Source organism: Pseudomonas sp. H3_A02 (assembly GCF_054671965.1).
Map to the genome: position 1 here is coordinate 345,126 of NZ_CP162807.1, position 57,671 is coordinate 402,796.

General features: G+C 57.9%; 42 protein-coding genes, 2 tRNA genes, 3 rRNA genes and 2 pseudogenes (1 of these 49 only partly in view). 25 read left to right on the plus strand and 24 right to left on the minus strand.

The window, feature by feature from the left end; translation table 11 throughout:
• Positions 1-222: the final stretch of a LysR substrate-binding domain-containing protein gene (locus AB4N80_RS01445; RefSeq protein ID WP_122564861.1), read on the plus strand. It extends 660 nt beyond the left edge of the window; 222 of the gene's 882 nt are visible here — the last part of the coding sequence; its start codon lies beyond the left edge, outside the window; the stop codon is at positions 220-222.
• 97 nt (positions 223-319) lie between these two features.
• The gene (locus AB4N80_RS01450; protein ID WP_024781087.1) at positions 320-664 is read left to right on the plus strand and encodes a cupin domain-containing protein; all 345 of its coding nucleotides are present in this window, start codon (positions 320-322) and stop codon (positions 662-664) included.
• A 207-nt stretch (positions 665-871) separates the two neighbouring features.
• Here the strand turns inward: AB4N80_RS01450 and mmsB are convergent, their stop codons facing one another.
• Together mmsB and AB4N80_RS01460 are read right to left on the minus strand one after the other, a co-directional pair.
• Entirely contained in the window at positions 872-1,759 is an 888-nt protein-coding gene (mmsB, locus tag AB4N80_RS01455; protein WP_122564862.1) for a 3-hydroxyisobutyrate dehydrogenase, read from the minus strand.
• A gap of 10 nt (positions 1,760-1,769) precedes the next feature.
• Positions 1,770-3,296, minus strand: coding sequence for a CoA-acylating methylmalonate-semialdehyde dehydrogenase (locus tag AB4N80_RS01460; protein WP_354337103.1), 1,527 nt, complete (start codon positions 3,294-3,296; stop codon positions 1,770-1,772).
• Between the two features lie 139 nt (positions 3,297-3,435).
• Between AB4N80_RS01460 and AB4N80_RS01465 the strand changes: the two genes are divergently transcribed.
• Positions 3,436-4,383, plus strand: a complete 948-nt coding sequence (locus AB4N80_RS01465; protein ID WP_305469600.1) for a LysR family transcriptional regulator — start codon at positions 3,436-3,438, stop codon at positions 4,381-4,383.
• Here AB4N80_RS01465 and AB4N80_RS01470 read toward each other — a convergent pair.
• The 13 genes from AB4N80_RS01470 to aptA form a co-directional block, all read right to left on the minus strand.
• Complete coding sequence (locus AB4N80_RS01470) at positions 4,380-4,832, minus strand: OmpA family protein (RefSeq protein WP_122564877.1); 453 nt, start codon at positions 4,830-4,832, stop codon at positions 4,380-4,382. The genes AB4N80_RS01465 and AB4N80_RS01470 overlap by 4 nt on opposite strands.
• Positions 4,833-4,886: 54 nt before the next feature.
• Positions 4,887-6,155 (minus strand): diguanylate cyclase domain-containing protein, encoded by a 1,269-nt coding sequence (locus AB4N80_RS01475; protein ID WP_305469598.1) that lies wholly within the window; start codon positions 6,153-6,155, stop codon positions 4,887-4,889.
• Positions 6,152-6,727 (minus strand): YfiR family protein, encoded by a 576-nt coding sequence (locus tag AB4N80_RS01480; protein ID WP_122564872.1) that lies wholly within the window; start codon positions 6,725-6,727, stop codon positions 6,152-6,154. The genes AB4N80_RS01475 and AB4N80_RS01480 overlap by 4 nt, the downstream gene beginning before the upstream one ends.
• 138 nt (positions 6,728-6,865) lie before the next feature.
• Complete coding sequence (recD, locus tag AB4N80_RS01485; protein WP_122564873.1) at positions 6,866-8,962, minus strand: exodeoxyribonuclease V subunit alpha; 2,097 nt, start codon at positions 8,960-8,962, stop codon at positions 6,866-6,868.
• Complete coding sequence (gene recB, locus AB4N80_RS01490) at positions 8,959-12,648, minus strand: exodeoxyribonuclease V subunit beta (protein ID WP_122564874.1); 3,690 nt, start codon at positions 12,646-12,648, stop codon at positions 8,959-8,961. Before recB ends, recD begins: the two co-directional genes overlap by 4 nt.
• Positions 12,645-16,097: an exodeoxyribonuclease V subunit gamma gene (gene recC / locus AB4N80_RS01495; protein ID WP_305469592.1), complete on the minus strand. Its 3,453-nt coding sequence runs from the start codon at positions 16,095-16,097 to the stop codon at positions 12,645-12,647. The genes recB and recC overlap by 4 nt, the downstream gene beginning before the upstream one ends.
• A 155-nt stretch (positions 16,098-16,252) precedes the next feature.
• Positions 16,253-16,368: ribosomal RNA gene (gene rrf, locus AB4N80_RS01500) — 5S ribosomal RNA — on the minus strand.
• Positions 16,369-16,536: 168 nt separating this feature from the next.
• Positions 16,537-19,428, minus strand: a 23S ribosomal RNA gene (locus AB4N80_RS01505).
• Between the two features lie 245 nt (positions 19,429-19,673).
• Positions 19,674-19,749, minus strand: a tRNA-Ala gene (locus AB4N80_RS01510).
• A gap of 30 nt (positions 19,750-19,779) precedes the next feature.
• Positions 19,780-19,856 (minus strand) — tRNA-Ile (locus AB4N80_RS01515).
• Between the two features lie 160 nt (positions 19,857-20,016).
• Positions 20,017-21,553 (minus strand): 16S ribosomal RNA (locus tag AB4N80_RS01520).
• Together the 16S, 23S and 5S rRNA genes with 2 tRNA genes alongside form the textbook arrangement of a ribosomal RNA operon.
• A gap of 625 nt (positions 21,554-22,178) precedes the next feature.
• Positions 22,179-23,672 carry a CoA-acylating methylmalonate-semialdehyde dehydrogenase gene (locus AB4N80_RS01525; RefSeq protein WP_025211667.1) on the minus strand — a complete coding sequence of 498 codons (1,494 nt, stop codon included), beginning with the start codon at positions 23,670-23,672 and terminating at the stop codon, positions 22,179-22,181.
• A gap of 72 nt (positions 23,673-23,744) precedes the next feature.
• The gene (gene aptA, locus AB4N80_RS01530; protein WP_060739305.1) at positions 23,745-25,094 is read right to left on the minus strand and encodes an omega-aminotransferase AptA; all 1,350 of its coding nucleotides are present in this window, start codon (positions 25,092-25,094) and stop codon (positions 23,745-23,747) included.
• A gap of 122 nt (positions 25,095-25,216) precedes the next feature.
• Between aptA and AB4N80_RS01535 the strand changes: the two genes are divergently transcribed.
• From AB4N80_RS01535 to AB4N80_RS01560, 6 genes are all read left to right on the plus strand, one after another.
• The gene (locus AB4N80_RS01535) at positions 25,217-26,137 is read left to right on the plus strand and encodes a LysR family transcriptional regulator (RefSeq protein WP_122567196.1); all 921 of its coding nucleotides are present in this window, start codon (positions 25,217-25,219) and stop codon (positions 26,135-26,137) included.
• A 188-nt stretch (positions 26,138-26,325) separates the two neighbouring features.
• Positions 26,326-26,976: a TetR/AcrR family transcriptional regulator gene (locus tag AB4N80_RS01540; RefSeq protein WP_122567197.1), complete on the plus strand. Its 651-nt coding sequence runs from the start codon at positions 26,326-26,328 to the stop codon at positions 26,974-26,976.
• A gap of 7 nt (positions 26,977-26,983) precedes the next feature.
• Positions 26,984-27,565, plus strand: coding sequence for an IMPACT family protein (locus AB4N80_RS01545; protein WP_122567198.1), 582 nt, complete (start codon positions 26,984-26,986; stop codon positions 27,563-27,565).
• A gap of 527 nt (positions 27,566-28,092) precedes the next feature.
• Positions 28,093-29,646, plus strand: a complete 1,554-nt coding sequence (locus tag AB4N80_RS01550) for an ABC transporter ATP-binding protein (RefSeq protein ID WP_460080349.1) — start codon at positions 28,093-28,095, stop codon at positions 29,644-29,646.
• Between the two features lie 11 nt (positions 29,647-29,657).
• On the plus strand, positions 29,658-30,764 hold the full coding sequence (locus AB4N80_RS01555) for an ABC transporter permease (protein ID WP_460080352.1): 1,107 nt from the start codon (positions 29,658-29,660) through the stop codon (positions 30,762-30,764).
• Entirely contained in the window at positions 30,764-31,690 is a 927-nt protein-coding gene (locus tag AB4N80_RS01560; protein WP_305469580.1) for an ABC transporter permease, read from the plus strand. Before AB4N80_RS01555 ends, AB4N80_RS01560 begins: the two co-directional genes overlap by 1 nt.
• A gap of 87 nt (positions 31,691-31,777) precedes the next feature.
• Here AB4N80_RS01560 and AB4N80_RS01565 read toward each other — a convergent pair whose 3' ends face one another.
• The gene (locus tag AB4N80_RS01565; RefSeq protein WP_305469579.1) at positions 31,778-32,206 is read right to left on the minus strand and encodes a hypothetical protein; all 429 of its coding nucleotides are present in this window, start codon (positions 32,204-32,206) and stop codon (positions 31,778-31,780) included.
• Between the two features lie 81 nt (positions 32,207-32,287).
• Between AB4N80_RS01565 and AB4N80_RS01570 the strand changes: the two genes are divergently transcribed.
• The 3 genes from AB4N80_RS01570 (at position 32,288) to AB4N80_RS01580 (ending at position 34,978) form a co-directional block, all read left to right on the plus strand.
• A complete protein-coding gene (locus AB4N80_RS01570) occupies positions 32,288-32,638 on the plus strand; it encodes a MerR family transcriptional regulator (protein WP_122567203.1) in 351 nt (116 codons plus the stop codon).
• Positions 32,639-32,663: 25 nt separating this feature from the next.
• Positions 32,664-33,350, plus strand: coding sequence for an SDR family oxidoreductase (locus AB4N80_RS01575; protein WP_122567204.1), 687 nt, complete (start codon positions 32,664-32,666; stop codon positions 33,348-33,350).
• Between the two features lie 269 nt (positions 33,351-33,619).
• Positions 33,620-34,978, plus strand: a complete 1,359-nt coding sequence (locus tag AB4N80_RS01580) for an 8-oxoguanine deaminase (protein ID WP_122567206.1) — start codon at positions 33,620-33,622, stop codon at positions 34,976-34,978.
• 104 nt (positions 34,979-35,082) lie between these two features.
• Here AB4N80_RS01580 and AB4N80_RS01585 read toward each other — a convergent pair whose 3' ends face one another.
• Positions 35,083-36,174 carry a calcium:cation antiporter gene (locus AB4N80_RS01585; RefSeq protein ID WP_122567207.1) on the minus strand — a complete coding sequence of 364 codons (1,092 nt, stop codon included), beginning with the start codon at positions 36,172-36,174 and terminating at the stop codon, positions 35,083-35,085.
• A gap of 376 nt (positions 36,175-36,550) precedes the next feature.
• Between AB4N80_RS01585 and AB4N80_RS01590 the strand changes: the two genes are divergently transcribed.
• The 3 genes from AB4N80_RS01590 to AB4N80_RS01600 all read left to right on the plus strand — a co-directional run bounded on the left by AB4N80_RS01590 (position 36,551) and on the right by AB4N80_RS01600 (position 39,780).
• Positions 36,551-37,633, plus strand: a complete 1,083-nt coding sequence (locus AB4N80_RS01590; RefSeq protein ID WP_122567331.1) for a BMP family ABC transporter substrate-binding protein — start codon at positions 36,551-36,553, stop codon at positions 37,631-37,633.
• A gap of 143 nt (positions 37,634-37,776) precedes the next feature.
• Positions 37,777-38,742, plus strand: coding sequence for a 2-oxoglutarate and iron-dependent oxygenase domain-containing protein (locus tag AB4N80_RS01595; RefSeq protein ID WP_354338546.1), 966 nt, complete (start codon positions 37,777-37,779; stop codon positions 38,740-38,742).
• A gap of 84 nt (positions 38,743-38,826) precedes the next feature.
• Positions 38,827-39,780 (plus strand): adenosine deaminase, encoded by a 954-nt coding sequence (locus AB4N80_RS01600; protein WP_060739317.1) that lies wholly within the window; start codon positions 38,827-38,829, stop codon positions 39,778-39,780.
• 185 nt (positions 39,781-39,965) lie between these two features.
• On the opposite strand, the gene AB4N80_RS01605 is transcribed toward AB4N80_RS01600, so the two are convergent.
• On the minus strand, positions 39,966-41,348 hold the full coding sequence (locus AB4N80_RS01605; RefSeq protein ID WP_354338544.1) for an MFS transporter: 1,383 nt from the start codon (positions 41,346-41,348) through the stop codon (positions 39,966-39,968).
• A gap of 112 nt (positions 41,349-41,460) precedes the next feature.
• Positions 41,461-42,195, minus strand: a complete 735-nt coding sequence (locus AB4N80_RS01610; RefSeq protein ID WP_122567210.1) for an ArsR/SmtB family transcription factor — start codon at positions 42,193-42,195, stop codon at positions 41,461-41,463.
• A 163-nt stretch (positions 42,196-42,358) separates the two neighbouring features.
• Here AB4N80_RS01610 and AB4N80_RS01615 point away from each other — a divergent pair, with 163 nt between their 5' ends.
• Genes AB4N80_RS01615 through AB4N80_RS01630 form a run of 4 tightly spaced genes read left to right on the plus strand, consistent with a single transcriptional unit; the run spans position 42,359 to position 47,470 of the window.
• Entirely contained in the window at positions 42,359-43,504 is a 1,146-nt protein-coding gene (locus AB4N80_RS01615; RefSeq protein WP_460080363.1) for a tyrosine-type recombinase/integrase, read from the plus strand.
• On the plus strand, positions 43,504-45,183 hold the full coding sequence (locus AB4N80_RS01620; RefSeq protein WP_460080366.1) for a hypothetical protein: 1,680 nt from the start codon (positions 43,504-43,506) through the stop codon (positions 45,181-45,183). The genes AB4N80_RS01615 and AB4N80_RS01620 overlap by 1 nt, the downstream gene beginning before the upstream one ends.
• Positions 45,180-47,078 carry a site-specific integrase gene (locus tag AB4N80_RS01625; protein WP_460080368.1) on the plus strand — a complete coding sequence of 633 codons (1,899 nt, stop codon included), beginning with the start codon at positions 45,180-45,182 and terminating at the stop codon, positions 47,076-47,078. The genes AB4N80_RS01620 and AB4N80_RS01625 overlap by 4 nt, the downstream gene beginning before the upstream one ends.
• On the plus strand, positions 47,075-47,470 hold the full coding sequence (locus tag AB4N80_RS01630) for a TetR family transcriptional regulator (RefSeq protein WP_460080371.1): 396 nt from the start codon (positions 47,075-47,077) through the stop codon (positions 47,468-47,470). The genes AB4N80_RS01625 and AB4N80_RS01630 overlap by 4 nt, the downstream gene beginning before the upstream one ends.
• A gap of 730 nt (positions 47,471-48,200) precedes the next feature.
• On the opposite strand, the gene AB4N80_RS01635 is transcribed toward AB4N80_RS01630, so the two are convergent.
• A complete protein-coding gene (locus tag AB4N80_RS01635; protein WP_460080373.1) occupies positions 48,201-48,458 on the minus strand; it encodes a BPSL0761 family protein in 258 nt (85 codons plus the stop codon).
• A 252-nt stretch (positions 48,459-48,710) separates the two neighbouring features.
• On the opposite strand from AB4N80_RS01635, the pseudogene AB4N80_RS01640 reads away from it, so the two are divergent.
• A pseudogene (locus AB4N80_RS01640) lies at positions 48,711-49,334 on the plus strand (tyrosine-type recombinase/integrase).
• Positions 49,335-49,444: 110 nt separating this feature from the next.
• On the opposite strand, the gene AB4N80_RS01645 reads toward AB4N80_RS01640, so the two are convergent.
• On the minus strand, positions 49,445-49,663 hold the full coding sequence (locus AB4N80_RS01645) for a hypothetical protein (protein ID WP_460080376.1): 219 nt from the start codon (positions 49,661-49,663) through the stop codon (positions 49,445-49,447).
• Between the two features lie 183 nt (positions 49,664-49,846).
• Between AB4N80_RS01645 and AB4N80_RS01650 the strand changes: the two are divergent.
• Positions 49,847-49,966: pseudogene (locus AB4N80_RS01650) on the plus strand (site-specific integrase); the annotation flags it as partial.
• Positions 49,967-50,288: 322 nt separating this feature from the next.
• Here AB4N80_RS01650 and AB4N80_RS01655 read toward each other — a convergent pair.
• Positions 50,289-51,428: a hypothetical protein gene (locus tag AB4N80_RS01655; protein WP_460080378.1), complete on the minus strand. Its 1,140-nt coding sequence runs from the start codon at positions 51,426-51,428 to the stop codon at positions 50,289-50,291.
• A gap of 440 nt (positions 51,429-51,868) precedes the next feature.
• Here AB4N80_RS01655 and AB4N80_RS01660 point away from each other — a divergent pair, with 440 nt between their 5' ends.
• Positions 51,869-52,366 carry a DUF1543 domain-containing protein gene (locus AB4N80_RS01660; RefSeq protein WP_460090573.1) on the plus strand — a complete coding sequence of 166 codons (498 nt, stop codon included), beginning with the start codon at positions 51,869-51,871 and terminating at the stop codon, positions 52,364-52,366.
• Between the two features lie 579 nt (positions 52,367-52,945).
• On the opposite strand, the gene AB4N80_RS01665 is transcribed toward AB4N80_RS01660, so the two are convergent.
• A complete protein-coding gene (locus tag AB4N80_RS01665; RefSeq protein WP_460080381.1) occupies positions 52,946-53,446 on the minus strand; it encodes a KilA-N domain-containing protein in 501 nt (166 codons plus the stop codon).
• Positions 53,447-53,690: 244 nt separating this feature from the next.
• Positions 53,691-54,653 (minus strand): hypothetical protein, encoded by a 963-nt coding sequence (locus AB4N80_RS01670; RefSeq protein ID WP_460080383.1) that lies wholly within the window; start codon positions 54,651-54,653, stop codon positions 53,691-53,693.
• A gap of 575 nt (positions 54,654-55,228) precedes the next feature.
• On the opposite strand from AB4N80_RS01670, the gene AB4N80_RS01675 reads away from it, so the two are divergent.
• From AB4N80_RS01675 to AB4N80_RS01685, 3 genes are read left to right on the plus strand one after another with little or no spacing between them, the layout of a single operon-like run.
• A complete protein-coding gene (locus AB4N80_RS01675; RefSeq protein WP_460080385.1) occupies positions 55,229-55,453 on the plus strand; it encodes a hypothetical protein in 225 nt (74 codons plus the stop codon).
• 7 nt (positions 55,454-55,460) lie between these two features.
• Complete coding sequence (locus tag AB4N80_RS01680) at positions 55,461-56,414, plus strand: phosphotransferase (protein ID WP_460080388.1); 954 nt, start codon at positions 55,461-55,463, stop codon at positions 56,412-56,414.
• Positions 56,407-57,306 (plus strand): T3SS effector HopA1 family protein, encoded by a 900-nt coding sequence (locus tag AB4N80_RS01685; RefSeq protein ID WP_460080390.1) that lies wholly within the window; start codon positions 56,407-56,409, stop codon positions 57,304-57,306. Before AB4N80_RS01680 ends, AB4N80_RS01685 begins: the two co-directional genes overlap by 8 nt.
• Positions 57,307-57,671 lie beyond the last annotated feature (365 nt).

Consider the following 57,671-nt stretch of genomic DNA (forward strand, 5'->3'; position numbering starts at 1 on the left):
ATTCGCGCCGATGGCTTCGACGGCATGATTCGCATGGTCGCCCATGGCGCAGGCATCGCCATCGTGCCGAAGGCGGCCATCGACCGACGCCCGCCCGAGACTTCGTATCACTGCGTCCCGCTGCAAGAGGCCTGGGCCCACCGGGCCTTGCTGCTGTGCGCCCGCACCTTCGACGGTTTGCCGGCCTACGCCACGGCCCTGGCTCGGCATCTGGCCGATTGATGCGCGCTTCTGGATAGCCCGATGTCGACCACAGGCATCTACCCGCCCATGCCACGGGTTAGGGTGCCTGTTCTCTTCCGCCCCTTTCGGAGTTCACATGACCGCACCCATCACCGTCCTGCGCGACACCCATCCGCTGCCCGTACTCGACGCCTGCAAATGGGAAAAACTCGAAGGCGACCCGCACACCGTCAACCTCAACGCCTACACCAGCGAAGACGGCAGCAAGATCATGGGCACCTGGATCTGCACACCCGGCAAATGGTATGTGGAATACGTGAAGTGGGAGTACTGCCATTTCCAGGAAGGCTACTGCATCATCACCCCAGAGGGCATGGAACCGATCCATCTGCGCGCCGGTGATATCTTCGTCATCGAGCCAGGCATGAAAGGCACGTGGGAAGTGGTCGAGACCGTGCGCAAATATTTCGTCTTTGCCTGAAACAAAAAACCGAGAGACCACCCGACATGGTCTCTCGGAAAACAACCTGGATTGCACAACCTCTGTAGCGAGGAAGTCATCTGTGGGAGCAAGGCTTGCCCGCGATGCAGGCACCTCGTTCCCTCAGAGACAGCATCGCCTGTAATCGCGGGCAAGCCTTGCTCCCACAATTCCCCTCGCCATAAAAGCTCGTCGATATCGTCGCTCTTACTGCGGCTTGCGATAGCTGTTAACAATTGCCGAAAAGTCCTTGCCGCCCTCGCCCCGCTGGCTCATCGCCTGGTACAACTGCTGCGCCACCGCCCCCAGCACCACCGGCTGATGGGCTTGCCGCGCGGCTTCGGTCGCCAGGCCCAGGTCCTTGAGCATCAGGTCGGCGCCAAAGCCACCCGTGTAGCCACGGGACGCCGGCGCCGTTTCGATCACCCCCGGCCACGGGTTGTAGGTGTCCGAACTCCAGCAACGGCCCGTCGAACTGTTGATGATCCCGGCCAGCACCTGGGTGTCGATCCCCAAGGCATCGCCCAGCGCCATGGCCTCGCTGACGCCCACCATGGAAATCCCCAGCAGCAGGTTGTTGCAGATCTTGGCGATCTGCCCGGTGCCGACCTCCCCGCAATGCACGATGTTACGGCCCATTTGCGCCAACACCGGTTGCAAGGTGGCGAACAGCTCGGGCGTGGCGCCGACCATGAAGGTCAACGTGCCCGCCGCCGCGCCGCCGGTGCCACCCGAAACGGGCGCATCGGCCATCGCCACCCCTTGTTTCGCAGCGGCAGCCGCCACGTCGCGAGCGGTTTGTGGATCGATGGTGCTGCAATCCACAGCCGGCGTACCGGCGGCGATGCCGGCCAGCACACCGTCTTCACCCAGCCAGACGCTACGCACATGGGCGGCGGCCGGCAGCATGGTGATCACCAGCGCAGCGCCCTGGGCCGCGTCGCGAGGCGAAGCACTGATTGTGCCGCCCAATGCCGCCAGCTCGGCCAGCACCGTCTGGTTCAAGTCGAACAGGTTCAGCGAATGGCCGGCCTTGAGCAGGTTGCGCGCCATGGGGGCGCCCATGTTGCCCAGGCCGATAAATGCGATGTTCATGTCCGGCTCCTTAACGCAAATTGATGGTGGTGTTCACACCGTCATTGACGCTGTCATCATCGAACCAGCGCGCGGTCACGGTCTTGGTCTGAGTGTAGAACTGCACCACTTGTTTGCCGTACGGACCGAGGTCGCCGAGTTTCGAACCGCGGGAACCGGTGAAGCTGAAGAACGGCACCGGCACCGGGATCGGGATATTGATGCCCACCTGGCCAACGTCGATTTCGCTCTGGAATTTGCGCGCCGCCGCACCGCTCTGGGTGAACAGGCCGGTGCCGTTACCGAATGGGTTGGCGTTGACCAGGGCAATCGCTTGATCCAGGGTGTCGACCTCCAGCACCACTAGCACCGGGCCGAAGATTTCTTCGGTGTAGATGCGCATGTCGGTGGTCACGCCGGAAAACAGGGTCGGGCCGACGAAGTTACCCTGCTCGAAGCCTGGCACGCTGATGTCTCGGCCATCGAGTTCCAGCTTCGCCCCTGCCTTCACGCCACTCTCGATCAATTCGAGGATGCGTGCCTTGGCCCGCTTGGAAATCACCGGGCCGACGTCCGTGCCCGGCTCGCTGCCGGCGTTGACCTTGAGCTTCTGCGCCAAGGCCTTGAGCTCTGGCAACCATTGTTTGGCCGCGCCCACCATCACCACCACGGAGGTGGCCATGCAACGCTGGCCCGCCGCGCCGAAACCGGCACCGACCAAGGCGTTGAGGGTCTGCTCACGATTGGCATCGGGCAGCACCACCGCGTGGTTCTTGGCGCCCATCATCGACTGCACGCGCTTCCCATGGCGACCCGCCAGGTCATACACATGGGTACCGACCGCCGTCGAGCCGACGAAGGAGACCGCCTTGATGTCCTGGTGGGTGCAGAGCGCATCCACCACATCCTTGCCGCCGTGCACCACGTTGAGCACACCCGCCGGTACGCCAGCCTCGATCGCCAGCTCCACCAACAGCATGGTCGACAGCGGATCCTGTTCCGACGGTTTGAGCACAAAGGTGTTGCCGCAGGCGATGGCCATCGGGAACATCCACAGCGGAATCATCGCTGGGAAGTTGAACGGCGTAATGCCCGCGCACACCCCGATCGGCTGGCGCAGCGTGTAGGTGTCCACACCACCGGCGACGTTCTCGGCGAACTCGCCCATCTGCAGGGTGCCGATGGAACAGGCGTGCTCGACCACTTCCAGGCCGCGGAAAATATCGCCCTCGGCGTCAGCGATGGTCTTGCCCTGTTCGGCGCTAAGCACCGCGGCAATACGCTTGGAATGTTCGCGGATCAACGCCTGGAGCTTGAGCATGATGCGCATCCGCGCACCGATGGGCGTCAGTTTCCAAGTCTGGAAAGCACGCTGGGCAGCGGCGATGGCGGCATCGACTTCCGACGCCGTGGCGAACGGAACCTTCGCCAACACCTGCTGGGTGGCCGGGTTGACGATGTCGTGCCATTCGCTGGATTGGGATTCAACCCACTCGCCATCGATCAACAGTCTGACGGTTTGCAGGGCGGTGTCGCTGGGCGTAAGGGAAACGTTCATGCTGGCCTCCGGGATTGTTCTTATAGAGAGCGCTGGTTCAGCAAAGACCAAGGCGCATACGCACGCTTGGTGATGAGACGGTTTTTGGAGTATAGATGTGCAAACTTCTAATAAGAATGCACATAAAAGCCGGTCCATCATGCAAAAAAACATCACCTCCCTGGGGTCGCTGAATTGGGACGACCTCAAGTTTTTCCTCGAAGTGGCCCGCACCCGCAAGGCCAGCACGGCCGCCAAGCGCCTGGCCGTCGACTACACCACGGTGTCGCGACGCATCAGCTCGCTGGAAACTTCGCTGGGCACGCTGCTGTTCGAGAAATCCCGGACCAACGGCTTTGTCCTGACGGCCGAAGGCCAACGCCTGCTGGGTTACGCCGAATCGATCGAAAGCACCCTGCACATGGCCTGCGAACAGGTTTCAGGCTCTGGCGTCGCGCTGTCCGGCCACGTGCGCATGGGCTGCACCGAAGGCTTCGGCAGCTTCTTCATCACCCCGCAACTGAGCCACTTCGTCGACACCTACCCGGCCATTTCGGTGGACATCCTGCCGCTGCCGCACTTCATCAGCCTGTCCAAGCGCGAGGCCGATATCGTCATCGCCCTCGAACGCCCCGAGCATGGCCCGTATGTGTGCTGCAAATTGTGCGACTACCGGCTGCAGCTCTACGCCACCCAGCCCTACCTGGACAATCATCCACCGATCCAGCGCCCGGCCGACCTGGGCAAGCACTCGTTCATCAGCTACGTGGATGACCTGGCGTTCAGCTCCGAATTGCTCTACCTGGCCAACGTCCTGCCGGGCGCCAATGCTCATCTGCGCAGCACCAGCGTGATCGCGCAATTCGTGGCAGCGCAGCAAGGCCGCTCACTGGCGATCCTGCCCTGCTTCCTCGCCGCCCAGGACCCACGGTTGTTGCCGGTGCTGCCGGAGGACATCACCGTGACCCGGCAGTTTTGGATGTACTGCCGGGAGGACTTGAGGAAACTGAAGCGGATTACGTTGTTGTGGGATTACATCCGCGAGGTGACTGAGCAGAACCAGCCATTGCTGATGGGCGAAAGCCGGGAGATGGTGTTCGCCGACTAGTCGGCGATGACCACGATGGCGACACGGCGGTTTTCGGTGCGGCCCTCGACCGTGTCGTTGGAGGCGACCGGCTTGCTGCTACCGAGACCGCGCGATTGGACGTTTTCTTCACGCATGCCTACGCCTATCAATACTTTGCTCACGCTAAGGGCACGACGTATCGACAGTTGCTCGTTATAGGCTTGGGAACCCGATGCGTCGGTATGTCCGTCGATCCGCACCCGCTCGATTCCGGCCCCCAGCAGCGCCTTGCCAATTCGCTCGACGATCTCGGTGCTGGCTGGGTTAAGGCTTTCCACGTCGCTGCCGAACAGTACCTTGCCTGATAAACCAAAAGCCCAACCTTCGTCAGTCAATTTGAAGCCTTGCTCCTTGAGCACGGCAATTTGTGCAGGACTAAGCCCTTTTTGCGGCGCGGTCTGGCAACCGGTAAGGGTCAGGGCAGCCATGAACAAAAACGCGATGAACCGTTGCAGTGAAGTTTGAGGATATAAACGCACAAGTCAGCTCCTGGTTTGAAGATCCGCGACGGAGTGATCCGACCCCGCCGTGTGTTGACCGCCTCGGGCGAGGCGTTTGGCTTGGTACATTGCCGCATCGGCGGCGTGGAGCAGGGTGCCGGGTGTGGCGCCATGCTCCGGGTAGACGGCAATGCCGATACTGAGGGAGGTCAACACGGAGGCGTTGCCGGGCAATTGAATCGGCATTTCCATGCTGGCGATGATTTTTTCCGCGATCCGCTCGGCATCCTCGGCCTTGTGCAGGGGCGCCAGCAGCACGGCGAATTCGTCGCCCCCCAAGCGCGCGACCAAATCGTCCTCGCGCAACTGGGCCCGGACCCGGGTCGCCACGGCCGTCAGCACCGCGTCGCCGGCGGCATGGCCAAAGTTGTCATTGATACCCTTGAACCGGTCGCTGTCCAAGTACAACACGGCCACTTGCTCATTGAGCTTGCTGGCATTGCGCAAGGCGCGAATCAGCCGGCCTTCGAAAAACGCCCGGTTCGGCAAGCCGGTCAAGCTGTCGTGGCTGGCCTGGTGGGCCAGGGTTTCGTTTTCGCTTTGCAGGTGGGTCTGCCAGGACTCCAGTTCATCGAGCAGTGCGTTGAAGTCATTGGCCAAATTATCCAGTTCAGCAATGGCGGCCGGCGGCACGCGTCGGTCCAGGGCGCGTTCGCTGCGGGCCGCGTGGGCCACCTCGGCCAGGCTGCGCAGCGGTCCGGTGATCGCCCGCAACTGGCGCCGCGCCAGATAAAGCGCCACCCAGGCACTCACCGCCGTGCACAGAATGATCCCCGCCAGGCCGCTGAGCAAAAAGCGCAACAGGCTCCCGCCATGCCCCGCCAACACGATACGGCCGATGTTCTGCCCTTGATGAACGATCGGCAGGCTGATGGGCTTTTCCAGGAAGGCCTTGGCAATGTGCACTTCCAGCTCCGACAACAGGCCGGTTTGCGGTCGCTGCCAGCGCGCCAGCAGACGGCCATGTTCATTGAACACCTGAGCATCGGCGACCTCCTCGGTGGAGGCGATCAAGGCCAGGGCTTCGGTGGCCGCCGCCGAGTCATCGAAGACCACGGCGGCTTCCACGGTGTAGTTGATCGAGCGAGCGATCAGGTGCAGGTTGTGATCGGCGTAGACCCGCAACGCCAGCAGGCCAAGCAAGGTCAGGGAAACACTGGCCATGGTGATGGCCACCAACGCGACGATCAGATGACCACGACCGATGACCGAGCCCAGGGTGGGACGGACCCTTGGTTTGCTCTGCTTCATGGCGTCGCCGGCCTGCGACGGGAAAGCTGCAGCACACTGGGATGGATGCGCACACCACTGCGCGCCACCGAATCGAGGTTGACCTCGAAAGACACTTGTTCATCGCCGACCCGCAGGCAGAACAGGCTCCCCACGGTGCACTGGTCGCCACCTTCGCTGATGCTCAGCACCGGCTTGCCGATCAAGGATGCAAACAGACGGGTGTGCTCATCATTGGTCAGCCGGCCGACGTAGACCGCGTTGCAGTCAGTGGCGATACCAGGATGATCGGCCAACAGCCGCTGCACCGTCACCGACCGCCCCGTGGCCTGGATGGTACCCTTGACCAGATCGTCGGTGTATTGAGTCGGCCCGACGATGCACAGTTGCAGTTGGGTGGGCTCCACCGGCCAGCGGGCGTAGCTGAGAATGCCCAATACCACCTGGGTCACCGCTTCTGCCCGCTGCTCGGCCTGAGTCGTGGCGGCTAGCTCCTCGGCCACCGCGACAGGCGGCAGCAGACACAAAAGGCCGGCAAGCAGAACACGCCCCCAGCCCTTGCTGCGCACTGCCTCCCCTACAGGCACGTTCATGGATAGTCTCTTGTCCAGACGATAAGTGCCGGAACGATAGCACAGTGCCAAAAAGCCAGCGAGACAGCGTGTTACGTAGACTTTGGAGCCAAACAGGCAAAATTGCCACGGGGGCATGAATCCTTAAAAGCTGATGATTCAGTCAGCCTGTTCCAACGCCAGCATCAACCCGCTCAAGCGCTTGACCTTGCGCCGGACCGCTTCCTCGAAGATGCCCCCTCGCGGTTCGATCAGGCTGAACCATTGCTTGCCCCGGGTAATGGCGGTGTACACCAGTTCCTTGGTCAAGACCGGGTTGAGCGCATCCGGAAGGATCAACGCGGTATGGGTGAATTCCGAGCCCTGGGATTTGTGCACCGTCATGGCATACACGGTTTCCACGTCATTCAGGCGGCTGGGCAGGACGAAACGCACACCGCCCTGGCCGTCATTGCGCGGGAAGGCGACCCGCAGGACCTGTTTGCCGGCATCGGGGCCGTCACGCTCGGGCAGCTTGAGGGCGATGCCGATGTCGCCGTTCATCAACCCCAGCCCATAGTCGTTGCGGGTCATCAGCACCGGGCGGCCTTCGTACCACTGGTGATCGCTATCGATAAGACGGGCCTTGAGCAGCGCAGCGGTGATTCGCTGGTTCAGCCCTTCGACGCCCCACGGGCCTCTACGCACCGCACAAAGCAATTGGAATTCGTCGAAAGCCGCCAGGACTTCCCGGGCCCAATCGGCCCAGCAACTGTCCTCCAGCGGACGAGAAATGGCCGGGCGGCGCTGCCGCAGCAGGCTCAGGTAATGCCGATATCCCTGGGGCCCTTCTGGCTTGCCGTCGAGCAACAGTTTTTCCAGTTTCGTGTCGTGTTCATTTGTTAATTTCAGGGAAGACAGATCGGCATACTGTCCTTCCTCCAGCAACCGACGGGCTTTTTCAGGCTGTTGCTGGTTGACCCAGCGAGCCAGCTGACCGATCCCGCTGCCTTCGCCGAAGCGCCGGGAATGCCTGAGCATGACCACTTGCTGCGCCAGGGGATGAGTGCCATCGAGGTCTTGCTGCAAGTCACTGGCCGCCAGGTTTTCACCGCTGACCGACTCAAGCCAGGCTCGCGTCCGGGGGCTGTACCAACCGTCCTCGGCGTCTCGACACAAGTCCCCCAGCACCGCACCGGCCTCTACAGAAGCCAACTGGTCCTTGTCCCCCAGCAACACCAACCGCGCATGGGCCGGCAGCGCATCCAGCAGATTAGCCATCATCTCCAGGTCGATCATCGACGCCTCATCGACCACCAACACGTCCAGTGGCAAGCGATTGCCGCCGTGGTGGCGAAAATGCCGAGTGCCCGGACGGCTGCCGAGCAAACGATGGACTGTCGTGACGTCGCAGGGAATACGTTCGCGCACAGCCTCATCCACATCCAGGGTCCGGACTTGCTGGCTGATGGACTCGGTCAGGCGCGCGGCCGCCTTGCCCGTGGGCGCAGCCAGGCGAATTCGCAGCGGCTTCCCAGCCTCGACGGCCGGTGCCTGCAACAGCGCCAGCAGGCGCACGACAGTGGTGGTCTTGCCGGTACCCGGGCCGCCGGTCACGATGCTGAAGGCCCCGCGGGTCGCCAGCGCGCAGGCCAGCTTCTGCCAATCGATCGGGCCGTTGGCATTGGCCGGCCCGAACAGTCCGTCCAAACGCTCGCGCAGGTCGCCAGGCGCCGCTTCATGGTCAATCAGTCGTTGGCGCAACGCCTCGTCGATCCGTCGTTCATAACCCCAGTAGCGGCGCAGATAAAGACGCTTGCCGGACAGCACCAACGGACGTTGCTGCGCCTCTTCGCTCCCATCCGCAGCCAGGGCCACCAACCGGCTGGACGCCAGGGCCTTGCACCAATGGACGCCGTCCAGTGTCTGCAATATTTGCGAGGGCAACAGCATCGCGCCTGGCTGCAGGTCGCCCTCGGGAGGCAGCGACAGGGCGAAGTCCGGCTCCTTGAGGGTTTCGAACACATCCAGGCAAACATGCCCGTGGCCCAATTGATGACTGGTCAGCGCGGCGGCGAGCAGGACCAGGGGATCATCGTCCGGCGCCAGTTCATGGAGGAACGCCACGAAGGCTTTGTCCAAAGCACGCAGCCAGCCACGCTCGACCCAGCGCGTCAGTAACAACAGCAGGTCCTGGGCACGGCTCAAGGGGGCCAGGTCAACCGGACTCTCGTCGTCGGACGCCTTGGGCAGCAGGTCGGCAAAAGAACGACTCATAGCAATTCTCCCTGTACCCACGCCGGCTCGGCCTTGGGTTCGGGCGCGCCTTGGAATAGCCGATCGAGTTGTTCGATCAAGGCCCGTGGCGGCTTGGTGAAATACACGCCCTGGCTGGTTGAGCGGGTGCCACGGAGAAACAGGTAGAGCGCGCCGCCAACATGCCGGTCGTAGTCGTAATCGGGGAGCCGCGCCTTGAGCTGGCGATGCAGGGCCAGCAGGTACAGCACGTATTGCAGGTCGTAGCGATGGTCCAGGATCGACTGTTCCATGGCCTGTACGGTGTAGGCCATGTCATCGACACCCAGCCAATTGGATTTGTAATCGGCCACGTAATACCGACCGTCGTGCTCGAACGTCAAATCGATGAAGCCCTTGAACATGCCGTTGAGCAGTACCGGCTCCGCAGCGACGCGGGCCACACCGCCATGGGTGAACCGGCAAACCAGTTGGTCAAGCTTTTGCACATCGACCTTGTGGCTGGCGAACCAGAACTCCATCTCCACCTGGAACCGGGTCAGGTGTTCAAGCACCACCGGCGCCTGGTCGTTGCCGACGTGCATGGGCATTTTGATCAAGTGCTGCAGCCAGTCGCTCAACGTGGTGATCCAGCCTTTCCAGCCTCGACGATTGCAGCGCCGGGCAATGGCATCCTCGATATCCGCCGGCGTAGATGAAAAACCTTCCCCTGCGACCCACTCCAAGAGGCCATGAAGGAAAGTGCCGGGGCCGGGGCCACGGGGAAATCGGTGGATATCGCCACTAACGGCGATGGTCTCCCTGGGCGCGTCCGGGTCCAGTCGCTCATCGTCGAACAGTTTCTGCGCTTGCGGATTCTCTGGCGCGGCATCGCTGCCTTCACTCAGGCTTTCGCCGATGCGCAAGGCACTGTAGGACGCGATCCACCAATTTTCGCTGGCTTTGCGCAAGGGCACCAAGGGCTCGAGCAACACGGCGTCGTTACGCGGCGGCCGATAGCGCTCGTCGGTGGCTTCGGGCACCGGCTGGCAACTCACCGCGACGCTGCCTTGTTGCAGGTCTTCCAGCCAGCGCCTCAGCTCCACCGAATCGGTCAGCGGCGCACCGCCGCCCAACAGATAACCCAGCGCGGATACATGCAGGATCGAGCTGTTGTTGTTGCCCCGCTTGAGATCCGCGACACCCAGCCAGCAGGCATGTTGTGCACGGGTCAGTGCTACGTAGAGCAGCCGCAGATCCTCGGCCAGACGCTCGTCATCGGCCTTGGCGATCAGTTCGGCGGTGGGCTTGAGGCTGATCTGCGCCTTGTTGGCCTCATCGTGGTAATGCAATGGCAATCGACTGCCATCCACCGGCTTCGTCGAACAGATGAAAGGCAGGAAGACCAACGGATATTCAAGCCCCTTGGACTTGTGGATCGTGACCACCTTGACCAACTGCTCATCGCTTTCCAGGCGCAGGATCTGCTCTTCCCCCGCCTGCCCGGACAAGGCCAGGTGCTCGGACAAATGTCGGATCAAGGCTTGTTCGCCGTCCAGTTCACCGGCGGCCTGCTGCAACAGTTCGCAAAGGTGCAGCAAATTGGTCAGCACCCGCTCGCCATCGCTGCGCGCCATCAGGGCCTGGGGCAACTCGAAATCATGCAGCAGGCGTCGCAACATCGGCAGCACGCCCTGGCTGCGCCAGACCGTACGATAACCGCGGAACTGCATGACCCGGGCTTCCCAGGCCAGCTCATCCTGATTGAGACGCTCCAGCTCCGTCAGCGGCAGGTTCAACGTGATGCTGGCCAGCGCTGCCCGTAGCGGCCGCTCCACATCCGGCTCGGCGCAGGCCCTGAGCCAGGTCAGCAAATCCCGCGCCTCTTGCGATGCGAAGACCGAATCCTTGTCGGACAGGTAGACACTGCGCACGCCCCGCGCAGACAACTCGTCTCGCACGGCCTGCGCTTCTTTACCGTCGCGCACCAGGATGGCGATATCCGCCGGACGCAACTCGCGCAGCGTTTCGCCATCGACCGTGAAGCCGTCGCGTCCCGACTGGCCGCCATTGAGCAATGCCGTAATCTCACTGGCGCAGGCAGCCGCCATGGATTGCCGATACAGCGCACCGGAAAGCGGCTGGTCCGACGCCAGGTGCCAGAGGTTCAACGCCGCAACGGCCTGTCCTGCCACCTGCAAGGACTCCTTGCGTCCCTGGGAATCAACGGACAGGAACGGCACCGAGTTTTTGCCCGAAGGTTCACGAAACAGAAAGGCCCCGCGCCCCTTCAGACGGGACTCGGCCTTCTGGAAAATATGGTTTACCGCACCCACCATGGCATGGCTGGAACGGAAATTCGTGCCCAGCGTATGCAACCTGCCGGCCGTGGCCTCGCGAGCACGCAGGTAGGTGTAGATGTCGGCACCGCGAAAAGCATAGATCGCCTGCTTCGGATCGCCGATCAGGAAAAGTCCGGTCTCTGGGTCATTGTCTTCAATACGATAGATGCTTTCGAAGATCCGGTACTGAACCGGGTCGGTGTCCTGGAACTCATCGATCAGCGCCACCGGAAACTGCTCGCGGATCAGGCTCGCCAGACGCTCGCCCCCGTCGGCCTGCAGCGCCGCGTCGAGACGCAGCAGCATGTCGTCGAAGCCCATCTCGGCGCGGCGACGCTTCTCTGCCTCGAAACGCGCCCCAACCCACTGCGCGGCATGCTGCAACACAGCGGCATCTGGCGTGGGCAACGCATCCAGGCTGGCCTTGAGACCGGCCATGGCCTCCAGCCCGGGATGGTTGGGCACTTCGCCTTTCCAGGCTTCGGCCATGCCCTCGGGTGTCAGCCGCGTGAACCCGGTGCCGATGTCCAGCAACTCGTGGCTTTCATCATCGACCCAAGCGGTGATTTTCTGAAACCACGGTTCGAAGTAACGCGCCTGCATCTTGCGCCCGTCGACAGACTTGCTGGCGACGCCTTGCTGGCAGATCTCCAGCAGTTCCACGGCCCATTGTCGCCACGGCGCCTTGAGATCGAGCAAGGCGGCACTGCGCTCCTGCAGGGAGGCGGCGATGAGTTCGGCAGGCTCAAGTCCGTCATCGTCGCCACGCTCGCTGGAAAACAAACCTCTGACCCGTGGCAACAGCGCAGCAGGCCCTCCCCAATGGGTACGCACCCAATTCAGCGCCTCGCCTTGCATCGAATAGCAGAACAGCCGCCAGTAATCGCGCAAGACCTCGCCCAGCAATTCGCTGTGATCGGTTTCCAGGGTCTGGGTAAACAGGCTGCCACTGTCGAAGGCATGCTCACGCAACATGCGCTGGCACCAACTATGGATGGTCGAGACGGCCGCTTCGTCCATCCACTGCGCGGCGATGTCCAGCCGGTTCGCGCAGCCTGGCCATTGCTCAGCACTGAACTCATCGCGCAATGCAGCGATCAGTGAGTCCGGGGCTGGAATCTCGTCGCGAAAGAAACGTGCGGCTTCGGCCAGACGGGTGCGAATTCGTTCACGCAGCTCTTTGGTGGCAGCGTCCGTAAAGGTCACCACCAGGATTTGCGGCGGAAGCAGCTCGCGGCCAAAACCGGACGCCGAACCACCGTGCCCCAGCACCAGGCGCAGGTACAGCGCGGAAATAGTGAAGGTCTTGCCGGTACCTGCGCTGGCCTCGATCAGTTGACTGCCCCGTAGCGGAAACGCCAGGGCCAATGGTGCCTGCCGACTCATGAACGGGCCTCCTCGCTGACCAAGGACCGCCATGGTGCTTCGAGCAATGGTCGGTAAAGCGCATCGCACCAATCGGGGAATGTTTCGTCAGCCATCAAGGTCCCGAAATCAGGAAACTGTCGAGCCAAGGCCGGGTTTTCCCGCCGCTCGCCTTCGAACGTCTGCCCATCGCCCTCATAAGCTTTGCGAGCTGCAGCTTCGGCCTTGATCGGCTCGGTCTGACCGAGCCAGGCGAAAGCCGTCTTCACCGCGATCGGCAGCGGCTGGCGCATACCGGTCTGCCAGGCCAGCAACATGTCGCCCAGCAACCGTTGCGCCACAGGCTCCTCAAAAGGGGCCAGCAGCAAGCTGTCATCACTGGCCACCAGCGCCGTCGTCAACGACAAGCCGTTAGCGCAAGCCACGAGATGGTTGACCCAGGGTCGTATCAGACGATGCCACTTGCGGGTCTTGGAAGAGCCGATGCTGTTGGGGATGGCCGTGATGGCGAGGACCGCACCGTCAGAGCGCTGGTGCAGGCCACTGAGCCACCCTTCGACACTCACACCCTGCAAGCGCAGGCTGACGGGCACAGCACTGGTCAGCGGTGTGGGCCATAACGCCAGAAGCTGTTGGTAGCGCTGGAGCAGATCCGGCAAGGGTTCGATCAATTCACGCTGCATGCACTCACCGAACCCGGCCATCGGTAACAGGCCGCTGTTCTGAAGTCTCTGGGCGTGGGCGGCCAGGGCCAGATCCGGTTGGTCCAGGCGTATCAACGCGGCCTCGAGCAGGCTGTCACTCAGGGTGTAGCGTTGCAACGCGTCGAGCACGAAAGGTTCGTCATCGGCCAGAGGCGCTTCGATGGCTTCGAAGAACACTTTCAGGCGCTGGCTGAAGAAATGGCGGACGGGGTTGCGCAGGAAGTCCTGCAACTGACCAAGGCCCAAGGGTTCTTCCTGGACGTAAGGTGCCAGCACCTGGGTTTTGTCGGTGTGATCGGAGGTGTCGTGGAGCATTCGCCATTCGCTGGCGTAACTGAACAGCTCGTCACCTTGATGGAAATAACGCGCACTGAACGGTTGCAGCGGATGCTCCTGGGTCAGGGCATCGAGAAGAGGCTTGCTGTCATCGGCCAACCGCCAGCCATTGGCGAGGTGATCACGCAATTGGCCGATCAACACCGATGCCGGTCGCTCGCTGTTGTCGCGGATGCTGCGCCCTACCCAACTGATGTACAGCTTTTCCCGGGCCGACAGCAGCGCTTCCAACAACAGGTAACGGTCATCCTCACGACGGGAACGATCGCCCGGGCGATAATCACCGCCCATCAGATCGAAATCCAAGGGTGGCTGGGCACGCGGGTAATCACCGTCATTCATCCCCAGCAGGCACACCAGCTTGAAAGGGATCGCGCGCATTGGCATCAAGGTACAGAAGTTGACGGCTCCGGCCAGGAAGCGTTGGGACAGTCGCCCCTGATCCAGCCCAGCCAACCACGCTTCACGCACCACCGTCAGCGGCAATTCGTCGTGCAGCCCCACCGATTCACAGGTTTCCAGCCAGGTTTCACGCAAGTCTTCGAGTTGGGCCAGCAAATAGTCGTCATGCTCGTTGCTCGCCTGGAAAAACAGCTGCATCAAGTCGTGCAGGCGCGCCCCCCATTGCTGTGGCGATGCTGGCCGGGTGAGTTCCTGATGAGCGACCTCCAGGGCATCCAGCAACGCAACCAGCGGACCGATCAATGCCGCATCCAGGCCACCGATCTCGTCATAGGGCTCGATGCCATCATAGGCCTGCGAACTGCCAACGGCGTACCCCAGCAACATGCGACGCAAGCCGAAACGCCAGCTGTTCTGCTCAAGCTCCGCGGGCAAGCCCAACCCGGCACGGTGCTCGGCGCTCATCCCCCAGCGAATGCCTGCCCCTTCGATCCAACGGTGCAGGGTCGGCAGGTCGGCCTCGTCGATGCCAAACCGTTCGCGCAACGCCGGGACATCCAGCAGATCGAGGATTTCGCTGACCGGGAAACGACTGTCCGGCAGCTTGAGCAGGTGCTCGACGGCGATCAGCAGCGGATCACGTCCACGCTGGCCCTGGTCGGTCAGCGTGAATGGTATGAAACGAGGATCGCTCCTGTCGAGCTGGCCGAACACCGCGCGAATGTGCGGCGCATAACTGTCGATGTCCGGGACCATGACGATGATATCCCGTGGGCGCAGGGTCGGATCCGCACTGAAGTGGGCCAGCAACTGGTCATGGAGAATTTCCACTTCACGCTGGGCACCGTGGGCCACATGAAAGCGGATCGAGCCGTCTCGCTCCGTATCGACGGCAGGCCAGTGTTCCCGGGTTTCGTTCAGGGGACGCAGCTCGAGGATGTCGTCCTGCAACTGACTGAGAAGGGTCGTGGGGGTCCCATCCGTGAACAGGTCGATTCGCCCATCGCGAAATACCGCACGGTAGCTATTGGGGTCATCGTAGCTATCGAGCAGGTTGATATAGTCGCGCCCCTGCTTACCCCAAGCGGCCAATAACGGATGGGCATGTTGATGCAGGGTTTGCGGATCAAGGACCGCGGGCATGCCGGTCTTGCGTGCTTGGCGCTTGTATTGGTGACGCAGCAAGTCCTTGTCGGCCACGATGTCCGCCCAATGATGGCGACATGGGTTATGCACGCAGAGCAGCACCTGGCTGAACCGGGAAAGACCGGCGAGCGCCTCGAGGACTTGGGCAGGCAACGAAGAAATACCGAACACGATGACCCGCGCCGGCAAACCTTTTGGAGCCACGTCCAGGTTGTTGATACGTTCGATGTAGCGCTGGTGGACGCCGGCACGGCTTTGCGCCATGCCTTGTTCCCCCACATCCAGCAGCAAGGCGCGCCACAGTTCCGCCTGCCAGCAATTCGCCGGCGCGAGCGGCATGATTTCGCCTCGGACATTTCGTGTCTGGTGTCGACCTTCAGCCCAATCCTCGAGCCAGTCGGCTCGGTACACCTGGTACTGGTCGAACAGATCGGCGAGGCGCTCGGACAACTGATAGCGCTTGCGCAAGTCGGTGTCGTGGGTAAGGAATCGTCGCAGAGGTTCGAAATGAGGCTGCTCGATCAACTGCGGTAGCAGGCGCATCAGACGCCAGGTTAGCGGAGCCTTGTCCAGCAGGGACTTGGCCGGAATCTCGTCACGCCCCAGGACTGTTCGATAAAGCTGCCACATGAAGCTGCCCGGCAGTTGCACATCAATGGCCGCCGCAATACCGCAGCCGCCGGAGTCATCCTCGTCCGGGTCTTCAGCCAGTGCAAGCTTGAGCCATTGGGCAATGCCGTTGCTTTGTACCAGCGCGATTTCATTTTCAAGGGGGGCCAGCGGGTAGCGCCGCATCAAGCTGATCACCAGGCTGCGCAGTTCATCAAGGCGATTCCCGTGAACCACCATGAAAGCTGGGCTGAGGGACGTTGCGTCCGGCATGAAAGGCATCCTTGAAAATGCAAAAGCTAGGGCAGAACCTTAGCACTGTCGGGGGGCTGTGACAGCCGGGAGCTGTCCGAGCTTGTCGTAAGAACTTTCCTGCGGGCAAAACAAAACCCCTACCTGCATCAGCAGATAGGGGTTTCGGAATTTAATCTTGACGATGACCTACTCTCACATGGGGAAACCCCACACTACCATCGGCGATGCATCGTTTCACTGCTGAGTTCGGGATGGGATCAGGTGGTTCCAATGCTCTATGGTCGTCAAGAAATTCGGTAGCCGGTGCGTGCCTTGCGGTCACGTGCCAGCGAATGGGTATGCGATAGTTTGTGTGCTGTTTGTGAGTATCTCGAACTTTCGGTTCGTTTCGTCTTCACACACCGCAATCTGGTCTCTTTGCCTTTGGGCTTGGAGTTACAAATTGCTTGGGTGTTATATGGTCAAGCCTCACGGGCAATTAGTACAGGTTAGCTCAACGCCTCACAGCGCTTACACACCCTGCCTATCAACGTCGTAGTCTTCGACGGCCCTTCAGGGGACTCAAGGTCCCAGTGAGATCTCATCTTGAGGCAAGTTTCCCGCTTAGATGCTTTCAGCGGTTATCTTTCCCGAACATAGCTACCCGGCAATGCCACTGGCGTGACAACCGGAACACCAGAGGTTCGTCCACTCCGGTCCTCTCGTACTAGGAGCAGCCCCTCTCAAATCTCAAACGTCCACGGCAGATAGGGACCGAACTGTCTCACGACGTTCTAAACCCAGCTCGCGTACCACTTTAAATGGCGAACAGCCATACCCTTGGGACCGGCTTCAGCCCCAGGATGTGATGAGCCGACATCGAGGTGCCAAACACCGCCGTCGATATGAACTCTTGGGCGGTATCAGCCTGTTATCCCCGGAGTACCTTTTATCCGTTGAGCGATGGCCCTTCCATACAGAACCACCGGATCACTAAGACCTACTTTCGTACCTGCTCGACGTGTCTGTCTCGCAGTCAAGCGCGCTTTTGCCTTTATACTCTACGACCGATTTCCGACCGGTCTGAGCGCACCTTCGTACTCCTCCGTTACTCTTTAGGAGGAGACCGCCCCAGTCAAACTACCCACCATACACTGTCCTCGATCCGGATAACGGACCTGAGTTAGAACCTCAAAGTTGCCAGGGTGGTATTTCAAGGATGGCTCCACGCGAACTGGCGTCCACGCTTCAAAGCCTCCCACCTATCCTACACAAGCAAATTCAAAGTCCAGTGCAAAGCTATAGTAAAGGTTCACGGGGTCTTTCCGTCTAGCCGCGGATACACTGCATCTTCACAGCGATTTCAATTTCACTGAGTCTCGGGTGGAGACAGCGCCGCCATCGTTACGCCATTCGTGCAGGTCGGAACTTACCCGACAAGGAATTTCGCTACCTTAGGACCGTTATAGTTACGGCCGCCGTTTACCGGGGCTTCGATCAAGAGCTTCGCGTTAGCTAACCCCATCAATTAACCTTCCGGCACCGGGCAGGCGTCACACCCTATACGTCCACTTTCGTGTTTGCAGAGTGCTGTGTTTTTAATAAACAGTCGCAGCGGCCTGGTATCTTCGACCGGCGTGGGCTTACGCAGCAAGTGCTTCACCCTCACCGGCGCACCTTCTCCCGAAGTTACGGTGCCATTTTGCCTAGTTCCTTCACCCGAGTTCTCTCAAGCGCCTTGGTATTCTCTACCCAACCACCTGTGTCGGTTTGGGGTACGGTTCCTGGTTACCTGAAGCTTAGAAGCTTTTCTTGGAAGCATGGCATCAACCACTTCGTCACCCAAAGGGTAACTCGTCATCAGCTCTCGGCCTTAGAATCCCGGATTTACCTAAGATTCCAGCCTACCACCTTAAACTTGGACAACCAACGCCAAGCTGGCCTAGCCTTCTCCGTCCCTCCATCGCAATAACCAGAAGTACAGGAATATTAACCTGTTTTCCATCGACTACGCTTTTCAGCCTCGCCTTAGGGACCGACTAACCCTGCGTCGATTAACGTTGCGCAGGAAACCTTGGTCTTTCGGCGTGGGTGTTTTTCACACCCATTGTCGTTACTCATGTCAGCATTCGCACTTCTGATACCTCCAGCAAGCTTCTCAACTCACCTTCACAGGCTTACAGAACGCTCCTCTACCGCATCACTTGCGTGATACCCGTAGCTTCGGTGTATGGTTTGAGCCCCGTTACATCTTCCGCGCAGGCCGACTCGACTAGTGAGCTATTACGCTTTCTTTAAAGGGTGGCTGCTTCTAAGCCAACCTCCTAGCTGTCTAAGCCTTCCCACATCGTTTCCCACTTAACCATAACTTTGGGACCTTAGCTGACGGTCTGGGTTGTTTCCCTTTTCACGACGGACGTTAGCACCCGCCGTGTGTCTCCCATGCTCGGCACTTGTAGGTATTCGGAGTTTGCATCGGTTTGGTAAGTCGGGATGACCCCCTAGCCGAAACAGTGCTCTACCCCCTACAGTGATACATGAGGCGCTACCTAAATAGCTTTCGAGGAGAACCAGCTATCTCCGAGCTTGATTAGCCTTTCACTCCGATCCACAGGTCATCCGCTAACTTTTCAACGGTAGTCGGTTCGGTCCTCCAGTTAGTGTTACCCAACCTTCAACCTGCCCATGGATAGATCGCCCGGTTTCGGGTCTATTCCCAGCGACTAGACGCCCTATTAAGACTCGCTTTCGCTACGCCTCCCCTATTCGGTTAAGCTCGCCACTGAAAATAAGTCGCTGACCCATTATACAAAAGGTACGCAGTCACCCAACAAAGTGGGCTCCCACTGCTTGTACGCATACGGTTTCAGGATCTATTTCACTCCCCTCTCCGGGGTTCTTTTCGCCTTTCCCTCACGGTACTAGTTCACTATCGGTCAGTCAGTAGTATTTAGCCTTGGAGGATGGTCCCCCCATATTCAGACAAAGTTTCTCGTGCTCCGTCCTACTCGATTTCACTTCTAAGATCCTTTCGCGTACAGGGCTATCACCCACTATGGCCGCACTTTCCAGAGCGTTCCGCTAAAATCAAAGAAGCTTAAGGGCTAGTCCCCGTTCGCTCGCCACTACTAAGGGAATCTCGGTTGATTTCTTTTCCTCAGGGTACTTAGATGTTTCAGTTCCCCTGGTTCGCCTCTTGCACCTATGTATTCAGTACAAGATAACCATCTTATGATGGCTGGGTTCCCCCATTCAGACATCTCCGGATCAAAGTCTGTTTGCCGACTCCCCGAAGCTTTTCGCAGGCTACCACGTCTTTCATCGCCTCTGACTGCCAAGGCATCCACCGTATGCGCTTCTTCACTTGACCATATAACCCCAAGCAATCTGGTTATACTGTGAAGACGACATTCGCCGAAAATTCGATCTTGCTCTAAGAGCAACTCACAAATTTTACCTTAGCCTGATCCGTTACCAGTGAAAGTAACGTTCAGTCTATCTTTCTATCACATACCCAAATTTTTAAAGAACGAACTAGTCAAAGACTAGAAATCAACATTCACCATCGAACCGATGGAATGCTCATTTCTAAGCTTTATACAATCGAAGCAGTAGTGGTGGAGCCAAGCGGGATCGAACCGCTGACCTCCTGCGTGCAAGGCAGGCGCTCTCCCAGCTGAGCTATGGCCCCGTATTTCTACAGGCGTTTCCCACACAAAATTGGTGGGTCTGGGCAGATTCGAACTGCCGACCTCACCCTTATCAGGGGTGCGCTCTAACCAACTGAGCTACAGACCCAATTTCGAGCTACTAAGGCCGACCTCACCCTGCTCTTTACCACAGAGCATGGGGTGCGCTCTAACCAACCAAGCTACAACCCTTTTGGCTGCTTCTTTCGTCTTCTTCAATGAATCAAGCAATTCGTGTGGGAGCTCATGAAGCAGCTGCGGTCGTCGATTAAGGAGGTGATCCAGCCGCAGGTTCCCCTACGGCTACCTTGTTACGACTTCACCCCAGTCATGAATCACACCGTGGTAACCGTCCCCCCGAAGGTTAGACTAGCTACTTCTGGTGCAACCCACTCCCATGGTGTGACGGGCGGTGTGTACAAGGCCCGGGAACGTATTCACCGCGACATTCTGATTCGCGATTACTAGCGATTCCGACTTCACGCAGTCGAGTTGCAGACTGCGATCCGGACTACGATCGGTTTTGTGGGATTAGCTCCACCTCGCGGCTTGGCAACCCTCTGTACCGACCATTGTAGCACGTGTGTAGCCCAGGCCGTAAGGGCCATGATGACTTGACGTCATCCCCACCTTCCTCCGGTTTGTCACCGGCAGTCTCCTTAGAGTGCCCACCATTACGTGCTGGTAACTAAGGACAAGGGTTGCGCTCGTTACGGGACTTAACCCAACATCTCACGACACGAGCTGACGACAGCCATGCAGCACCTGTCTCAATGTTCCCGAAGGCACCAATCCATCTCTGGAAAGTTCATTGGATGTCAAGGCCTGGTAAGGTTCTTCGCGTTGCTTCGAATTAAACCACATGCTCCACCGCTTGTGCGGGCCCCCGTCAATTCATTTGAGTTTTAACCTTGCGGCCGTACTCCCCAGGCGGTCAACTTAATGCGTTAGCTGCGCCACTAAGAGCTCAAGGCTCCCAACGGCTAGTTGACATCGTTTACGGCGTGGACTACCAGGGTATCTAATCCTGTTTGCTCCCCACGCTTTCGCACCTCAGTGTCAGTATCAGTCCAGGTGGTCGCCTTCGCCACTGGTGTTCCTTCCTATATCTACGCATTTCACCGCTACACAGGAAATTCCACCACCCTCTACCATACTCTAGCTCGACAGTTTTGAATGCAGTTCCCAGGTTGAGCCCGGGGCTTTCACATCCAACTTAACGAACCACCTACGCGCGCTTTACGCCCAGTAATTCCGATTAACGCTTGCACCCTCTGTATTACCGCGGCTGCTGGCACAGAGTTAGCCGGTGCTTATTCTGTCGGTAACGTCAAAACACTAACGTATTAGGTTAATGCCCTTCCTCCCAACTTAAAGTGCTTTACAATCCGAAGACCTTCTTCACACACGCGGCATGGCTGGATCAGGCTTTCGCCCATTGTCCAATATTCCCCACTGCTGCCTCCCGTAGGAGTCTGGACCGTGTCTCAGTTCCAGTGTGACTGATCATCCTCTCAGACCAGTTACGGATCGTCGCCTTGGTGAGCCATTACCCCACCAACTAGCTAATCCGACCTAGGCTCATCTGATAGCGCAAGGCCCGAAGGTCCCCTGCTTTCTCCCGTAGGACGTATGCGGTATTAGCGTCCGTTTCCGAGCGTTATCCCCCACTACCAGGCAGATTCCTAGGCATTACTCACCCGTCCGCCGCTCTCAAGAGGTGCAAGCACCTCTCTACCGCTCGACTTGCATGTGTTAGGCCTGCCGCCAGCGTTCAATCTGAGCCATGATCAAACTCTTCAGTTCAAACATCTTTGGGTTTTGAGAAAACCCTAAACTTGGCTCAGCAATCGTTGGTTACATCTTTGATTTCTCGCGGAGTAACTTGTGATGCTGATAATCTGTTGACTAGCAGTCTGACTCCACAAGCACCCACACGAATTGCTTGATTCAGTTGTTAAAGAGCGGTTGGCTGAGTCTTTCGTCTCAACCGAGGCGCGCATTCTACAGCGCCCCGTGTATCTGTCAAGCGGTTATTTTTAGAAGTTTTCAAAGTTTCCTTATCAACTTCAACCACTTGCGCTTCCGATCTCTCGTTAGCGGGAGGCGAATTCTACAACGTTACTCGCTGCTGTCAACACCTCTTTTTCACCGCTTTCGACCGAGAAGATCGAACCGCTGATAGAGCCAAACAACACTGCTCTATCTGCTCCTTCCAGGCTTCGATGAACTGAAGCAAAACCCCTTCGAAACTTACTTAACTCATTGAATCTCAACGAGTTTTCCGTTTCGACTGCGCCGGAAGTGGGGCGAATTATAGACGTCCAGAATCAGCCGTCAACACCTATTTTCACAATTCTGTCACATCAGCCAAAAAGCCCCATAAACACAGAGGCCGGCGCCCAAGGACGCCGGCCTCTTCACTGACCGATTACAAGCTAGGGAAAGCGAACTGTGAAGCCTCATGGCTGGCACGTTGCGGCCAGCGCTGGGTAATCGCCTTGCGACGGGTATAGAAACGCACGCCGTCCGGGCCATAGGCGTGCAGGTCGCCGAACAGCGAACGCTTCCAACCGCCAAAGCTGTGGTAGGCCACAGGCACCGGCAATGGAACGTTGACGCCCACCATGCCGACCTCGATCTCGTCGCAGAACAACCGCGCCGCTTCGCCGTCGCGAGTAAAGATGCAAGTGCCGTTGCCATACTCGTGATCGTTGATCAACTGCATCGCCTCTTCCAGGCTGTTGACCCTGACGATGCACAGCACCGGTCCGAAGATCTCTTCCTTATAGATACGCATCTCCGGTGTCACGCGATCAAACAGGCAGCCACCCAGGAAGAAACCTTCCTCATGCCCGGCCACGCTCAAACCACGACCATCGACCACCAGCGAAGCACCCGCCGCCACACCGTCTTCTATATAGCCGCTGACTTTGTCGCGATGCTGCCCCGTCACGAGTGGCCCCATGTCCAACCCGCAAGACGTACCTGCACCGATTTTCAGCGCCTTGATCTGCGGCACCAACTTGGCTACCAGCGCATCCGCCACTTGGTCGCCAACACACACCGCCACCGAAATCGCCATGCAACGCTCACCACATGAACCGTACGCCGCGCCCATCAGCGCACTGACGGCGTTGTCCAGATCGGCATCCGGCATCAGCACCGCATGGTTCTTCGCCCCACCCAGCGCCTGGACGCGTTTGCCACGTCGGGTCCCCTCGGCATAGATGTATTCGGCAATCGGCGTCGAACCGACAAAACTCAGTGCCTTCACTTCCGGCGCTTCGATCAGTGCGTCCACCGCAGCCTTGTCGCCATGCACCACGCTCAGTACACCCTTGGGCAAACCGGCTTCCAACAACAACTGGGCGATCAGCAGCGTCGAACTCGGGTCACGCTCGGACGGTTTGAGAATAAAGCAGTTACCGCAGACGATCGCCAGCGGATACATCCACAGCGGCACCATCGCCGGGAAGTTGAACGGGGTGATACCTGCCACCACGCCCAAAGGCTGGAAGTCTGACCAGGCGTCGATGTTCGGGCCGACGTTACGGCTGTATTCGCCCTTCAGAATTTCCGGCGCGGCACAGGCGAACTCGACGTTTTCGATGCCACGCTTGAGCTCACCGGCTGCGTCTTCCAGCGTTTTGCCGTGTTCTTCACTGATCAACTGGGCAATACGCGACTCGTTCTGCTCCAGCAATTGCTTGAAACGAAACATCACCTGCGCGCGCTTGGCCGCGGGCGTATTGCGCCAGGCCGGGAAAGCCGCCTTGGCAGCGTCGATGGCTTGCTGGATGGTCGCGCGATCAGCCAACGGCACCTTATGGATGGCCTGGCCAGTGGACGGGTTGAACACATCGGCGGTGCGAGCGCTGTCGCTCAGCAGTTCGCCATTGATCAAATGCGGGATGAGGCTCATGGGGGACTCCAGAATTATCCACAGGCGCCCGTGACCGGACGCCCGCTATCGAAAGCTATAGAGAAGGACGCGTCAGTCGAGCTTGTTCAGCACTTCACCGACCGCATCGAACAGGCGATCCAGGTCCTGCGGTTTGCTGTTGAACGTAGGCCCGAACTGCAGGGTGTCGCCGCCGAAGCGCACATAGAACCCGGCTTTCCACAACGCCATGCCGGCCTCGAACGGACGCACAATGGCATCGCCATCGCGCCCGGCGATCTGGATCGCGCCGGCCAGGCCATAGTTGCGAATATCGATGACGTTCTTCGCGCCCTTCAAACCGTGCAACGCATTCTCGAAATGCGGGGCGATCTCGGCCACGCTCTGCACCAGGTTTTCCTTCTGCAGCAGGTCCAGCGCTGCCAAGCCGGCCGCACAGGCCACCGGGTGCGCCGAGTAGGTGTAGCCGTGGGGGAACTCCACTGCGTACTCAGGCGTCGGCTGGTTCATGAAGGTCTGGTAGATCTCGCTGCTGGCAATCACCGCGCCCATGGGGATCGCGCCATTGGTAACTTGCTTGGCGATGCACATCAGGTCCGGCGTCACGCCAAAACTGTCGGCACCGAACATCGAACCCGTGCGGCCGAAACCGGTAATCACTTCGTCGAACACCAAGAGAATGCTGTGCTGGTCGCAGATTTCCCGCAGGCGCTTGAGGTAACCCTCAGGCGGCACCAGCACGCCGGCCGACCCCGCCATCGGTTCGACGAACACTGCGGCGATGTTGGACGCATCATGCAGCTCGATCAGCTTCAGCAACTCATCGGCCAGGGCGATGCCACCCTCTTTCGGCATGCCACGGGAATAAGCGTTGCTGGCCAGCAAGGTGTGGGGCAAGTGATCGACATCCATCATCGCCTGGCCGAACAGCTTGCGGTTGCCGCTGACACCGCCGAGGCTGGTGCCGGCGATGTTCACGCCGTGATAACCACGGGCACGCCCAATCATCTTGGTCTTGGTCGCCTGGCCCTTGAGACGCCAGTAGGCACGGACCATCTTCACCGCGGTGTCGGCGCACTCGGAGCCGGAATCGGTAAAGAACACATGATTGAGATTGCCCGGGGTCAGGCTGGTGATTTTTTCTGCCAACTGGAAGGACAGCGGATGACCGTACTGGAAGCCCGGCGAGTAATCGAGGGTGCCCAGTTGCTTGGCGACCGCTTCCTGGATTTCCTTGCGGGTGTGCCCGGCGCCGCAGGTCCACAGGCCCGACAGCGAGTCGTACACCTTGCGACCCTTGTCGTCCACCAACCAACTGCCTTCGGCCGCGACGATCAGGCGTGGATCGCGCTGGAAATTGCGGTTGGCGGTGTAAGGCATCCAGTGAGCATCAAGCTTGAGCTGGCTGGCCAGGGAACCGGCAGCGTGTTCGGGCATGTTCATCGACAAAACCTCGCAGGTCATAAGCGACAGGGGATCGAAAGCGTTCTTGCAGCTAAGTTGCCACGGCGATAAAGTCGGTGAAATCCAACTTTTGTAACCTTCAGTCGGTGGATCACTAAACTATGAGCACTCGTCGTCCCGATCCACTGGCCCAGGTCAGCGACTTTGATATCCGTCTGCTGCGCATTTTTCGCAGCGTAGTGGAATGTGGTGGGTTCTCCGCGGCGGAAACCGTGCTGGGCATCGGCCGCTCGGCCATCAGCCAGCAGATGAGCGACCTCGAACAACGCCTCGGTTTGCGTCTGTGCCAGCGCGGGCGCGCGGGCTTTTCCCTGACCGAAGAAGGACGCGAGGTGTACCAGTCGGCGTTGCAGTTATTGAGCGCGCTGGAAAGCTTTCGCACCGAGGTCAACGGCCTGCACCAGCATTTGCGCGGAGAGTTGACCATCGGCCTGACCGACAACCTGGTCACCCTGCCACACATGCGCATTACCCACGCCCTGGCGCAATTGAAAGAACGCGGGCCCGACGTGCAGATCCAGATTCGCATGATCGCCCCCAACGAAGTCGAGCAAGGCGTGCTCGACGGGCGCTTGCATGTCGGCGTGGTTCCCCAGGCCAGCGCGCTGTCCGGGCTGGAATATCAACCGCTGTACAGTGAACGATCGCTGCTGTACTGCGCGGTCGGGCATCCGCTGTTTTATGTCGATGACCAACAGCTTGAAGACGCTCGCCTCAACAGCCAGGATGCCATCGCCCCCACGTTCCGCCTGCCGGCCGAGATCCAGGCCCACTACCAGGCGCTCAATTGCACCGCCAGTGCATCGGACCGCGAAGGCATGGCGTTCCTGATTCTCACCGGGCGCTACATCGGTTACCTCCCCGATCACTACGCCAGCCTCTGGGTCCAGCAAGGTCGGTTGCGGGCCTTGAAACCTGCGGCACGGTTCTATGACCTGAGCCTGGCGTCGGTCACGCGCAAGGGCCGCCGGCCTCACCTGGTGCTGGAGAGTTTTCTCGAGAGCCTGGCGGCAACCCGCTGAGCTCCTCCGCCCCTTGCTCGCGATGGCGATAGGTCATCCACATCACCGCTGACTGACTAACCGCTATCGCGAGCAAGCTCGCTCCCACAGGTGTTTAGCTGGCTTTTAGTGTGATGGCACTTGTCGGATCGATGCCGGTGCGCTATCAACGCAGTTGCTTGCCCCACAGACCCAGCCCGGAAACGCCCATGACCTTTGAAGTCCCTGCCCACAGTGGCAAGCCCACCAGTCGCATTCGTCAAAAGAACGAAGAGACGATCCTCAAGGCCGCCGAAGATGAATTCGCTCGCCACGGGTTCAAAGGCACCAGTATGAACGCCATCGCCCTCAAGGCCGGGCTGCCCAAGGCGAACCTGCATTATTACTTCACCAATAAACTCGGCTTGTACGTAGCGGTGCTGAGCAACATCATCGAATTGTGGGACAGCACCTTCAATACCCTCACCGCCGAGGATGATCCAGCCGAAGCCTTGAGCCGCTACATCCGCGCCAAAATGGAGTTCTCTCGTCGCCAACCCCAGGCATCGCGGTTGTTTGCCATGGAAGTGATCAGCGGTGGCGAATGCCTGACCGAGTACTTCAACCAGGATTATCGCGCCTGGTTCAATGGCCGGGCGGCCGTGTTCCAGGCCTGGATCGACGCCGGCAAGATGGACCCGATCGACCCGGTGCACCTTATTTTCCTGTTGTGGGGCAGCACCCAGCATTACGCCGACTTCGCCACCCAGATCTGTCGCGTGACCGGTCGCAGCAAGTTGACCAAGCAAGACATGATCGACGCGGGTGACAATCTCATCCGCATCATTCTCAAGGGCTGCGGCCTGACACCCACTCTTTAAGATCGCCATGCCCTTTACCCTTGCCGGTTTTTGCGAGTACCGCGAAGAAATTCGCAAAAGCCGCTTCATCACCTTCGCCGCGCCCATCACCAGCCCCGCCGATGCCCAAGCGTTCATTGAGCAACACAGCGACCTGGATGCCACGCACAATTGCTGGGCCTGGAAACTCGGTGACCAATACCGCAGCAACGACGATGGCGAGCCAGGTGGCACCGCTGGGCGGCCGATCCTGGCCGCGATCGAAGCCCAGGCCTGCGATCAAGTCGTGGTGCTGGTGATTCGCTGGTACGGCGGAATTCAACTGGGCACCGGCGGGCTCGCCCGAGCTTATGGCGGCGGCGCGAACAAATGCCTGCAAAACGCCGAAAAAATCGAATTGATCAGCCGCGTGCCGCTGCACTGTAGCTGCGGATTCGCCGAACTGCCCCTGGTGAAACTGCGCGTCGCCGAGTGCGGCGGGCTGGTGAATGAAGAACACTTCACCGCCAATGGCGTGGACCTGCAATTGGCCGTGGGTGAAGCCCACATCGAAATCTTGCAAAGGCAACTGGCCGGCCTGAGCCGTGGACGGATCCTGTTGGAGCGTTGAGGTTCGCAACCTTTCAGGGCATCGCGCAATCGTTCAACTTGCCCACATCCACTGTGCACCCGACTGTGGATAACCTGAGCACATCCCTCTGTAACCCTTCTGTCATGCGGGTTTCAGAGGGTTGTTCATTTTTTGTCCAAAGCCCTGCCCATCCAACAAATCCATCCGTAAAACAAACGCTTGCACAGGGTTATCACCTTTAGAAGAAAGCCCCGCAGTGCTTATGCCCGAGTTTTCGGCTTGCGCACAATAACTGTGGAGCAACCTGTGGATAACCCGTTCATGGCTCCTCCCGCCCCAACAAGATCATGGCTCGCGGCCGCTTGTTCAATTTTTAACCACCCATTTCAGGGCAAACCTATGCCTGCGTAAAACTTGCGCGCTCCAACCCGGTGCAGAATTTTCCAATCGCAGTTGCCTAGCCCCTATGCAAGGGCCCTAGCGCCAGACCCAAGGCGATTTCCTGACCTTATGGCCAGGAAATTGCTTTATCCACAGGCATTCCTGTCCATCGGCCCGAGCCTGTCATGTCCAACCCCGACTCCACCGCGCGCCTGCAATTGCGCAAGATCAGCAAACGCTACCCTGGTTGCCTGGCCAACGACGCCATCGACCTGAGCATTCAGCCCGGCGAGATCCGCGCCCTGCTCGGCGAAAACGGTGCGGGTAAAAGCACCCTGATGAAGATTATCTACGGCGTTACTGCTGCCGATTCGGGTGAAGTGATCTGGCAAGGCCAGCGCGTCAACCTGCGTAACCCGGCCCAGGCTCGCAGCCTGGGGATCGGCATGGTGTTCCAGCATTTCTCGCTGTTCGAAACCCTTACCGTTGCGCAGAACATTGCCTTGGCGATGGGCGCGACAGCCGATTCGCCAGCACAGCTGGAATCTCGGATCCGCGACGTTTCCCAGCGCTACGGCATGGCGTTGGAACCGCAGCGGCTGGTCCACAGCCTGTCGATTGGCGAGCGCCAGCGGGTAGAGATCATTCGCTGCCTGATGCAGGACATTCGGCTATTGATTCTTGATGAGCCGACCTCGGTGCTCACGCCCGCGGAAGCCGAAGAACTGTTTGTGACCCTGCGCCGCCTGGCGAGCGAGGGGTGCAGCATCTTGTTCATCAGCCACAAGCTCGGAGAAGTGCGCGCGTTGTGCCACAGCGCCACGGTGCTGCGCGGCGGACGGGTTTCGGGGCATTGCATCCCGGCGCACTGCTCGGACCGGGAGTTGGCGCAATTGATGGTTGGTGAAGCCGCCGGACTGATCACGGACTACCCAAAGGTCAGCGCAGACAAAGCCTTCCTGCACATCAACAAGCTGTCCTGGCACAACCCGGACCCGTTCGGCTGTTCGTTGCGGGACATTGACCTTGAGGTTTGCAGCGGCGAAATCGTCGGCATCGCCGGGGTGGCGGGCAACGGCCAGGACGAATGGTTGGCGTTGCTCAGCGGAGAAACTCCGCTTGCCCGCCAGCAAGGCGAAACGATCCGATTCGACGGGCAACCCGTCGCGCACCTGCGCCCCGATGCCCGGCGTCGGCTCGGCCTGGCATTCGTCCCCGCCGAACGCCTGGGCCACGGCGCCGTGCCGCAATTGAGCCTGGTGGATAACGCCTTGCTCAGCGCTTTCCAACAGGGCCTGGTCAGCCATGGGCTGATTCGACGCCGTCAGGTCGAACACCTGGCCGAGGAAATCATCCGCCGCTTTGGCGTGAAAACACCCGACACCCGAACTCCGGCACGCAGTCTTTCGGGGGGCAACTTGCAGAAATTCATTCTTGGCCGGGAAATCCTTCAACAGCCAAAACTGCTGGTGGCCGCGCACCCGACCTGGGGCGTGGACGTCGGGGCGGCGGCGACCATCCATCGCGCTCTGATCGCCCTGCGCGATGCGGGCGCGGCGATTCTGGTGGTCTCCGAAGACCTCGACGAACTGTTCCAGATCAGCGACCGCCTCGGTGCCTTGTGCGGCGGGCGCCTGTCGGCCTTGCGACCCACGGTCGAGACCCGCCTCAGTGACGTCGGCGGCTGGATGGCCGGCCAGTTCGACGCCCCTCAATCCCATGCTCTCGCGCCGGTTTAACGGAGTTTTACATGCTGCTTTCTCTCGAACCCCGCGGCCAGCAATCGCGCCTGATGCTCTGGTGCTCGCCGCTATTGGCCGCCGTGTTGACCCTGGGCTGTGGCTCGCTGCTGTTTATCGCCCTGGGACATGACCCGGTGCAAACGCTGTACACCCTGTTGATCGCCCCGATCAGCGACCTGTACGGCGTGTCCGAATGGCTGGTCAAGACCTTGCCGATCCTGTTGTGCGCCCTCGGCCTGGCAGTCGCTTATCAGGCGCGAATCTGGAACATCGGCGCCGAAGGCCAACTGCTGCTGGGTGCCCTGGCCGGCAGCGCCTTGGCCGTGAACATCATCGGCGTGCAAAGCCGCTGGGCATTGGTGTTGATCCTGCTGACCGGCACCCTGGCCGGGGCGGCCTGGGCCGGACTCACGGCGTGGCTGCGCACGCGTTTCAATGCCAACGAGATCCTGACCAGCATCATGCTCAATTACATCGCCCTGAACCTGCTGCTGTTTTGCGTTCACGGGCCGTTGAAAGATCCGGCGGGCTTCAACTTCCCGGAGTCGGCGATGTTCGGCGAGGCCAGTCGCCTGCCGTTGCTGCTGGAGGACGGTCGCATCCATGCCGGACTGTATTTCGCCCTGCTGGCGCTGGTGGCGGTGTGGGTGTTGCTGCAGAAAAGCTTCGTCGGCTTTCAGATCAAGGTGCTGGGCCTCGACGCCCGCGCCGCCGGTTTCGCCGGCTTTCGTCAGAAGCCGCTGGTATGGCTGGCGCTGTTGATCAGCGGCGCGCTGGCCGGGCTGGCCGGGGTTTGCGAAGTGACCGGGCCGATCGGCCAACTGGTGCCGCAGGTGTCGCCGGGCTACGGCTATGCGGCGATTACCGTGGCGTTCCTCGGGCGTCTCAATCCCATCGGCATTCTGTTTGCCAGCTTGTTGATGGCCTTGCTGTATATCGGCGGCGAGAGCGCGCAGATGTCCTTGAACCTGCCCCAGGCGATCACCCAATTGTTCCAAGGGATGATGCTGTTTTTCCTGTTGGCCTGCGACGTGCTGATCCTCTACCGGCCACGCCTGAACCTGCGCTGGACCCGGCGCGCCCGAACCACTGCGGTACAGGCAGGAGCCCTGTGATGGACATCGATCTGTTGAGCAATATTTTCTACGCCATGGTCCGCTGCGGCACACCACTGCTGCTGGTGGCCCTGGGTGAATTGGTCTGCGAAAAAAGCGGCGTCCTCAACCTGGGCCAGGAAGGCATGATGCTGTTCGGCGCGGTGATCGGTTTTATCGTCGCGTTCAACAGCGGCAACCTCTGGCTCGGCGTGCTGCTGGCGATGGCCGCCGGGATGCTGTTGTCGGCATTGTTCGCGCTGGTGGCACTGGTGTTCAACGCCAATCAGGTGGCCACCGGGCTGGCGCTGACGATTTTCGGCGTGGGCCTGTCGAGCTTTGTCGGGGCGGCCTGGGTCGGCAAACCGTTGGCGGGTTTCGAACCGCTGGCCATTCCCTACCTGAGTGACATCCCGTTGTTCGGGCGGATGCTGTTTGCCCAGGATCTGCTGGTTTACCTGTCCTTCGCGCTGTTTGCTCTGGTGGCGTGGGTGATCATGAAAAGCCGCGCCGGATTGATCATCCAGGCCGTCGGCGAGAACCCCGATGCCGCCAGCGCCATGGGCCTGCCGGTGTTGCGGGTGCGGACCCTGGCGGTGCTGTTTGGCGGCGCCATGGCCGGGTTGGCCGGCGCCTATCTGTCGCTGGCCTACACGCCAATGTGGGCCGAGAACATGAGCGCCGGCCGAGGCTGGATCGCCCTGGCGCTGGTGGTATTCGCCAGTTGGCGGGTGTGGCGCCTGCTACTGGGCGCCTACCTGTTCGGCCTCGCCAGCATCCTGCACCTGGTGGCCCAGGGGTTGGGGCTGGCGATTCCATCGAGCCTGCTGGCGATGCTGCCGTATGCCGCGACCATTGTGGTGCTGGTGCTGCTGTCCCGGGATGCCGTGCGCACCCGGTTGTATGCGCCGGTATCGCTGGGGCAGCCTTGGCAGGCGGGGCATTGAGATAGACCGCGGCGTACCTATCGCGGGCAAGCCTTGCTCCCACAGATTTTCATGAGTCCCACAGATGCTCATGAGCCCCACAGACTTTCAGTGACCTGTGGGAGCAAGGCTTGCCCGCGATGAGGCCCGAACAGGCAACACCTGAACCAGCCCCCATACCACCTCGAAAAACAGGAAAACCCACAACACCGCATTGGCCCCATGAAGCAATGCATACAGCATCCAGGTCGCAAACAAAAACCGCCCCACCGCGTCATAGCGCCCATACAGCGGCTGCGGATCCCGAATTCGCAGCACCGCCCACACGCAGACAATCGAGCCCAGCAAATTCACCATCAGCAGATGCGCCGGCGCAAATGGCGGCAGTTCTCCAGGCAGGTCAAATAGCTGAGTCATGCTCATCAACACACCATGCAGCGCCGCAAAGCTCCACGGCGTAGCCAGCGCGGCCGACACGATCAGGTCGTACCAGGCGCTGCCGCGCACCACCCGGCGATATTGCATTGAAGTCCACATACCTTTGCTCCAGATAATTGGGGGAGCGAAGAGGCTAAAGCCTGGGGTATGCTCCAAGGTCAAGTCTTCTGGAGTTCCACAATGCGCATCGGTGAATTAGCCCAGGCCTGCGCCGTCAGTCGAGACACCCTGCGTTTCTACGAACAGCGGGGCCTGATCGCAGCGCAGCGCAGCGCCAACGGCTATCGCCACTACCCCGCCGATATGGTGCAACTGGTGCTCTACATCAAGACGGCCCAGCGCCTGGGCTTTACCCTGAGCGAAATCGGCAACAGCGTCGCCGCCCTGTGGCAGGCGCAGGATCCTGACTGCGCCGTAGCGCAATTGCTGCAAGACAAGCTGAACCTGATCGAAACCCGCATGACCGAACTCGACGCGTTGCGTCACGAGCTGAAACAACGGCTCGGGCAACGTTGTCCATTGAACCCGTGACCTTTTTCTTTCAAGGATGCCCCTCATGACTTCGGCAAGAAACGCATTGATCATCGGCGCCTCCCGGGGCCTGGGCCTCGGCCTGGTGAAGACGCTGCTCAGCGATGGCTGGAACGTGACCGCCACCGTGCGCAACCCGCAGAACGCAGAAGCGTTGAAGGCACTGGGCCCGGTGCGAATCGAAAAGCTCGACATGGACGATCAGCAAGCCGTCATCGCCCTGAGCCAACAGCTCAAGGGCGAGACCTTCGACCTGCTGTTCGTCAACGCCGGCGTCAAAGGCCCGGACAACCAGAACCCGGGCGGCGCGACGCTGGCGGAAGTCGGCCAGTTGTTCTTCACCAATGCCGTGGCCCCGATCAACCTGGCCCAACGCTTCGTCGGCCAGATCCGCGACGGCAGCGGCGTGCTGGCGTTCATGAGTTCGGTGCTGGGCAGCGTGACCATGCCCGACGCGCCGGAACTGGCGCTGTACAAGGCCAGCAAGGCGGCGCTCAACTCAATGACCAACAGCTTTGTCAGCCAGTTGGGCGAGCAGTCATTGACCGTGCTGTCGCTGCACCCGGGCTGGGTGAAGACCGACATGGGCGGTGAAGGCGCGGAAATCGATGTCGAGACCAGCACCCGTGGCTTGATTGATCAGGTCAATGCCTTCGCCGGCAAGGGTGGGCATCACTTCGTCAACTACAAAGGCGAGACAATTCCCTGGTAAACACCCCGATACCCTGTGAAACACCAATAACCCTGTGGAAGCGAGCTTGCTCGCGATAGCGGACTGACATTCAATATTTGTATTGACTGACCCACCGCTATCGCGAGCAAGCTCGCTCCCACATTTTTGATCTCGGCGGACTCTGGAAAACTGCAACATAACCTGAGTAAACTCCGCACCTCGCCCTATCCAACGGGCGACCCTGGATCAGCAGACAGGGCATCACTGAGCTGGCTAACCTGAACCCACTTTCAGAGGAGCCGGCCACCATGCCTGCGACCCGTACCTGGTTAAAAAACCCCCTCGCCATTTTCACTGCCAACGACCTCGATGCCCGTGGCGGTCTCGTCCTGCAGGACGGTGTGATCGTCGAGCTGCTGAGCGCCGGCCAGCAACCCGCCCTACCCTGCGACCACATCTTCGACGCCCGCGAGCATGTGATCCTGCCGGGGTTGATCAACACCCATCATCACTTCTACCAGACCCTGACCCGCGCCTGGGCGCCGGTGGTAAACCAGCCGTTGTTCCCGTGGCTGAAGACCCTCTACCCGGTGTGGGCGCGGCTGACCCCGGAAAAACTCGCCCTGGCGAGCAAAGTGGCCTTGGCCGAGTTGCTGCTGTCGGGCTGCACCACGGCGGCCGACCACCATTACCTGTTTCCCCAGGGCTTGGAACAGGCCATCGACGTACAAGTGCAAAGTGTCCGTGAACTGGGCATGCGCGCGATGCTGACTCGCGGCTCTATGAGCCTGGGTGAGGCCGACGGTGGTTTGCCGCCGCAGCAGACCGTGCAGCAGGGCGAGGTGATTCTCGCCGACAGCCAGCGCTTGATCGCCGAGTACCACGAACGCGGCGACGGCGCGCAGATCCAGATTGCCCTGGCGCCCTGCTCGCCGTTTTCGGTCACGCCCCAGATCATGAGCGCCAGTGCCGAACTGGCGGAGAAACTCGACGTACGCTTGCACACGCACCTGGCCGAAACCCTCGATGAAGAAGCGTTCTGCCTGCAACGTTTCGGCCTGCGCACCGTGGATTACCTGGACAGCGTCGGCTGGCTCGGCCCACGTACCTGGCTGGCCCACGGTATTCATTTCAACCCGGATGAAATCGCCCGACTCGGCGCCGCCGGCACCGGCATCTGTCACTGCCCAAGCTCGAACATGCGCCTGGCCTCGGGCATTTGCCCGACCCTGGAACTGACTGCCGCCGGCGCTCCCGTGGGCTTGGGCGTAGACGGTTCGGCGTCCAACGATGCCTCGAACATGATCCTCGAAACCCGTCAGGCGCTGTACATCCAGCGCCTGCGCTACGGCGCGCCAGCGATCACGCCAGCGCGCGTACTGGGCTGGGCAACCCGGGGCTCGGCGCAACTGCTCGGGCGCAGCGATATTGGCGAATTGGCGGTGGGCAAGCAGGCCGACCTGGCGCTGTTCAAGCTCGATGAGCTGCGCTTCTCCGGCAGCCACGACCCGGTCTCGGCCCTGCTGCTGTGCGGCGCGGACCGGGCGGATCGGGTGATGATCGGCGGGCAATGGCGAGTGATCGACGGGCAGGTCGAGGGGTTGGACTTGAAGGGCCTGATTGCCGATCACAGCCAGGCGGCGCGGGAATTGATCGCCGGCACCTGACCGGACGCCATCGCGGGCAAGCCTTGCTCCCACAGGCTCGCGGCGAGGCTGCCTGCATAAACACCCACCCTTCACTGTGGGAGCAAGGCTTGCCCGCGATTCTTCTAGAGGCCCAACAGCGACAACATGATAAACGTCGCGAACAACACAAAGTGGGTCATGCCTTCAATGGCATTGGTTTCACCATCGTTAAGGTTGATCGCGCTGACGATCAGGGTGATGAAGATCATCACCGTCTGCACCGGAGTCATCGCCATCTCGAAGGGCTGGCCGGTGTAGAGGGCCATGGCTTCCATCACCGGCACGGTGAGGATCACGGTGGACAGCGAAGCGCCCAGCGCGATGTTCACCACCGATTGCATGCGATTGGCCAGAGCGGCGCGCAGGGCGGTGAGGATTTCCGGCGCGGCGGAGATCGCGGCCACCAGAATCGCCGTGACCACTGGCGGCGCGCCCGAGCCTTCCAGGCCCAGGTCGATGGCCTTGGACATGACTTCAGCCAGCGCCCCGATCACCACCACGCCAAACACCAGCGCACTGATGGAGAACGTCAGGCTGATGGGTTTCGGCTCGTTTTCCACCGGCTCTTTCTTGCGGCGTTTTTCCGGATAGCTGTAACTGAAGAAGTAACTGTGAGGCCCGACCTGCATGCGCAGGAACAGGGTGTACAACACGATCATCGCGCCGATGGTAAATGCCGAATACATTTTCCAGCTCTCGCGGGGAATGAACTCCGGTACCACCATCGACACCCCCATGGCGGTGAGAATCATGACGCTGTAGGTGCGCGCCGAATCGTCGTTGTAAGCCTGCTCGCCATGCTTGATCCCGCCCATCAGCGCCGCGAGCCCGAGAATGCCGTTGATGTCGAGCATCACCGCCGAGTAGATCGTGTCCCGCACCAGGGTCGGCGACGCTTCGTTGCTCATCATGATCGCCAGGATCACCACCTCCACCAGCACCGCCGACAGGGTCAGGATCATGGTGCCGTAAGGATCACCGACTTTTTCCGCGAGCAGTTCGGCGTGATGGGCCACACGCATGGAGGCCGCGACGATGAAACCGATCAGGACCAACCCACCCAGCAACGCGACGATCTGCCCGCTGCCCAACAGCCAGTGCTCCAGCGGATAGGCGATACACGCGGCGACCAGCGCCAGCAACAGCAGTTTTTCTTGCTTGATTAAAGTGAGCATCGCGGGCCTGTCACCGTGGGCGGGGTCATGAGCTACTGACTATGGGGGGACGCGAACGTTTCGTTCGGTGTGATGCACCAGGGGGTGGCGCTTGCAGGCAGAGTGCACCTTTATTGTTCTCAAAGGCCTCATCGCGGGCAAGCCTTGCTCCCACAGGTATTGCGTCGCACTTGTGAAGCAAGCTTGCCTTCCCATGAGGTTGTGCTGCCCATCTGTTGGGGCAAGGTCTGATTCCACATGGTTTGGCGTTGCACTTGTGGGAGCAAGGCTTGCCCGCGATGGCGGCATCAAGATGCCGAACATTAGTTGTCTTGTTGGTCAGCATTTTGCATTGGTGCTGCACAGCCAACCTCACAACAAAACGGAGTTCGAGTTCATGCACAAACGCCCCTTGAAGCAGTTGCTTTGCGCCGTCGTCGCAGCCGTCGGCCTGGGCGCCGGCCTGAATGCCAGTGCCGCCGACCCGCTGAAGGTCGGCTTCGTCTATATCGGCCCGATCGGCGACCACGGCTGGACCTATCAGCATGAACAAGGGCGCAAGGAGCTGGCGGCGAAATTCGGTGAGCAGATCACCACCCATTACGTGGAAAACGTGCCGGAGGGGGCCGACGCCGAGCGGGTGATCCGCAACATGGCCAAGGACAAATACGACCTGATCTTCACCACCTCCTTCGGCTACATGAACCCGACGCTCAAGGTCGCCAAGCAATTTCCCAAGGTGATCTTCGAACACGCCACTGGCTACAAACAGGACAAGAACCTGGGCACGTACCTGGCACGCACCTACGAAGGCCGCTACGTCGGCGGCTTCCTCGCGGCCAAGATGACCAAGACCAAGAAGATCGGCTACGTCGCCTCCTTCCCGATCCCGGAAGTCATCCGCGACATCAACGCCATCCAACTGGCCCTGAACAAATACAACCCCGGCACCGAGATCAAGGTGGTGTGGGTCAATTCCTGGTTCGACCCGGGCAAGGAAGCCGACGCCGCCAACGCACTGATCGACCAAGGCGTGGACGTGGTGTTCCAGCACACCGACAGCCCGGCGCCGATCCAGGCCGCCGAGCGACGCGGCGTCTATGCGGTGGGCTACGCTTCGGACATGGCTCACTTCGGTCCCAAGGCGGTGCTGACGTCCATCGTCAACGACTGGGGCCCGCATTACATCCAGGCGACCCAGAGTGTGATCGACCACAGCTGGAAATCCCAGGACTACTGGGGCGGCCTGAAGGAAGGCACGGTGAAACTACCGATCAGCGACCTGGTGCCAGCAGCCGTCAAGGGCGAAGCCGAGCAGATCATCGCCGACATCGAGAGTGGCGCCTTCCACCCGTTCACCGGCCCGATCAAGGACCAGGCCGGCGTCGAGAAAATCCCCGCCGGCGCGAGCGCCACCAATGCGGAACTGGCGTCGATGAATTATTACGTCGAAGGCATGAAAGCTGAGATTCCGAAGTAATCCTCAGGCCAAACACATAACCCTGTGGGAGCGAGCTTGCTCGCGATAGCGGACTGACCTTCACCATCGATGTCGACAGATAAATCGCTATCGCGAGCAAGCTCGCTCCCACATGGGTCCGCGTCCAAATTCAGGAAAGCCGCATGAACAGCCTGCCCATCATCGACATCAGCCCGCTCTACGGCGATGAGCCCGACGCCTGGCAAGCCGTCGCCGGGCACATCGACCGCGCCTGCCGCCAGTGGGGCTTTTTCTACATCAAGGGCCATCCCATCAGCCCGGCGCGCATCGCCGAGGTGCTGGGCAATGCCCAACGCTTCTTCGCCCTGCCCGTCGAAGAAAAACTCAAGATCGACATCACCCAGACCCGCCACCATCGTGGTTACGGCGCCGTCGCCACCGAACAGCTGGACCCGACCAAGCCCAGCGACCTGAAGGAAACCTTCGACATGGGCCTGCACTTGCCGGCCGATCACCCCGAGGTGCTGGCGGAAAAACCCCTGCGCGGCCCCAACCGGCACCCTGATCTGAACGGCTGGGAAACCTTGATGGAGCAGCATTACCGCGACATGCAGGCGCTTGCGCAAACCCTGCTGCGGGCCATGACCCTGGCCCTGGGCATCGAGCGGGACTTTTTCGACACGCGTTTCAACGAGCCGGTAAGCGTGCTGCGCCTGATCCACTACCCGCCCCGCGACACCGCCAGTTGCGCCGAACAGCAAGGTGCCGGGGCACATACCGACTACGGCTGCATCACCCTGCTCTACCAGGACGCCGCCGGCGGCCTGCAAGTACGCAACGTCAACGGCCAGTGGGTCGACGCGCCGCCCATCGACGGCACCTTCGTGGTCAACCTCGGCGACATGATGGCGCGCTGGAGTAACGACCGGTACCTGTCTACGCCGCATCGGGTGATCAGCCCACTGGGAGTGGACCGCTATTCGATGCCGTTCTTCGCCGAGCCACACCCCGACACGCTGATCCAATGCCTGCCCGGTTGCCAGGATGACGCCCACCCGCCAAAGTACCCGACCACCACCTGCGCACAATTCCTGCTCTCGCGCTTCGCCGACACCTATGCTTACCGCCGGGAGCCCCACGCCGTGTAGTGGATCAGCCGGTCAGGTTTTACCCGACAGGACGGCCAGCCCCCTGTAGAATGCCCGCCATCGATTCGCTGATGAGAAAAGACCATGTACGACTGGCTGAACGCCCTGCCCAAGGCTGAACTGCACCTGCACCTGGAAGGCTCGCTGGAGCCCGAGCTGCTGTTCGCCCTGGCCGAACGCAACAAGATCGCCCTGCCGTGGAATGACGTCGACACCCTGCGCAAGGCCTATGCCTTCAACAACCTGCAGGAATTCCTCGACCTGTATTACCAGGGCGCCGATGTGCTGCGCACGTCCCAGGATTTCTACGACCTGACCTGGGCCTACCTGTTGCGGTGCAAGGCGCAGAACGTGATCCACACCGAACCGTTCTTCGACCCGCAGACCCACACCGACCGTGGCATCCCGTTCGAAGTGGTGCTCAACGGCATCGCCGCCGCCCTCAAGGACGGCGAGCAGCAACTGGGCATCACCAGCGGCCTGATCCTGAGCTTCCTGCGCCACCTGAGCGAAGAACAAGCCGAGAAAACCCTCGATCAAGCGCTGCCATTCCGCGAGGCCTTCGTGGCCGTGGGCCTGGACAGTTCGGAAATGGGCCATCCACCGAGCAAGTTCCAGCGCGTGTTCGACCGCGCACGCAACGAAGGCTTCCTGACCGTCGCCCACGCCGGCGAAGAAGGTCCGCCCGAGTACATCTGGGAAGCCCTCGACCTGCTGAAGATCCAGCGCATCGACCATGGCGTGCGGGCCATCGAAGATGAGCGGCTGATGCAGCGGATCATCGACGAGCAGATTCCATTGACCGTCTGCCCGCTGTCCAACACCAAGCTGTGCGTGTTCGACGACATGTCGCAGCACAACATCCTCGACATGCTCGAGCGCGGCGTGAAGGTGACGGTGAATTCCGATGACCCGGCGTACTTCGGCGGCTACGTCACCGAGAACTTCCACGCCCTGCACACCCACCTGGGCATGACCCAAGACCAGGCCAAACGCCTGGCGCAGAACAGCCTGGATGCGCGACTAGTAAAACCCTAAAGCCGACAATCAACCCTGTGGGAGCAAGCTCGCTTCCACAGGTTTTTGATCGCCTGCACATCCCCGGTTGGACGCAGATTCAATTGTGGAAGCGAGCTTGCTCGCGATGGCGGTGTATCAGTCGACAGCGATGTTGGATGCCGGACCGCTATCGCGAGCAAGCTCGCTCCCACAGAGGAAGGTGTTTAGTCGGCGACGGGCGCTTCGCTCAACTCCTCCAGTGTCTTGCCCCGCGTCTCCATCCCGAACAACCAGACCACCCCCGCCGCCACGGCGAAGCACAGCGCGCCCAGGGCGAACACACCGCCCTGGCCGGTGATGGGAAACACCAGGCCGGTCACCAATGGGCCAAGCAGCGAACCGATACGACCTACCGCCGAAGCAAAGCCCGAGCCGGTGGCCCGGGCCGAGGTGGGGTACAGCTCCGGCGTGTAGGTGTAGAGCACCGCCCACATGCCAAACAGGAAAAACTGCATCAGCAGCCCGGTGCCGATCAACAAGCCGACGTTGCCGCCAAACACCGCGCTCTGCCCATACAGAAACGCCATCACCCCGCCGCCCAGCAACGTGATGATGCACACCGGCTTACGCCCCCAACGCTCCACCAGCCAGGCCGCCATCAGGAAGCCGGGAATCCCGCCCAGGGAAATCAGCACGGTGTAATACACCGACTGGGTCACGGCGAACCCCGACTGCTGCAACAACGCGCTGAGCCAGGACGTCAGGCCATAGAAACCGAGCAAGGCAAAGAACCAGACGCTCCAGATCATCATCGTGCGCTGGCGATACAGCGGCGACCAGATTTGCGCCAGGGCCGAAAAGAAATTGCCCGGCACACTCTCGACCCTGGGCAGGCGGATCGGCTCCGGCAGGTCGCGCCGTCCCAGCGAGGCCCGGACCTTGTCTTCAATACGCTTGAGCACCGCGTCCGCTTCGTCCCCCCGACCGGCCTGCTCCAACCAGCGCGGCGACTCGGGAATGAAGAAGCGAATCGCCAGGACAAACACCGCCGGCACCGCCAGCACCAGGAAGATGTCGCGCCAGCCGATCACCGGCAGCAGGAAATACGAGAGCACCCCCGCCGCCACGAAACCCAGCGGCCAGAAGCCGTCCATCAAGGCGATGTAGCGCCCTCGACGCTTGGCCGGGATCAGCTCCGAGAGCATCGACTGGGCAATCGGAAACTCCATGCCCATGCCGATGCCCAGCAGGATGCGAAACAACGTCAATGTCTCCACGTCTTGGGCGGTGGAGCACAGGTAGCTGGCAATGCCCCACAACACGATGCTCCATTGGAACACCGGTTTGCGCCCGAAACGATCGGCCAGCATGCCCGACAGCGACGCCCCCAGCACCATGCCGAAGAAGCTGGAGCTGGCGAGCAGACCGGCCTGGGCGGTGCTCAGGCCGAACTCGGCTTTGATCGAGCCCAGCAGGAACGTCATCATCGCCAGGTCCATGGAGTCGAAGAAAAACGCCAGGGCGATGATGATGAAAATCACCCGGTGATACCCGCTGATGGGTAACCGCTCCAAGCGTTCCGCCGCGCTGTAACCGTGAATGTCCATGCTACCTCCCCAATCCGATGATTTCCCCGGACCGAGTGTGCGCGAACCTTACGGGTGGCGATTGCTGAATACGACCTGTCGACAGCCCTGAGCGACGCGCCAGGAGCGTTCCCTAGAACGCCATCTCCACGGCATCCTGCCGGGCGAACCGGTGGATTTCCTGTTGGCCGAGCGTCGTTACCTGCAAGGCCCGCGAATCGTTGGGCAAGGTCAGCCAACCCGACTGCATGAACAGTTGCAGCAACGCCGCCCCCAGCGCGCCACCCAGGTGCGGACGTCGCTCGCTCCAGTCCGGGCAGGGGCAGGCAACACGGGCATTGCGATGGGCCAGGGCCTGGATGAACAGGCCACGCTCGGCCAATTGATTGGCGCCCTTGTGCGTGACGACCACCCGTTGTTCGAACTGCTCGATCCACCCGGCGTCGAGCAGGCGCTGGTAAAGGTCGGCCGCCAGGGTTCCCCCCAGGTGATCGTCGCACAGCCTGGCCCGCATCAACGAAGCGGGGGCCGAAGGGGCCTTGGTCGGCATGACCCGGCGCTTGAAGACATCCGGAATCTGCCGTGGCGTACTGACCAGGGTCGCGCTGGCCAGCGCTTCGACGGCTGCGCCGATTTCAGGCGCGGCCAGGCGGAAAAACCGCTTGCGGCCCCGGGCTTCGACTTTCAACAGGCCTCCGGCGGACAGACGCCCCAGGTGCGCATTGGCCGAGGACGGCGACAACCCGGCGAGCAACGCCAACTCCTCGGCCTGGCGGGCCGTGCCGTCCATCAAGGCCCACATCATTGCGCTGCGCTTGGGGTCAGCCAGCAGCGTGGCGATCTGGCTGATGCAAGGTGCATGTTCCATGTAATGGGGCTTGCTAAACGTTAATAGTGAACTAGCCTATAAACAGTATCTTACGTTTCAGAACGAACAGATTGGTCCAAGCCCTCCACGAGCATGGCTAGAGCCAGACTCTGAGCCGTTGAGATAGGACTTATCGACTCAACGCACCGAGAGGTACTGACTGATGGAGCTTGTTTGGGCTACCAAAGATTTGGTAATAGCTGGCCATTCGTACCCCAATTTTCCGATTTTGCTCATGGACTCGATGGAGAGCTGTGTTCCGGCCAATGACTACTTTCGTCACTACCTTCTGGGAGGGGCTATCGGTTCAAAAAAATCATGGCCTAGCGTAGGCCGGGCGCTGTATGACTTCTTCAGTTTTCTCCAAGCGCATGAACTTGATTGGCACGACGTAGATCGTGGCGAAGCTAAGAGCCTTATTGCTGCCTATCGAGGTTACTCCGAGGATGTATGCGCATTGGCAACGTCAACGATCAGACAACGGCTAACTTACGTCTGTAATTTTTACGAATATGCGCTTATGCAGGGGTGGGTAAGCAGGCTACCGTTCAGTTACGAGGAACGAACAGTTAAACGTCAGATAGGACTCCTGGCACATGTCGACGCCAGCGGCGGCAAGACCATGGTGAATAACGCGATGCCTCGGAAGAATATAAAGCTACCCAAATTTCTAATTATGGATGAGGTCAAGGCACTCTTAGCGGCTGTGGAAAATCCGCATCACCGAATGATGATTCGGCTAGGGCTTCAGACTGGACTTCGCCGCGAGGAAATCGCCACGTTTCCCGTTGCCTATGTCTTCGATCCTGTCAAAGCTGGCAGGCGCGAGCGCAACATTCTGATTCGTCTGGATCCAGATGACGGCCATGGCATTCGTACAAAGGGAAGCAAGGCGCGCGACATCTACGTCAGTAGCCGCTTCCTCTCTGATCTACATCGTTATGTGATTCAAACTCGCGGTGAGCGGAGGGACTTGAATTCGACCGATCAAAACCCTCTCTTTCTAAATCAGTCGGGTGAGCCCTTCGCCGATGACGGAAAGGGGATCGGGCGCATCGTCAGTAATATAGGTAAGGGGGTTGGCATTAAAGTCCATCCCCACATGCTACGCCACACATACGCTACCCATACCTTGGTTGCCCTTCAGCGCAACCCTAGCGGCATAGACCCACTGATATTTTTGCAGCGTCAACTCGGCCATAGCTCCATACAGACAACGATGATTTACCTGCATTTAATCAACGAGCTGGCCGATAGCGCAGTGCTAGCTTATGACGAAGAATTGAACGACGTCCTGGAAGCGGCCTAATGGGCAAGCGAAAGGTCTACATCAGATCCGACCTCACGATCCCAGAGATACAACACAGCCTTGATCTGGAAGGACGCATTGCCGTGCTGCCAGATACAGTTCCACCAGCCAATACTCAGGTCGCATTCGGGCGTAACGCTACTCGAATGCGTTTTTTCGACTTTGCACGCTGGTATGGGGCAGGCATCGATTCAATTGTCTACGCGTGTCAGACGCAAATCGAACGTTTCCTAGCTAAGCAAGACGGCGAGGTAGAAGCTAGTACCGTAAGCAGCTACTGCAGAACGGGTCTGCGCACTTTCCTCGATTTTCTTGTTCTACGCGCGACAGCACTCGGGCGTGAGCTCACCTTGACTGACATCAACCGCGATCTGATCGACTCTTACCTTGGCCATAACACCGGATGTGGGATAGCCACTACCTCTCAGCAATGCCGCTACAGCTATACCAAATCCGTACTCTTAGCGCTCGGCCGGCGAGGGATCATTACCTTGATCACATCCGGCGAGGCCACCACGTTCCCGCACAACGCATTTCCTAACAGTAACCGCAAAAAAAAGGGCGAGACACCACTTACCAAGGGCCAGCGCCAAGCATTCACAGCAGCGGTTAAACAGGCGGTTATGCCGATTTGGAACGAGGACGTTCCGCTGACTAGCGAGTTGGTAGGCTATGCGCTGCTAATCGTGGCGCTACACACCGGACGAAACAGCACTCCATTGCTGGAAATGAACCGTAACTGTCTGTACGCGCACCCAAAAGACGGCAGCGCGTTCTTAGTTCTGTGGAAGCGACGGGGGCACAACACTAGCAAGGTAGCTCTGCGTGCCGATAGCACACATGAGCGTCTGCTTGAGGCTACGCCTACTGTTAGGACGAACGTTGAACGCCTCATCCGGCGAGTAATAGCCCGCACGGAGGAGCTAGTTGCTGAAGCACCCAGCGATCTTCAGGCTCGCGTCTGGCTGTATCGGTCACGTTCCTATAATCAGACAGGGCAAGTAAAGGCACTGTCTGTAAATCAGCTGGAGCACGCAACTCAACAACTCGTGACTAAGTACCGACTCAATGACACTGGTGGGCAACCGCTGCGCCTCAACGTCTCACGCCTACGAAAAACATTCGCAAACCGTATTTTCGAGCTTTTGGACGGGGACTTGGCAACTACGGCGATAGCCCTTGGTAACCTACCAGAAGTGGCTGGAAGGAGTTACCTTGTGCCGCCGGAGGAAGCAAAAAGAGACTGGCGGTTCATGGGGGAAATTCTTGTTAAAGAGTTATTAAGTCGCACTATCGGTGCGACTTACAAACTCGTCCCGACGGGCCGTTGTAGCGATCCAGTGAATGGGCAGTACGCGCCTAAGAGAGAAGGCGCTACCTGCATCAACTTCCTCAACTGCCTGCGCTGTCGGCATTACGCAGTGACAGTTGACGACCTGTACAAATTATTCAGTTTCTACTTCCGCGTACTCTCCGAACGCACTCGTATGGATAAGGGGCGCTGGAACAAACATTACGCGCACATTCCTCGCCTGATTGATGACTATATTGTGGCGGAAGGTTTGAGACGCGGGATGTTCAAGCCTGCTGTCATTGAAGCGGCACGGGATCGAGCTCGTGCCCAGCCGCATCCCTTCTGGTCGTACGATTTGATTACGTCCTTAGAGGTCTTCATATGAAGGAAAATACCGCGGACACCCTGCCTTATGGGGTAATGGAATCGCAGCCGGGGGATACGCGTGGGCTGCCGGAGAATGAGCGAAATGCTCTTATCGTGACGGCCATCCAGGTTGGGGAGCACTGGATAATTATCAATCGTTATGGCGATCATCAATGGGAGCTAATAGATCTCCCGAGCAATACAGCCAATTACCGCAAACACCTCAATTTTCTACGTGTGCGTAATGAATTGAGGGGAGCGGTTAAAGAAGTTATGTATCGCTACCTACGTCGAGGTCGGGAAGGCCAACCAATACCGAAGGGCGCAACTTTAGACCACTTTTTTGAGGCTATGATGCCCTTTCTACGGTACTTGGACTCGCTAGGAATCGACAAATTTTGCGCTATAAGCCCTATAGTTTTTACAAATTATGTTGCTGAGTGCAGAGAAGCTCGTAAGGATAACGGCAAGCATTTATCACAGGGCACCCTTTTAAGGCGCTACCAAGCCATAGAAGCACTTTATGAGTTGAGCCAATATACTCACGATCCGATCCAGAAGCATCCTTGGCCCGAGACCTCATCCACCTCCATGGCTGGTTTAACCGGCCATGGTTCGCGCCATAGACAGGGAAGCACTACGCCACTAATCCCTGACTCTATTTTCTGTGCTCTGTTCGAGAGGGCCTACGAGAAGGTGGAACACGGTAACCACCTGCTCGATCTCCGAGACGCTGTCACCAGTATCGGCACCACGCGAAAGGGCGCCGGGTACGATTTAATCCGTTACGCTAAAAAACGTCATCTCGCTACTCTCGGTTGGAAAGGAGGACTGACCGTACTCAACCAAGAGCTCACTGCGCTGCGTACCGCTTGCTACATCATCCTAGCCAGCACATCCGGTTGTCGAAACCACGAGTTGGCCAATGTGCAATCGGGCTCGCACCGCCGTACAGAAGACGATGACGGCACAATATTTCACTGGCTGCATTCAAAATCGGAAAAAACCGATGCCGGGGAGCACGATTGGATGATTCCTACGGCCGCAGTGCGTGCGTTACGTTTAATGGAGCGCTGGGCCGTACCCTACCAAGCAATGATTGCGAACGAAATCGCCGAGCGGCGTAGGATCAATCCATTCGATCCAGAGATTGCCCACGCACACAAGCATCGTCATGCGTTGTTCCTCGGGCTAAACGGCGGTAAGGGCGGTAAGGGCAACAAAATTCGAACTCTGTCATTAATGTCATGCAACGTTCATCTGAAGACATTTGCTAAGCAGGCAAAACTGGATTGGCCCCTTGCCAGTCACCAGTTCCGCCGTAAGTTCGCCAACTATGTCGCACATAGTCAATTTGGCGATTTGCGCTATCTTCGCGAACACTTTGCACATTGGAGTATGGACATGACCCTTGGCTACGCCATGGACGAAAGCTGGGGCAGTCACCTTGACCTGGAGCTGTTCGACGACATTCAGGCAGAGCTCGAAGACATAAAGTTGGGAGTTGTAAAGGGCTGGTTGGGTGATGATCCGCTGGCTGGCGGCTACGGCCGCTCGCTCAAGCATTGGCAACGTGACCCACTAAACCTTGCCATCTTTAAGGATCACCAAACAATGGTAAGTTCTATTGCCGAAAGCACCTCAATCCGTAGCAATGGTCATGCGTGGTGCACAGCAGACGATAATGGCTGTGTAGGCAACACATTTGAGCGGACGCGCTGCGGTGACTGCAGTAATGCAGTGATCGGTCAGGGTCACCTCGGTCTATACCGGGAGCTATACAACAACCTAAAAGAGCTGCTGGTGTGTAACGACATCGGAGAGAGCGGTCGGATACGAGTTCTGCGCGACATGGAGCGATGTCGAGACGTGTTCATTCAGCTTGGCTATGACCCGGAGGAACAGGCAGCATGACGATCAAACGCAAACCTGCTGACACTCGAGAAAGGGAGTTAACGCTCGCGCTCTACCGGATTAAACGGGGGCGGGCCAAAACAGGGGAGAAAAAAGTCACCATTGCAGGCGTAGCCCGCGAAGCGGGCGTTTCCGCAGCGCTGATACATAATCACTACCCAAACGTAGCCGAGGCCATCCGTGAAGCTCAGGGACGCTCCAGCCGGGCTCAGCGTGACGTGAAGCACCAATATCTACGTGAAGCGCAAGAGTCAAATCGCGTCTTGCGCAAAGAAATACAAGAATTACGCACAAAACTCGCCAGCCTCGCGTCTCTTAATGAAGTACTAATAACAGAGAACAGAGCTTTGAAAGCTAAGCAGAACGATCCCAAGGTGGTCGACATTCGCTGATGTCGCTGCGTTAAAATCCATAGTCAAATATTAAGGCAGAGCTCGTAATCTCGAAAGCGACGATGGTAAGTGACTGCTGAAAAAATGATCGGAAAATTTTACTCGTTTCAGTAGGACGAGAGGAATAGGTCGGCGCGGAACACGGTAAATTATTCATATTTTTTAATATAAGTCTGCCTCTGGGCTGTGCCTGTTAGAAAATAATACTGACTTGTCTGAGTACAATTAGAGTGGGGCCTCACTCAGGTTCTCCACAGAAGCCGGCATGCCGCTGCTGACAGTTGCCTTGGTGTGAATGATTTTCGAGGCCCGCTGATCACTCAAAATGGTCCTAACATTCCCAAACGGTTACCACGTGCAATAGGAGGCGAACCCCATGTCGGAGTCGAAGCCAATTAATAAATTAACTACTGAGGCATCTGAGGATGCAGCGGGATGAACGCGGGCTGAAGAGCCACGGCTTTTTGATTGTGCAGCCGAATCCATTTGTGGACGAGGTTGGCATTGAGGCTGTAGCCCAAGCCGATGTCTACGATGGAGGCGCCGGGCTCGGAGCACTCCTGGATGATCAACCTGGGCTTTGAAAGATTTGCTGTAGGTACGGCGCTGAGGGTGCATGGAAATCCGCTTGACGGGCCAGAAATGGTGTCCACTTAAAATAGGTGGACACCATGGCCTTCGGCGGTTGCGTCAGGAAGATGTGTTGGCCGGACGGATACAAAGGACTGGCCTAGAGCTTTATGTCCGCAGTGAACATAGGGTGATAACCGCTGATGGCTAATTCCCACCTAGGATCTCCGGGTTCTGCACCTTGAATGATGTCATCCATCCTGCCGGCAAATAGGACAAACGACGACTCAGGGTAATGTCGCAGAAGGCGCTTCGCTTCATTACGGTACTCCTCAGGAATGAGGGAGCTCTTTGACAACTCTCGCAAAAACGCTTCTGTTTGGATCACACTTCGGGTCCGTTCACTCGGCATACTCATTTCAGCCTACCCCTCTTTGCGTTTTCGTAGTCAACCGATAATGGCCGAGATCACTATTATGAATGAAAGACTGACGAGGTCCCAGCCGGATAGCCGCCGGCTCCTCTGCGCGCATTAGAATAGCTCCGCAAACAATTTCAGAAGCCCAACCGGCAACTCGAAGGTCTTTTGGAAGCAGCTATGGGTCGAATTGCGACCACCGCTCGTTGTGACTGATCCACCCTTGTTCTCCCTCTACGTGGAGGACAAGCCATGAACACCACTACTGGATCCCGCCATCAGCCTTGGAACAAGGGAAAGCTTGTCGGGCAGAAGGCTCCGCTCCGAGTCAGAGATATCTGGACCATCCAGATCAGACTCCAGCTCGCGGAGAAGACACGTGATTTGGCGATATTCAACCTGACCATAGACAGCAAACAGCGTGCCAGTGACTTAACCTAATTGCGAGTCCGGGACATCGCCCACGGGGAGCATGTGTCGTCAAGGGCGGTCGTGACGCAGCAGAAAGCTCAGCATCCAGTGCAGTTTGAAATCACTGAGCAAACCCGAACGGTATTGGAAACTTGGATGCATCGGACGCATCTCCGAAGCGAGAATTTTTTGTTTCCGAGCCGATTGCACGCCTCAGACCATCTTTCCGCCAGGCAGTACGGTCGAATAGTCAAAGCGTGGGTGCCAGCCATAGACCTTGACCCAGCCATCTACGGCACTCACAAGCTACGGCGGACCAAGGCATCGTTGATCCATCGCGGGATGAGAAATCTGAGAGCTGTCCTGCACCTGCTTGATCATACGAAGCTTGAAAGCACTAGCAGATACTTGGGAGTCGAGGTCAACGACGCCTTGGAAATAGCCGAGCAGACCGAATCCGACTAGTCATGCGCCGGTCGATGCTAGACTTAGCGATCGGCCCAATTTCTGCCAGTCACTTGTGACTACAAAATCAGCGGCCACTAAAACCACGGGGCAGTCTTGCGCTAAGCAATCTATGACTGGCGTATCCTTAAAATGGAATCTGCAATGGCTTGAGCATTAGTATCCAGTGTTTCCATGGCCGACACCGCATTAGCGGCGACGCTGCCTATTCCGTTTTCTGAGAGCCACTTGGTTATCTCCTCTATCGCTGCACTCAGAGCGTGCTGGTTGTGGAGGAGCAACGTGAGAGCGTCTGCTGTGGCGACCTTGCAGTCTAAGTTATTTGGCATGACGGTCGTCCTTGAGTAATGATGCCGGAAGCCTAGCTCATCTCGCCGTCTTAGACTGGTCGCTGATGACCCAGATTTAGCCAACTGTATGTATAGGACCTGATAGCGCCTTGGGCCGAATTCGAACAATTCCCTCTGGGTATGACTGGCAGAGGTCGACCTATAGCTTCCACTCCTGGAGGTCAGCTCTCGGCCATCAGCGGTCATAAGTCGATGCAGATGTTAAAGCGCTATACGCATATTCGAGCGGAAGATCTGCTCGAGAGGTTTGACAGACTGAAGAAAAAAGGTGAACGCAAATGACATCAACACGCAAAATTAATAGATTTCAATTAACACCCCAGAGATCCTGACCTTAACATCAACAAGCAAGATCATGATTATATAAACTGACAAATGCATAAGTAATTTCACCAATCCAAACGAATGCGTCTTGGTCGAAAATTACTACTAGCCCCCACCCCACAAAAGCTCGGCGACCTTAGATCTTGGATAACCTCTGGAACCCCGTAGCGCTCGGGCTGATGTATGAGAAAGTTTTCTTTGCTACGCGATAGATCTGAAGGGGTTGAAGCCGAAGGGGTTGAAGCCGAATGGCTTCAACCCCTGTTGATCTGAAAACTCATTAGTAAATAGTATTTCCAGCCATCCGTTGCCACAGAATCTTTCTATCTAGCACTTTTCCTTGATAGATGACTTCCCCAAAAGTGTCGTCGATTAGCCGCCTTCCGCGCATTCCGCGTTCATAAATATGGACATGAATCCCCAATTCTTGGGGTCTATTAGCCGTCCATAGCACCGCTGGGGTTGACGCCCATACCTCAAACTCTAGACCCGGATAGTCATCCATATTAAGCGAACGGTCTGGGACGACGTACTGGTTACTATTGTTGAATTGATCATGTAATGGTTTTAGTGGTGTCGAGACTATCTTTCCGTCACTCCAAACACTATCACTTCCACAATTCCCACAAAAATGTTTAGCATGAGGAGCGTTAGCAAAGCTGCCTAGATCCAGATGAGGATAACCACAGCTTTTGCAAGTCACACAGGACATCTCTCGCCCATCTTCAAGTGATTTGACAAACTCGAAAGCGGCGGGAGGGGTAATTTGTATCTGTGTAATTTCGTCACTAGAAAACAGTCCCAAATTCTGATTATAGGAACAAACTATCGCGTCAAAGTCTCTATCCAGTCGTTTCTTATCTTCCCCGGTAAAACGCTTGTGTACATGAATCTTGGGCGGCCGACGAACTATCTTTTCGCTGGAGAGCGCAGGGGGCAGTGAGCACCACACACCGATCTCTTCGAAGTCGTTGAAGTCAACCACTAAAGGGTCAACTACATAACTCATCCCCATCAGATGGTTACTGCATGTCACTTCACCTGAAGATGGGACTGCTGCGATATCAGCTTTGACACCCCAATGAATTTGATGAGTTTTACAGTACCAACGATCTGCCCCGTTCCTGAATTTTCCACATGGGACGATGTTGCAAGGCAAAACAGCATTATCGCCAGTCTTGGCAGTGAAGCTGCCAAAAACGCCCTCGGAGTTTACGGCGATGTTACCAATTGTCCTACCGGGTGCCCAACAGATTGCCGCAGCGGTAGAATACTGTTCGGAATTGTCCTCTTGCTCACCTTCGTTACAATATTTGCGAACAAAGTTTTTTTTTGCCAACCCTGTCCCAGGATCTGTCCATTCACACTCCCATACCTCTACTTGCCCAGTGTCCGAATTCAGCTTTCGAGCATAAAACATTGTCACGTCCTTGCTTAGCAATGAGGTTAGATGGATTCCGAATATCCGGCTTTTCGGGCCCGAGCCAAGCTAGCTCCTACGCAGATAGCTTAGAGGGTGGTGCATCCTCCGATTTCAATCCGACGCCCCGGCCCCACGTCCTTCACTGGGATGCCCGAGGACGTCAACCGGTGTTTACGCAGATTTTTCGAAACCATTAAGGATACCAACGAAGCTATTTTATACCATCCCAGGCTGCTAGGATTCAGCCCCTGTGCACAGCACAGTGAGCCGGGACGCGCTTGTATGCTTTCACGCCATGGCCTCACCGCTCAAAAGAAGGAGCTCGGGCTTAACTGCTTGCAAGCAATAATCACTAAGATTATGGCTTGTCATCGACTGGCTCGAACGTTAAAAATTTACAGTAATGTTTGAATACTCGGCTTTTGGCAGAACAGATGATGCTTTTTGTTGTAATGCTTGGCGGTAAACACCCCAAGGCAAAGATTGAAGTGCACGATGTGGTTTTTGCGGCCGCAGACAGTTTAGAAGCCACCTATCCCCAGCTACGAGAGAGTTGGTTTGGGAGCTCGACAGGGTTACACATTGATGCTTGGATGGCTGTCGATGGCATCGAGGACTGGAAAGTTGAATTGAGTCCGCTAGCCCCCAAACCCGGTTCACCACGTCTATTTTTCCTCAATTTGGGGGGGTACGAATCTGGAGCTTTTGGCGAAGCTCACCACTACTTACTTGTGGTGGCTGGCGACCGGCGTGAGGCGGTTACTAAAGGCAAGCTGCAGATGCTGTCGCATTGGACGCAAGCTCATACTGATGTCGTGCTTGACGTTGACGATTGCCTACCAATTGACGAGGTGAACGGCCGGTACGTTCATCTCGCTGAAGGGAAACATCGCGGCGTGGCTCAGCGGAACGACTACATCGTCCTTCCACGTTGACTTAGGCTTTGCGTGATTAAACTTTTTGTCGCTGCAGCTCTAGCTTTGCCATTGAGAGCGGAATATCGGCTCTTGAGGTGCTGAGGATCAGACCAGAGCAACGTCATTGATATCGGTGTGCGCTCGCTTCCACTCCCACTCCACAAACGAAAGCGTATTTTGGTCGTTATAGCGGATTACTGCATCAGTGCGCCCTCCCTGCTCAAACAGGGCTCTAGCGCCAAGAAGCGTGGCGCACTGACGCACGACCAATCCAAGATGGATCGTCCAGTCGGTGCGCCCCGCTACCGCATGCGCCTCGGACACCGGGAAATCCCGGTACCACAGACAATTAAACAACGTGATGAAAATCCCGTTCGACGCGCTTCATATGTTCCCTTAGTGTTTCGGATAGCTCACCGTTTTTTCGGCTGAGCTGGTTGAAAATTGAGAGTGGCTCTCCAGGCGAGTGTAATGATCACCAGACCATGCCACCCAGGAATTCCGATCCAGTGCAGGGCTAGCTATAGGGCGGTTGAGCCATTTCGTTTGCTCCAAAAACGACGAAGCCCGCACTAGGCGGGCTTTCGTTCGTCTTCATCAGTTGGGATTATCTAGCCCTAACGTGAGCTGCAGTTGATCCTGCAAATGGGCCACACGATATTCAAGCTTCCGCTTTTTCATACGCCACTCCAGGAGCCCCCTTCCATGCTCGCTTGCCTCACGCCGGCTTTCATCCAGCACCTTGCAGGCAGCGTCGAAGCGACTTTTCATTGAAACGGTCTCTCGTAAGATTCTGTTGATGGCCAGGTCACACCAGCGGGTAAGCTTTCGATCCAGCTCACTCACAAATTCCATCGCCACCTTCGGATGCAGCCAGATATCGCCAGCCTGGCCGCCATGGATCTGGATGAGATCCTCAGGCCCCTCGACACCAAATGCAGCAGCCGCATCGGTTAGGTACTGCTGTGTCTCTATTGATCCCAGCCAGTCATTCACTGAAGCTGAGTAAAGCTTTGCTACGTGACTAGCGTTCAACCAGCCGTTCACGCTGAAAACGATGGTCTTGCTTTGATACTCAACCTGGATCGAATTTTTCATATCGGGATCTCCACCCATTTTCGATAGGCGTGCGTAGGCCTCACGAGGAAACTCTCGTGACCTAAGCCATGTGCACGTAAATTTAGGGACAAAACTGCCGCTGGAACGCGGCGAGAGGAAAATCCAAGACACAAAAAAACCGGCTAATGAGCCGGCTTCTATGTCTTGCTGATGCAGATACCACATCATAGGGTTTATATTGAATTAACTGCTCATTTTTGGCAACCCCCTAAGGAGGCCGTGTTCACTCAGAGGTTCTGGTCATCCAACGTAGACAGGAATGGCAGATGCGAAGGCTTGAGCCCAATGAGTCCTTTGTGATCTCAGATTGGTCTTTGGTTGTGGGGCGACGGCAGGTTTTGCAGCTCATTGTCCTACCTCTGCTTGAGCGCACAATGAGATTGCCTGGCTCACAGTTGAGGTAATCCCCGTCATGCATGACCACTTTTTTTCCTGGAGTGCGGCCTTCCTCAGCAATCAATTCAGCAAGGGTGAGGTGTTGCCCTTCTGACTCACCTGCGTAGCTGATACTGATTCTGGATCGATGCCCTCGCTCAAAGAAGAGCCCTTCCACAATATGCTCAAGCCAGTGCTGATGAGACCCTTCCGCACCAAATTCCCGCGCTAGGTTTTCCTTCTCGAATGGCTTCAAGCTGCTGAATAAGGCCGCTGGCGATTGCGAACGAATCAGGGACTTCCACCCCGTACTAATTTCGATAGTGATACCGAGCCTGTCCTGGGGGATCTCCCCTGGGGATAGCGCAAGCCATTGCTTGGGTTTCTTGTACCCATCTGAACTCAGCTGAGATCTCCTATCTAGGTAGATCCAGGTATTCTCGTAAGGAAAATACCCGTACAGCATGAGCTCCAAGAGGCGTGTCGTTGGAGGCGCCACGTACTCGACGCCGTGGTAAACACACTGCCGGCTGAAATGGTAGGCATGATGGCTTCGTCGCTTCGTATCGCTCGGAGCGAGAAATTGGCTGGCGGGCGGGCATTTGAAAATATTGTCCAAGTGGGTGATGAACTTGGCCTCTGCCTCAAGGCAGTCCAAGCTATGGCCTTCGATGCCGAACAGCTGCCACCAACGAATTGAGGCTTCATGCTCCATCCGCTCCCGCAGCTTGATCGCCAGCTCTCGATCTAAATAAGCCTCCTCCTCAGCTGAGAGGGATCTGGCGTCTTTGGCCTTGGCACGCAGCCACATCCTAGTTCTTTCCCAATCACTGTAAGACACGAACACCTGACCTTAGTGAACATCTGAATGGTGATGCTGCTGGATTTTGGCCAGATGGGATAGATCCGGAGAGGCTGAAAGAAACCCGCTCTGCAAGCCAAGCCTCACAAATCTGAACCACCCCTGCTTCTGTAGACGCCCTCAAGCTTCTAGGAAGGGCTGCCAACCCTGCGTAACTGTCCGCTTTGGGTCGATGGATGCCGGTCGTGGTTGACTGCTTCGACCCATAGTTGCCGTTCACCATCCGCACCGCCGCAGGTGCCCAAGGCTGCGCTGAACATCAGGTTCAGAGCAACTCATCAACACGCCCAGGGATGCTGCCATTGGGCGCGCGTAGCCGCTCCAGCATCATCGTCCAGAAAGAAACGTCAACCGACCGAGGCAGTAGAGGAAAACTGAGTCTTAGCAGCAACTCGAAAAAATGCATTTGACTAATTCTTAGCTAGTGCTACGTTTTTAAAAGGCGCGAAGTCTATGTAGATTTTCGTAGTTTCATGGGCGCCTAAACCAACCCAAAACTGAATTTCTGCATAGAAGGCAACATCATGAAAGAAAATTCTGGAAAAATATTTAAGTCCTTGATTGAAGGTGATGCGGTAAACAAGCTCTTGGAATTATCCAAGCTGAGTCCTGAAGATCGAGGTGATGGGGTTTTAGGGGATATATGGGAGGCGTCGTCTGGAACCGCTACTGGTGGGTCCAGCGATCCGTGCAAGCTCTCGAACGTACTCGCGCAATATCTTCAAAAAACCCAGGCGGTGAAACATTAGTTTCGCGGTGCGACTTACCACATCTTCACTGCCCCCTTACCTTGAGTCAAGGGGGCTTGTCGATAAACGGGAGGCAGTAACTTCCGAGTATGTTGCGGGAAAGAACAGTAATTTTTTGGTGCAGGCAGGGAATCGAAAAATATTTGCAAAGCAGTTTAAGTCCAGTGGCATAGAGTACGAGTTGCTGTGTAAAATTGAAAGGCACTTATTTAAGGAAGACCCGCGCCATAATTGTGAGTTGTTAAGTGCTGATTCAGCAAACAGAATCTCAGTGTACTCAATGCTGGGGGGGGATAATTTTGACAAGTGCTTAGTAAGGTCAGATCTGTCGAAGGCGAGAACACTTACGCTTGAAGTGTCAAATACAATAAAGTCGATTTCGTCTGGGCTCGCAATTTTTTTGGAGTACATTCCTAAAAACCCACACTGGGTAGTTGACCTGCTATCTCCCCCTGTTGAAATCTTGCGATATGCATCGCCGGCGCAGCTTCAATTACTGGAGTTCATTCAGGCTAATCGCTCGCTGAGCGATACCTTAAGTCTTGTTAAGGAAGCGTGGTCAACTAGAAGTGCTGTGCATGGAGATATAAAGCATCAAAATATCCTTGTAGATAATTATTCTGTTTTTGTTCTGGATTGGGAAATGATTCAAGCTGGTCCGCCATGCTGGGATCACGCAGCGGCCACCGCTGCGATTGTAGTTTCGTGGATTTTATCTTTTCCTGCACGTGGATTTAGGGGGGCTGAAGTTGACACTGCTAAGATCTCCCCATCAATTATAAACGCCATGATGCAGATAATGAAAAACGAAGTGGTGTGGGATAGTGAATACATTAGAATGGTGTCGGCTAACTTGGTGAAAAATGCTTTTGAGGGCGCTGCGGGGCTTGAATATATTCCGATAGCTAGTGTTTATATGCTCCAAGTTGCTCAAAACTTTGAAGGTGAACTATTTGACTAAGAGCACTAACAAGACTGAGCTTTCGGAATTCGTTTCGAAGGTGGTCAGCTCAAAGTCTGAAGCCACGGCGAGAGACCTATACCAAATCTATGCGCGACTGGATAGTTCAGAGGGCTCGCAAGTTAATAACTTTGACACCAAAGCCCTAATTGAATCGATATGTGAGAATCTGGAATCCATACGGGGGACATGGCAGTCGGGATGGCATGTTGAAACTCTAGGCTTTGATTATGGTTTGGTTGTCAAAGGCGGGACCAAGTTCAGGGTGGGGCTTGAAAAAATCAAGTCTATGAAACATGGGGGAGCTATCGTGCCAGGCAATGAGTGCATGGTTAACATTCCTAACATTGCCTTGGGCGTTAGTCCCGGCTATGCATTTGTTTTTGGTGATATTTACCCTGAGGATATATATATGAGGTTCTACATTAATTCGGCCTCACCGACAAACTCGGACCTCCTAGGTAAACTAAAGTCGCTTCTTGATGAACTCGAAGTGCCTTATGCATTTAAGTTTTTCACAGGTTTAAATTTTTTCAGGCGCTCCGACAACACGGTTGTATACCTGACTCGGGATGCAGCAAAAATATCCCGGCCCTTGCTGCAAGGCTTGCGCTCTCGCGTGGCCGAATTATGCGCATTTGAGTCACCCTTTTTTACGCTTCGTTTGGCTCCAGGCATATCAATAGCTCGCAATCCCAGTGGTGGTGAAAGCTATGGGAGATATGTCTGCTCAATTCTTGCGGACGGCTTTGCTAAAAGTATGCACTTGAATGGTGGTGAGTTGATCGATGCTCTAAGTGCTCACCTGACCCGAACAGGATTAGACTTGAGTAAAATCTGGGCTCTTGGTGACGACGATTTTGTTAAATTAGTCGATGGCATGTCAGCGTAACACAACCCACAATCAATGGTTGTGGGTGATGGATGCAACTCAGGACTGACCGCTTTCGACCCATTGCTGCCGGTGGCGAAAGGCAACAATCGGCCAGAAGCGGACATCAGCCCAACAAGTATATCTGTCCCCTTTTTCACGCAAATTGAGGCCGCTGGCGCGGTAGAGCCGGTGTTCGAAATTGTGATCCCGAATTTTGCCTAAACGGTTGAATAAGACTGCCATGATCAGCGAATTGCGCACGTCTCGGCGTTATTCAAACCGGAATGTACGCGTCGATGTTCAAAGCTCTGCCATCAGGCCAGAACGAACAGACTATCACGCTCTGCGTCGGGCAGCATTCAGCGACGGGGCCTGTGGCTTCC

What these genes read in the sequence shown, in the direction of transcription:
- AB4N80_RS01565 (WP_305469579.1), bottom strand. Translation starts at nt 32,206, where the DNA reads ATGTGGACTTCAATGCAATATCGCCGGGTGGTGCGCGGCAGCGCCTGG.
- AB4N80_RS01625 (WP_460080368.1), top strand. Translation starts at nt 45,180, where the DNA reads ATGAAGGAAAATACCGCGGACACCCTGCCTTATGGGGTAATGGAATCG.
- AB4N80_RS01555 (WP_460080352.1), top strand. Translation starts at nt 29,658, where the DNA reads ATGCTGCTTTCTCTCGAACCCCGCGGCCAGCAATCGCGCCTGATGCTC.
- AB4N80_RS01600 (WP_060739317.1), top strand. Translation starts at nt 38,827, where the DNA reads ATGTACGACTGGCTGAACGCCCTGCCCAAGGCTGAACTGCACCTGCAC.
- AB4N80_RS01465 (WP_305469600.1), top strand. Translation starts at nt 3,436, where the DNA reads ATGCAAAAAAACATCACCTCCCTGGGGTCGCTGAATTGGGACGACCTC.
- AB4N80_RS01575 (WP_122567204.1), top strand. Translation starts at nt 32,664, where the DNA reads ATGACTTCGGCAAGAAACGCATTGATCATCGGCGCCTCCCGGGGCCTG.
- AB4N80_RS01665 (WP_460080381.1), bottom strand. Translation starts at nt 53,446, where the DNA reads ATGAAAAATTCGATCCAGGTTGAGTATCAAAGCAAGACCATCGTTTTC.
- AB4N80_RS01670 (WP_460080383.1), bottom strand. Translation starts at nt 54,653, where the DNA reads ATGTGGCTGCGTGCCAAGGCCAAAGACGCCAGATCCCTCTCAGCTGAG.
- AB4N80_RS01480 (WP_122564872.1), bottom strand. Translation starts at nt 6,727, where the DNA reads ATGAACGTGCCTGTAGGGGAGGCAGTGCGCAGCAAGGGCTGGGGGCGT.
- AB4N80_RS01620 (WP_460080366.1), top strand. Translation starts at nt 43,504, where the DNA reads ATGGGCAAGCGAAAGGTCTACATCAGATCCGACCTCACGATCCCAGAG.
- mmsB (WP_122564862.1), bottom strand. Translation starts at nt 1,759, where the DNA reads ATGAACATCGCATTTATCGGCCTGGGCAACATGGGCGCCCCCATGGCG.
- AB4N80_RS01610 (WP_122567210.1), bottom strand. Translation starts at nt 42,195, where the DNA reads ATGGAACATGCACCTTGCATCAGCCAGATCGCCACGCTGCTGGCTGAC.
- AB4N80_RS01585 (WP_122567207.1), bottom strand. Translation starts at nt 36,174, where the DNA reads ATGCTCACTTTAATCAAGCAAGAAAAACTGCTGTTGCTGGCGCTGGTC.
- AB4N80_RS01525 (WP_025211667.1), bottom strand. Translation starts at nt 23,672, where the DNA reads ATGAGCCTCATCCCGCATTTGATCAATGGCGAACTGCTGAGCGACAGC.
- AB4N80_RS01655 (WP_460080378.1), bottom strand. Translation starts at nt 51,428, where the DNA reads ATGTTTTATGCTCGAAAGCTGAATTCGGACACTGGGCAAGTAGAGGTA.
- AB4N80_RS01550 (WP_460080349.1), top strand. Translation starts at nt 28,093, where the DNA reads ATGTCCAACCCCGACTCCACCGCGCGCCTGCAATTGCGCAAGATCAGC.
- recD (WP_122564873.1), bottom strand. Translation starts at nt 8,962, where the DNA reads ATGAGTCGTTCTTTTGCCGACCTGCTGCCCAAGGCGTCCGACGACGAG.
- AB4N80_RS01645 (WP_460080376.1), bottom strand. Translation starts at nt 49,663, where the DNA reads ATGCCAAATAACTTAGACTGCAAGGTCGCCACAGCAGACGCTCTCACG.
- AB4N80_RS01595 (WP_354338546.1), top strand. Translation starts at nt 37,777, where the DNA reads ATGAACAGCCTGCCCATCATCGACATCAGCCCGCTCTACGGCGATGAG.
- recC (WP_305469592.1), bottom strand. Translation starts at nt 16,097, where the DNA reads ATGCCGGACGCAACGTCCCTCAGCCCAGCTTTCATGGTGGTTCACGGG.
- AB4N80_RS01545 (WP_122567198.1), top strand. Translation starts at nt 26,984, where the DNA reads ATGCCCTTTACCCTTGCCGGTTTTTGCGAGTACCGCGAAGAAATTCGC.
- AB4N80_RS01615 (WP_460080363.1), top strand. Translation starts at nt 42,359, where the DNA reads ATGGAGCTTGTTTGGGCTACCAAAGATTTGGTAATAGCTGGCCATTCG.
- AB4N80_RS01605 (WP_354338544.1), bottom strand. Translation starts at nt 41,348, where the DNA reads ATGGACATTCACGGTTACAGCGCGGCGGAACGCTTGGAGCGGTTACCC.
- AB4N80_RS01580 (WP_122567206.1), top strand. Translation starts at nt 33,620, where the DNA reads ATGCCTGCGACCCGTACCTGGTTAAAAAACCCCCTCGCCATTTTCACT.
- AB4N80_RS01660 (WP_460090573.1), top strand. Translation starts at nt 51,869, where the DNA reads ATGCTTTTTGTTGTAATGCTTGGCGGTAAACACCCCAAGGCAAAGATT.
- AB4N80_RS01570 (WP_122567203.1), top strand. Translation starts at nt 32,288, where the DNA reads ATGCGCATCGGTGAATTAGCCCAGGCCTGCGCCGTCAGTCGAGACACC.
- AB4N80_RS01635 (WP_460080373.1), bottom strand. Translation starts at nt 48,458, where the DNA reads ATGAGTATGCCGAGTGAACGGACCCGAAGTGTGATCCAAACAGAAGCG.
- AB4N80_RS01470 (WP_122564877.1), bottom strand. Translation starts at nt 4,832, where the DNA reads ATGGCTGCCCTGACCCTTACCGGTTGCCAGACCGCGCCGCAAAAAGGG.
- AB4N80_RS01560 (WP_305469580.1), top strand. Translation starts at nt 30,764, where the DNA reads ATGGACATCGATCTGTTGAGCAATATTTTCTACGCCATGGTCCGCTGC.
- aptA (WP_060739305.1), bottom strand. Translation starts at nt 25,094, where the DNA reads ATGAACATGCCCGAACACGCTGCCGGTTCCCTGGCCAGCCAGCTCAAG.
- recB (WP_122564874.1), bottom strand. Translation starts at nt 12,648, where the DNA reads ATGAGTCGGCAGGCACCATTGGCCCTGGCGTTTCCGCTACGGGGCAGT.
- AB4N80_RS01540 (WP_122567197.1), top strand. Translation starts at nt 26,326, where the DNA reads ATGACCTTTGAAGTCCCTGCCCACAGTGGCAAGCCCACCAGTCGCATT.
- AB4N80_RS01590 (WP_122567331.1), top strand. Translation starts at nt 36,551, where the DNA reads ATGCACAAACGCCCCTTGAAGCAGTTGCTTTGCGCCGTCGTCGCAGCC.
- AB4N80_RS01460 (WP_354337103.1), bottom strand. Translation starts at nt 3,296, where the DNA reads ATGAACGTTTCCCTTACGCCCAGCGACACCGCCCTGCAAACCGTCAGA.
- AB4N80_RS01675 (WP_460080385.1), top strand. Translation starts at nt 55,229, where the DNA reads ATGAAAGAAAATTCTGGAAAAATATTTAAGTCCTTGATTGAAGGTGAT.
- AB4N80_RS01535 (WP_122567196.1), top strand. Translation starts at nt 25,217, where the DNA reads ATGAGCACTCGTCGTCCCGATCCACTGGCCCAGGTCAGCGACTTTGAT.
- AB4N80_RS01450 (WP_024781087.1), top strand. Translation starts at nt 320, where the DNA reads ATGACCGCACCCATCACCGTCCTGCGCGACACCCATCCGCTGCCCGTA.
- AB4N80_RS01475 (WP_305469598.1), bottom strand. Translation starts at nt 6,155, where the DNA reads ATGAAGCAGAGCAAACCAAGGGTCCGTCCCACCCTGGGCTCGGTCATC.
- AB4N80_RS01630 (WP_460080371.1), top strand. Translation starts at nt 47,075, where the DNA reads ATGACGATCAAACGCAAACCTGCTGACACTCGAGAAAGGGAGTTAACG.